This window comes from Hahella sp. CR1, from assembly GCF_029813005.1.
Taxonomy (GTDB): Bacteria; Pseudomonadota; Gammaproteobacteria; order Pseudomonadales; family Oleiphilaceae; genus Hahella.
This window is the reverse complement of the sequence record NZ_JAPELK010000005.1, coordinates 1-57,671: the sequence shown is the minus strand read 5'-3', so window position 1 is coordinate 57,671 and position 57,671 is coordinate 1. Positions and strand designations below refer to the sequence as shown.

51 protein-coding genes, 1 pseudogene and 1 other annotated feature (1 of these 53 running past the window's edge) are annotated in these 57,671 nt (G+C 48.4%); of the genes and pseudogenes, 18 read left to right on the top strand and 34 right to left on the bottom strand.

The features are described from left to right. A protein-coding gene (locus ONV78_RS13430) for an alpha/beta fold hydrolase (protein ID WP_279503752.1) crosses the window boundary here: on the top strand, positions 1-1,587 show its 3' portion. 159 nt of this gene lie to the left of the window's left edge; 1,587 of the gene's 1,746 nt are visible here — the last part of the coding sequence; the start codon falls outside the window, past its left edge; the stop codon is at positions 1,585-1,587. A gap of 131 nt (positions 1,588-1,718) precedes the next feature. Next, on the top strand, positions 1,719-2,642 hold the full coding sequence (locus ONV78_RS13425) for a hypothetical protein (RefSeq protein WP_279503751.1): 924 nt from the start codon (positions 1,719-1,721) through the stop codon (positions 2,640-2,642). Positions 2,643-2,665: 23 nt separating this feature from the next. Here the strand turns inward: ONV78_RS13425 and ONV78_RS13420 are convergent, their stop codons facing one another. Beyond that, positions 2,666-3,667, bottom strand: a complete 1,002-nt coding sequence (locus tag ONV78_RS13420) for an AraC family transcriptional regulator (RefSeq protein ID WP_279503749.1) — start codon at positions 3,665-3,667, stop codon at positions 2,666-2,668. Between the two features lie 662 nt (positions 3,668-4,329). Here ONV78_RS13420 and ONV78_RS13415 point away from each other — a divergent pair. Beyond that, on the top strand, positions 4,330-5,013 hold the full coding sequence (locus tag ONV78_RS13415) for an SIMPL domain-containing protein (protein WP_011394511.1): 684 nt from the start codon (positions 4,330-4,332) through the stop codon (positions 5,011-5,013). Between the two features lie 54 nt (positions 5,014-5,067). After that, on the top strand, positions 5,068-6,114 hold the full coding sequence (locus ONV78_RS13410; protein ID WP_216738892.1) for a succinylglutamate desuccinylase/aspartoacylase family protein: 1,047 nt from the start codon (positions 5,068-5,070) through the stop codon (positions 6,112-6,114). 54 nt (positions 6,115-6,168) lie between these two features. On the opposite strand, the gene folE is transcribed toward ONV78_RS13410, so the two are convergent. From folE to rlmJ, 3 genes are all read right to left on the bottom strand, one after another. After that, entirely contained in the window at positions 6,169-6,735 is a 567-nt protein-coding gene (gene folE, locus ONV78_RS13405; protein WP_216738893.1) for a GTP cyclohydrolase I FolE, read from the bottom strand. Between the two features lie 35 nt (positions 6,736-6,770). Then, complete coding sequence (folM, locus tag ONV78_RS13400; RefSeq protein WP_279503744.1) at positions 6,771-7,496, bottom strand: dihydromonapterin reductase; 726 nt, start codon at positions 7,494-7,496, stop codon at positions 6,771-6,773. Positions 7,497-7,611: 115 nt separating this feature from the next. Then, on the bottom strand, positions 7,612-8,454 hold the full coding sequence (gene rlmJ, locus ONV78_RS13395) for a 23S rRNA (adenine(2030)-N(6))-methyltransferase RlmJ (RefSeq protein WP_216738895.1): 843 nt from the start codon (positions 8,452-8,454) through the stop codon (positions 7,612-7,614). A 167-nt stretch (positions 8,455-8,621) separates the two neighbouring features. Between rlmJ and ONV78_RS13390 the strand changes: the two genes are divergently transcribed. Both ONV78_RS13390 and ONV78_RS13385 read left to right on the top strand, forming a co-directional pair. Continuing rightward, positions 8,622-9,587, top strand: a complete 966-nt coding sequence (locus tag ONV78_RS13390) for a DnaJ C-terminal domain-containing protein (RefSeq protein ID WP_216738896.1) — start codon at positions 8,622-8,624, stop codon at positions 9,585-9,587. A 3-nt stretch (positions 9,588-9,590) separates the two neighbouring features. Further along, on the top strand, positions 9,591-9,929 hold the full coding sequence (locus ONV78_RS13385; RefSeq protein ID WP_279503739.1) for a chaperone modulator CbpM: 339 nt from the start codon (positions 9,591-9,593) through the stop codon (positions 9,927-9,929). A gap of 50 nt (positions 9,930-9,979) precedes the next feature. On the opposite strand, the gene ONV78_RS13380 is transcribed toward ONV78_RS13385, so the two are convergent. Further along, a complete protein-coding gene (locus tag ONV78_RS13380) occupies positions 9,980-10,975 on the bottom strand; it encodes a rhodanese-related sulfurtransferase (protein WP_279503737.1) in 996 nt (331 codons plus the stop codon). Between the two features lie 269 nt (positions 10,976-11,244). On the opposite strand from ONV78_RS13380, the gene ONV78_RS13375 reads away from it, so the two are divergent. Then, the gene (locus ONV78_RS13375; protein ID WP_216738899.1) at positions 11,245-11,751 is read left to right on the top strand and encodes a DUF1993 domain-containing protein; all 507 of its coding nucleotides are present in this window, start codon (positions 11,245-11,247) and stop codon (positions 11,749-11,751) included. On the opposite strand, the gene ONV78_RS13370 is transcribed toward ONV78_RS13375, so the two are convergent. Continuing rightward, a complete protein-coding gene (locus tag ONV78_RS13370) occupies positions 11,733-13,580 on the bottom strand; it encodes an ABC transporter ATP-binding protein/permease (RefSeq protein WP_279503736.1) in 1,848 nt (615 codons plus the stop codon). The genes ONV78_RS13375 and ONV78_RS13370 overlap by 19 nt on opposite strands. Positions 13,581-13,849: 269 nt before the next feature. Then, positions 13,850-14,785, bottom strand: a complete 936-nt coding sequence (locus ONV78_RS13365) for an alpha/beta hydrolase (RefSeq protein ID WP_279503734.1) — start codon at positions 14,783-14,785, stop codon at positions 13,850-13,852. A gap of 169 nt (positions 14,786-14,954) precedes the next feature. On the opposite strand from ONV78_RS13365, the gene ONV78_RS13360 reads away from it, so the two are divergent. The 3 genes and pseudogenes from ONV78_RS13360 (at position 14,955) to ONV78_RS13350 (ending at position 18,239) form a co-directional block, all read left to right on the top strand. After that, positions 14,955-15,839 (top strand): LysR family transcriptional regulator, encoded by an 885-nt coding sequence (locus ONV78_RS13360; protein WP_279503733.1) that lies wholly within the window; start codon positions 14,955-14,957, stop codon positions 15,837-15,839. Positions 15,840-16,413: 574 nt separating this feature from the next. Further along, positions 16,414-17,157, top strand: a complete 744-nt coding sequence (locus ONV78_RS13355) for a glycoside hydrolase family 11 protein (RefSeq protein WP_279503732.1) — start codon at positions 16,414-16,416, stop codon at positions 17,155-17,157. Continuing rightward, positions 17,120-18,239 (top strand): annotated as a pseudogene (locus tag ONV78_RS13350) (IS3 family transposase). Before ONV78_RS13355 ends, ONV78_RS13350 begins: the two are co-directional and overlap by 38 nt. Next, positions 17,398-17,514: a sequence feature (AL1L pseudoknot), on the top strand. Its footprint overlaps the pseudogene before it by 117 nt. 283 nt (positions 18,240-18,522) lie before the next feature. Here the strand turns inward: ONV78_RS13350 and ONV78_RS13345 are convergent. Genes ONV78_RS13345 through ONV78_RS13335 form a run of 3 tightly spaced genes read right to left on the bottom strand, consistent with a single transcriptional unit; the run spans position 18,523 to position 24,053 of the window. After that, on the bottom strand, positions 18,523-18,831 hold the full coding sequence (locus ONV78_RS13345) for a hypothetical protein (RefSeq protein ID WP_279503731.1): 309 nt from the start codon (positions 18,829-18,831) through the stop codon (positions 18,523-18,525). 5 nt (positions 18,832-18,836) lie between these two features. Beyond that, on the bottom strand, positions 18,837-19,793 hold the full coding sequence (locus tag ONV78_RS13340; RefSeq protein ID WP_279503730.1) for an RHS repeat-associated core domain-containing protein: 957 nt from the start codon (positions 19,791-19,793) through the stop codon (positions 18,837-18,839). Between the two features lie 12 nt (positions 19,794-19,805). Further along, the gene (locus ONV78_RS13335) at positions 19,806-24,053 is read right to left on the bottom strand and encodes a hypothetical protein (RefSeq protein WP_279503729.1); all 4,248 of its coding nucleotides are present in this window, start codon (positions 24,051-24,053) and stop codon (positions 19,806-19,808) included. A gap of 540 nt (positions 24,054-24,593) precedes the next feature. Here ONV78_RS13335 and ONV78_RS13330 point away from each other — a divergent pair. Then, positions 24,594-25,205, top strand: coding sequence for an Imm52 family immunity protein (locus ONV78_RS13330; protein ID WP_279503728.1), 612 nt, complete (start codon positions 24,594-24,596; stop codon positions 25,203-25,205). A 487-nt stretch (positions 25,206-25,692) separates the two neighbouring features. On the opposite strand, the gene ONV78_RS13325 is transcribed toward ONV78_RS13330, so the two are convergent. The 18 genes from ONV78_RS13325 to ONV78_RS13240 all read right to left on the bottom strand — a co-directional run bounded on the left by ONV78_RS13325 (position 25,693) and on the right by ONV78_RS13240 (position 42,491). Continuing rightward, complete coding sequence (locus ONV78_RS13325) at positions 25,693-26,109, bottom strand: hypothetical protein (protein WP_279503726.1); 417 nt, start codon at positions 26,107-26,109, stop codon at positions 25,693-25,695. 230 nt (positions 26,110-26,339) lie between these two features. Next, positions 26,340-26,795, bottom strand: coding sequence for a pyridoxamine 5'-phosphate oxidase family protein (locus ONV78_RS13320; protein WP_279503725.1), 456 nt, complete (start codon positions 26,793-26,795; stop codon positions 26,340-26,342). Positions 26,796-26,830: 35 nt separating this feature from the next. After that, positions 26,831-27,925 (bottom strand): FAD-dependent oxidoreductase, encoded by a 1,095-nt coding sequence (locus tag ONV78_RS13315; RefSeq protein WP_279503724.1) that lies wholly within the window; start codon positions 27,923-27,925, stop codon positions 26,831-26,833. A gap of 30 nt (positions 27,926-27,955) precedes the next feature. Further along, positions 27,956-28,957 carry an ABC transporter substrate-binding protein gene (locus tag ONV78_RS13310; protein ID WP_279503722.1) on the bottom strand — a complete coding sequence of 334 codons (1,002 nt, stop codon included), beginning with the start codon at positions 28,955-28,957 and terminating at the stop codon, positions 27,956-27,958. Continuing rightward, positions 28,957-29,517, bottom strand: a complete 561-nt coding sequence (locus tag ONV78_RS13305) for a DUF3291 domain-containing protein (RefSeq protein WP_279503720.1) — start codon at positions 29,515-29,517, stop codon at positions 28,957-28,959. Before ONV78_RS13305 ends, ONV78_RS13310 begins: the two co-directional genes overlap by 1 nt. Next, complete coding sequence (locus ONV78_RS13300) at positions 29,514-31,088, bottom strand: class I tRNA ligase family protein (protein WP_279503717.1); 1,575 nt, start codon at positions 31,086-31,088, stop codon at positions 29,514-29,516. The genes ONV78_RS13305 and ONV78_RS13300 overlap by 4 nt, the downstream gene beginning before the upstream one ends. 19 nt (positions 31,089-31,107) lie before the next feature. Continuing rightward, on the bottom strand, positions 31,108-31,512 hold the full coding sequence (locus tag ONV78_RS13295) for a cupin domain-containing protein (protein WP_279503716.1): 405 nt from the start codon (positions 31,510-31,512) through the stop codon (positions 31,108-31,110). A gap of 26 nt (positions 31,513-31,538) precedes the next feature. After that, positions 31,539-32,825, bottom strand: a complete 1,287-nt coding sequence (locus tag ONV78_RS13290; RefSeq protein WP_279503714.1) for a SidA/IucD/PvdA family monooxygenase — start codon at positions 32,823-32,825, stop codon at positions 31,539-31,541. A 46-nt stretch (positions 32,826-32,871) separates the two neighbouring features. Next, entirely contained in the window at positions 32,872-34,143 is a 1,272-nt protein-coding gene (gene ectB, locus ONV78_RS13285) for a diaminobutyrate--2-oxoglutarate transaminase (protein ID WP_279503713.1), read from the bottom strand. A 35-nt stretch (positions 34,144-34,178) separates the two neighbouring features. Beyond that, entirely contained in the window at positions 34,179-34,658 is a 480-nt protein-coding gene (locus ONV78_RS13280; RefSeq protein ID WP_279503712.1) for a GNAT family N-acetyltransferase, read from the bottom strand. Continuing rightward, a complete protein-coding gene (locus ONV78_RS13275) occupies positions 34,651-35,577 on the bottom strand; it encodes an EamA family transporter (RefSeq protein WP_279503710.1) in 927 nt (308 codons plus the stop codon). Before ONV78_RS13275 ends, ONV78_RS13280 begins: the two co-directional genes overlap by 8 nt. After that, positions 35,574-36,818, bottom strand: coding sequence for an ATP-grasp domain-containing protein (locus tag ONV78_RS13270; protein WP_279503709.1), 1,245 nt, complete (start codon positions 36,816-36,818; stop codon positions 35,574-35,576). The genes ONV78_RS13275 and ONV78_RS13270 overlap by 4 nt, the downstream gene beginning before the upstream one ends. Positions 36,819-36,844: 26 nt before the next feature. Further along, positions 36,845-37,222 (bottom strand): hypothetical protein, encoded by a 378-nt coding sequence (locus tag ONV78_RS13265; protein ID WP_279503708.1) that lies wholly within the window; start codon positions 37,220-37,222, stop codon positions 36,845-36,847. Between the two features lie 1,124 nt (positions 37,223-38,346). Next, positions 38,347-38,481: a hypothetical protein gene (locus tag ONV78_RS13260; RefSeq protein ID WP_279503707.1), complete on the bottom strand. Its 135-nt coding sequence runs from the start codon at positions 38,479-38,481 to the stop codon at positions 38,347-38,349. Between the two features lie 212 nt (positions 38,482-38,693). Beyond that, positions 38,694-39,335, bottom strand: coding sequence for a response regulator transcription factor (locus tag ONV78_RS13255; RefSeq protein ID WP_279503706.1), 642 nt, complete (start codon positions 39,333-39,335; stop codon positions 38,694-38,696). After that, positions 39,332-40,819, bottom strand: coding sequence for a sensor histidine kinase (locus tag ONV78_RS13250; protein WP_279503704.1), 1,488 nt, complete (start codon positions 40,817-40,819; stop codon positions 39,332-39,334). Before ONV78_RS13250 ends, ONV78_RS13255 begins: the two co-directional genes overlap by 4 nt. Next, entirely contained in the window at positions 40,816-41,826 is a 1,011-nt protein-coding gene (locus tag ONV78_RS13245; protein WP_279503702.1) for a hypothetical protein, read from the bottom strand. The genes ONV78_RS13250 and ONV78_RS13245 overlap by 4 nt, the downstream gene beginning before the upstream one ends. Continuing rightward, a complete protein-coding gene (locus ONV78_RS13240; protein ID WP_279503700.1) occupies positions 41,796-42,491 on the bottom strand; it encodes a hypothetical protein in 696 nt (231 codons plus the stop codon). Before ONV78_RS13240 ends, ONV78_RS13245 begins: the two co-directional genes overlap by 31 nt. A 160-nt stretch (positions 42,492-42,651) precedes the next feature. On the opposite strand from ONV78_RS13240, the gene ONV78_RS13235 reads away from it, so the two are divergent. Then, complete coding sequence (locus ONV78_RS13235) at positions 42,652-43,032, top strand: hypothetical protein (protein WP_279503699.1); 381 nt, start codon at positions 42,652-42,654, stop codon at positions 43,030-43,032. A gap of 2 nt (positions 43,033-43,034) precedes the next feature. Here the strand turns inward: ONV78_RS13235 and ONV78_RS13230 are convergent, their stop codons facing one another. Then, on the bottom strand, positions 43,035-43,484 hold the full coding sequence (locus ONV78_RS13230; RefSeq protein WP_216736563.1) for a PH domain-containing protein: 450 nt from the start codon (positions 43,482-43,484) through the stop codon (positions 43,035-43,037). A gap of 230 nt (positions 43,485-43,714) precedes the next feature. On the opposite strand from ONV78_RS13230, the gene ONV78_RS13225 reads away from it, so the two are divergent. The 3 genes from ONV78_RS13225 (at position 43,715) to ONV78_RS13215 (ending at position 46,169) form a co-directional block, all read left to right on the top strand. Beyond that, positions 43,715-45,319, top strand: coding sequence for a hypothetical protein (locus ONV78_RS13225; RefSeq protein WP_279503698.1), 1,605 nt, complete (start codon positions 43,715-43,717; stop codon positions 45,317-45,319). Positions 45,320-45,436: 117 nt separating this feature from the next. After that, entirely contained in the window at positions 45,437-45,613 is a 177-nt protein-coding gene (locus ONV78_RS13220; protein ID WP_279503697.1) for a hypothetical protein, read from the top strand. Between the two features lie 193 nt (positions 45,614-45,806). Next, complete coding sequence (locus ONV78_RS13215; RefSeq protein ID WP_279503696.1) at positions 45,807-46,169, top strand: histone-like nucleoid-structuring protein, MvaT/MvaU family; 363 nt, start codon at positions 45,807-45,809, stop codon at positions 46,167-46,169. 134 nt (positions 46,170-46,303) lie between these two features. Here ONV78_RS13215 and ONV78_RS13210 read toward each other — a convergent pair whose 3' ends face one another. The 5 genes from ONV78_RS13210 to secD form a co-directional block, all read right to left on the bottom strand. Beyond that, positions 46,304-47,287: a hypothetical protein gene (locus ONV78_RS13210; RefSeq protein ID WP_279503695.1), complete on the bottom strand. Its 984-nt coding sequence runs from the start codon at positions 47,285-47,287 to the stop codon at positions 46,304-46,306. 199 nt (positions 47,288-47,486) lie between these two features. Next, a complete protein-coding gene (locus ONV78_RS13205; protein ID WP_279503694.1) occupies positions 47,487-49,361 on the bottom strand; it encodes a TonB-dependent receptor in 1,875 nt (624 codons plus the stop codon). An 819-nt stretch (positions 49,362-50,180) separates the two neighbouring features. Continuing rightward, positions 50,181-50,549 carry a helix-turn-helix domain-containing protein gene (locus tag ONV78_RS13200; RefSeq protein WP_279503691.1) on the bottom strand — a complete coding sequence of 123 codons (369 nt, stop codon included), beginning with the start codon at positions 50,547-50,549 and terminating at the stop codon, positions 50,181-50,183. A 76-nt stretch (positions 50,550-50,625) separates the two neighbouring features. Next, the gene (locus ONV78_RS13195) at positions 50,626-52,338 is read right to left on the bottom strand and encodes a potassium/proton antiporter (RefSeq protein WP_279503689.1); all 1,713 of its coding nucleotides are present in this window, start codon (positions 52,336-52,338) and stop codon (positions 50,626-50,628) included. 150 nt (positions 52,339-52,488) lie between these two features. Then, on the bottom strand, positions 52,489-55,005 hold the full coding sequence (secD, locus tag ONV78_RS13190) for a protein translocase subunit SecD (RefSeq protein ID WP_279503688.1): 2,517 nt from the start codon (positions 55,003-55,005) through the stop codon (positions 52,489-52,491). A gap of 888 nt (positions 55,006-55,893) precedes the next feature. On the opposite strand from secD, the gene ONV78_RS13185 reads away from it, so the two are divergent. The 3 genes from ONV78_RS13185 to ONV78_RS13175 all read left to right on the top strand — a co-directional run bounded on the left by ONV78_RS13185 (position 55,894) and on the right by ONV78_RS13175 (position 57,170). Then, positions 55,894-56,178: a hypothetical protein gene (locus ONV78_RS13185; protein WP_279503686.1), complete on the top strand. Its 285-nt coding sequence runs from the start codon at positions 55,894-55,896 to the stop codon at positions 56,176-56,178. 4 nt (positions 56,179-56,182) lie between these two features. Then, positions 56,183-56,485, top strand: a complete 303-nt coding sequence (locus ONV78_RS13180; RefSeq protein ID WP_279503684.1) for a hypothetical protein — start codon at positions 56,183-56,185, stop codon at positions 56,483-56,485. 145 nt (positions 56,486-56,630) lie between these two features. Then, positions 56,631-57,170: a YfiR family protein gene (locus tag ONV78_RS13175; protein WP_279503682.1), complete on the top strand. Its 540-nt coding sequence runs from the start codon at positions 56,631-56,633 to the stop codon at positions 57,168-57,170. The last annotated feature ends 501 nt before the right edge of the window (positions 57,171-57,671 follow it).

Genomic DNA, 57,671 nt, shown 5'->3' with positions numbered 1-57,671 from the left:
CTGGCCAAAAACATCTCCCGCAACCTGCTGCGTTATGGCGTCTATTGCTCCCGCGCCATCGCCAACCAGAACCCGGAGCCAGTCATTGAGCCCCTTCCCCAGGATATCCGTTTTCGCAACGAGGAATGGGGCCACTTTCCCTTTAATCTGGCCTACCAATGGTTCCTGCTTTACGAGCAGTGGTGGCACTACGCAACCACGGATATTCCCGGCGTGTCGCCCCGCAACGAAAATATCGTCTCCTTTTGCGCGCGTCAGATATTGGATTTGATGTCTCCGTCCAATATTCCCTGGTTGAATCCGGAGGTCATCAAGAAAACCCTGGAAACCGGCGGCAAAAATTTTCTCGACGGCCTGGAGAACTGGCGCGAAGACGCTCAGCGCCTGCTCAATGGCGACCCGCCTGCCGGCTCAGAAAACTACAAGGTTGGCGAGAACCTCGCCGTGACTCCGGGCAAAGTGATTTATCGCAATCGCCTGATAGAACTGATTCAGTACGCGCCTACGACTGAGAGTACGTACAAAGAGCCAGTGCTTATCGTTCCCGCGTGGATCATGAAGTACTACATTCTCGACCTGTCGCCGCATAACTCCCTGGCGCGCTATCTGGTGGAGCAAGGCCATACGGTGTTTATGATTTCCTGGCTGAATCCGGATGGCAAAGATCGCAATCTCGGCATGCAGGATTATCTGCGTCTGGGCGTGATGGAAGCGCTGGACGCTATCTCCGCCATCGTTCCCGACGCACCGCCGATACACTGCGTCGGCTATTGTCTCGGCGGCACCCTGCTCAGCATTGCCGCCGCCGCGATGGCGAGAGATGAAGATAAACGACTCGCCACCATCAGCCTTTTCGCCGCGCAAACAGACTTCAAGGAAGCTGGCGAACTGATGTTGTTCATCAATGAGAGTCAGCTCACCTTCCTGGAAGACCTGATGTGGGAACAGGGCTATCTGGACGCCACGCAAATGTCCGGCGCCTTCATGATGTTGCGTTCGAAAGATCTGCTGTGGTCGCGCATCGTGCGCGAATATATGCTGGGCGAACGCAGCAAGATGAACGACTTGATGGCCTGGAACGCGGATACCACCCGCATGCCCTATCGCATGCATTCGCAATATCTGCGCAGTCTGTTTCTGAATAACGACCTCGCCGAAGGCCGTTTTGAAGTGGATGACAGTCCGATATTTTTACGCGACATCCGCATTCCCATCTTCGTCGTTGGCGCCACCAAAGATCATGTCGCGCCCTGGAAATCCGTTTATAAAATCCGCCGTCTCACCAGCTCCGCGGAGATTACTTTCTTACTGACCAGCGGCGGCCACAACGCCGGCATCATCAGCGAGCCCGGTCACCCGAGGCGCAGTTATCAAATCAACACCCGCTACGGCAAGGACCGCAATTACAGCCCCGACGACTGGCTTAACATCGCGTCTCGCCATGACGGTTCATGGTGGCCAGCCTGGAGCCAGTGGCTGCGGGATCACAGCAGCTCTGAGCAAACCTCGCCTCCGCCGCTTGGCGCGCCTGATTCCGATTATCCGCAACTTTGTGACGCACCGGGCACTTATGTATATCAAAGATAAAGGCTTTCAGGCTTCCGCTTGATGCGGATAATAGGGAACTCTATAGTTACCGGCTGTCACGAATATGGAGTACGCTTTCAGCGGAAGTAGGTTGGTAACCGCCTGGGGGCGGCAATTATCCGGAGGATTCAATGCAGTCCCGCAATATGTACGGGTTTTTACTTTCTCTGCCATCACTCCTGGCGCTATTGGTGGGGCTATCGCTAACCGCAGCGATGTCCTATTTTTCCAATAAGCAGCAAGAAAAAGACGCTCATGCGCGTTTTGTCCAGGAAGCGCAGTTTATTGCACAAACGGTCCGCCGCACGTTCGAGCAAAATCGCGCCGCTGCGGAATTGTGGTTTCGCATGTGCAGCGCTCGTCCCGAGTCGGAGGACGCGGCCACTGACGCCACACGAGTGTTTTTGCAGGGATTTCCCAACATCAGCTCCATTGAGCACCTGATTATCGCCAAATCCGCCGATGATAGCCGTCGTTTCAGTGTAACGGACATCAACAGCCTGCAACCCCTGACGCTCAACGACATCAAGCGCGTCACCGAACTGCCCGAGCTGCAACCCGCCTTCGACGAGGCGTGGCGCAGCGGGGAAACCATCGCAACGCCGGTGACCCGCATCAACTCCCAGAATCCCGCCTACCGCGGCGAAGTTCGCTATATCCGTCGCGTCGACGATATGCTCATCGCCATCAGTTTTGATCTGGAGCACAGCCTGAAAACCGCGGTCGTCGACTACAAGCCTGAGGGCTTCACCCTATCCATGTTTGACTTGATGCGCTACGCCAGCGACCCATTAGTGAAGCTGGTGCTGCCGCCGGACGGTGAGGAGAATATTAAGAAACGCAAATCCTGGCTGTACAGCGATACGCTGGAACTGCCAGAGCGGCAGTGGCTGTTGCGCATTACGCCCAATCAGGCCTTCCATGATCAAACCAATAACCGTTACACGGTCACCCTATTTATCTCCGGGGCTATCATCAGCATTCTGTTGTCGTTACTGCTCGCCCGTCCCACGCGGAAGAGCGGTGAGGCGGACACTGATGCGGAAGGGTTTTAGAAGGCTAAGCCTTATGACGTCAGCTATTGCTGACTGCGATAGTTGGCGGGGCTCTCCCCGGTCCAGCGCTTAAACGCGCGGCTGAATGCGCTCAGCTCGGAGAATCCCAGCAGAAAAGCGATTTCACTAAGGGAATACTTGCCTTTTTGCAGATAATCCAAGGCTTTATCCTTACGCACCTGCTCCACCAGCTCCTGGAATGACACATCTTCCTGTTTCAATTTGCGGTACAGCGTGTGGCGCGACATGTTCATTTTCTCCGCCACTTTTTCCGCTTCGATATCGCCTCGGGACAAACGTTTGGCCACAATCGCCTTCACTTTGTGCGACACCGTGCGGCGCAGGGACAGCTTTTGCAGCAGCGCCTCCACCTGACGAGTTAGCGCCTGATGCAGATAGGGATTACGCTGGGGCAGTTCAAAGGTAAGAAAGTCTTTATTGAAGGCGAGAGAGCAACAAGGCTGGCCGAAGCTCACCGGGCATTGAAAGATACGTTCGTATTCGGCGACGTACTCAGGTTCGGGGTGAGAAAACCCCACTTTGGTCAAGAAGATCTTCTCGCTGACAAAGCGTCGCGCCCTGGTCACTGACAACGCCAGCATTCGATCCATGCCCGCGCGGTGATAATACTCGGGGCGTTCGCAGTGATACTCAATGACCGCATCGTCCCCCTGCAGGTGAAATTCCGTGCGCACACCCTCGTTCACTAGCGCAGACAGACGCACGTATTGCTTTAAGCCCTGCTCCAGAGTGCGGTTGTTGAAGATGATGTGTCCGATCACCCCCATGCGACGCGAATCAACCCACTCTCCTACGTGCAGGCCAACAGCAGGATCTTTCAAGGTTTCTTCTGCACGCGACCACAACAGATTATAAGCCGGTAACGGGACACGATAGTCCTGATCCTCCAGCATGGAAAGGTCCAGCTCAGCCTCAAGCGCCAACGCATTGATATCCATCCCTCGCTCAGCAAGCCAAAAGCAAAGCGCTTTAACGGTGGAACCGGCGACAGTGGGCTGATCCATATCAACTAATCTCAACCATTTAAATGGGACTGTTAATTATTATTAGCGGCCAATATAACAATCATCCACGTATGGCGGTAAGAGTCGGGGGCGATTTTTCCGCAACAATGCAGACGCTGTAGCAATTACAGAAGAAGCCGACCATAGCTGCGCAAAGTTGCAACAGAATGTCAAAAGCTTAACACAGGAGGTCAAGCCGGTTTTCTTTCGCCTTGATAATATGAATCCCGTAAACGTGAAGCAGTAGCCATCGTTTAACTGTGTTTTCAGGCCCTAGAGAACCGACTCAGGCCACTTGACTTAGGGAGAGACAAGTATGATGTATGATGAAAATTGGAAAGTCTGTGTTCCAAATACTGACCAAGAGCAAGCAAATTTTGCAGCGTTGGATGAGTATCTCAACAGCATCTACTACTGTTGACACCCTTTGGACTCCAGCCTGATGAAAGTGCACAATTCCTGCCGCGAAATTTATTTCGCGGTTTTTTTTTGTCCTGAATAAAGCACGTTGCTGAATTTTTTTCCCTCTCCCTTCTTTACTAACACGTCCCGTCGTAAATTCATTCGTCACCGCATCTCCTTAACTAAATTTATCTTTAGCACTTAGGATCATTTTGCTATGTTGCTGAACAGCAACTATTTTTAGGATTAGGGAGAAAATCATGTCGATAAGCAGATTTCTTGTACTCAGCGTTCTGGCCATGCCGGCGTTCGCTGCGGAGCAAACCAATTACGACCGCGTTCAACTCTCCACCGAAGCCAAAGGCGAACTGGAGAACGACATCATGCGCGTCGTACTACACTCCCAATCACAGCAGAAAACTGCGCAACAAGCGGCGGATGACGTAAACAAAGCCATGCGTTGGGCGCTGGATGAAGTAAAATCCGCCAAAAGCGTGAAGTATCAGACTCAGGATTACCGCACAGATCCCCGCTACAAAGAGCAAAAAATCGTAGCCTGGAACGCGGAGCAGTCTCTAAAACTGGAAAGTAAAGATATCGAAGCGCTGTCCGGCCTTATTGGCGAACTGCAGGAGCGTCTGAAAGTACAAAATGTGGAATTCGACGCCTCTGACGCTCTGAAAGCGGCCAAAGAAAACGAACTGATCGGCGAAGCGCTGAAATCATTTGGCGAGCGCGCCAAGTTGATTACCTCCCAACTGGGAGCGCAGAGCTACAAAATCGTAAACATGAATATTTCAAGCAGCGGTCCCGTCTATTATGCCCGCCAGGAAATGCGCAGCTTCGGCGCCGCCAAGATGGCCGATATGGCGACGCCTGCGGTAGCAGCCGGCACGCAAACGGTCACCATGACCGTCAATGGCGAAATTGAACTGGTGCGGTAACGCTTGGCGAACTTCGGACGCCGCCGCCGCTTGAAGACAGTCAGGATGTGAACAATGGCGGTTAAGTCCAAACCTTTTGAATTTCTCGGCGCGCAGGTCGCGCCGGGACATCGTCAACAATTCGAGCTTCCCGTCGGACAGCTCTACACCCAAACCGATGTATCCATTCCTGTCGAAGTGGTGCATGGCAGGTCCAAAGGTCCGCGTCTGCTGATTTGCGCCGCGATACATGGCGACGAACTCAACGGCGTAGAGATCGTGCGGCGCGTATTACACGCCACCTGGTTGAAAAATCTGAAAGGTACCCTGATCGCCGTTCCCATCGTGAACGTGCTGGGCACCATTCATCGATCCCGTTACTTACCTGACCGACGCGACCTCAATCGATGCTTTCCCGGTAGCGAAAAAGGCTCACTGGCGGCGCGTATGGCGCACCTGTTCACCACCTGCGTATTGCAGCAGGCGGACTACGCCATTGACCTCCATACAGGAGCGATCGATCGCAGCAATCTTCCGCAAATAAGGGTGCATCTGGACAATCAGAAAGCGGCGGATCTGGCGCATATGTTTGGCGTGCCGGTGATTATTGATGCGGAAATCCGTGACGGCTCCTTTCGCGGCGCCGGAGACGACCTTGGCGTACCAATCATTACCTATGAAGCGGGTGAAGCGCTGCGCTTTGATGAGAACTGCATCGCCGCCGGCGTTCGTGGCGTGCGCCGGGTGATGGAAGAACTGGGCATGATCAAGATGCGCGTGAAAGGCAGAGCCAAAGCCACGCCAGTGGTGGCGCGCTCCTCACAATGGGTGCGGGCGCCGGTAGGCGGATTTCTGCGTGCTTTGAAACCCCTGGGAAGTCGGGTTAACAAAGGAGACTTGCTGGGTTATCTGAATGGTCCCCTGGACAGCCAGGGCGAACCCATTTTATCGCCCTGCTCCGGCATTGTCATAGGACGCAGTAATTTGCCGCTGGCCCATGAAGGCGAAGCGATCTTTCACATTGCGCGCTTTAATCAGGTGGACTTGGCGGAACAGGTAGTGGAGACATTCCACTCTGATATGGAGGATCATATTTCCCGCAGCGAAGCGCCCATCACCTGACAAGCGCCTGTGCGGAGGCCGCCGCGGCGTGCGGCGCCCCTGTCGGCAGCGCGCTTACAGCGCCCGACGGCTATGCACCAGTGTGAGGAACTCACTACGGGTGGAAGGGTTGTTGCGCATAGAGCCCAACATGACGGATGAGCTCATAACTGAGTTCTGCTTCTCAACGCCGCGCATCATCATGCACATGTGGCGCGCTTCGATGATCACGCCGACGCCATGAGCGTTGGTGACCTTCAGGACAGCTTCTGCGATCTGTCGGGTCAAATTCTCCTGAATCTGCATACGACGTGCGAACATATCCACAATGCGCGCAAACTTCGACAAGCCCAACACTTTGCCATTCGGAATATAGGCAATGTGGCAACGCCCGATGAAGGGCAGCAGATGGTGTTCACACAGGGAGTATAATTCGATGTCCTTAACCAGAACCATTTCGTCCGTATCCGACTCGAAAATCGCTCCGTTGGTGACTTCCTCTAACGACTGGTTATAGCCGCGACACAGGAACTGCATCGCTTTGGCGGCGCGCTTAGGCGTATCGCGCAGTCCCTCTCGATTAACATCCTCTCCGAGGGATTCAATAATTGCGCTGTACTGCGCGACCAGTTTGTCTAACATGTTGGTTCCTCTACATTACCTATGGATCATTATGATCAACGGATATGACGTCCGCCATCGAGCTTGATTTCCCGCCCGGTCATATAAGAGCAGTCCAGGATAAAGGCGATCGCCTGCCAGACCACGTCGGGACCGGGCTCGATCCCAAGGGCGGACTTCCTTAAGGTTTTAGTTCGGTAGTCCGGATCGTCGCCGTCATTGAACATCAATAACGACGGAGCGATAGTGTTTACCTTGATATGCGGCGCGTAGCGTTTGGCGAAAGATCGGGTCATGCTTTCCATTCCCCCTTTCGCGGCGGCGTACGCAATATGGTTGTCACTTCCTTTTTCAACCACGTAATCGGAAATATGAATGATATCGGACCATGGGTTACGTCCTTGCTCCAGCAGGTCGTAACAATGCATATTCAGCAGGTAAGGCACCGTCATGTGTATCGCCACCATATCCTGCATCACCGCCCGGTAGTCCGTATCCTCACTCCGGTCGGGAGCCCATGAAGACGCGTTATGTATCAACGCCCTAAGTGGGCCCACTTCCTCCTTTAACCGTCGTATAAGCCGTTCGACGGAGCTTTGTTCCGTAAAATCCACCTGCAGACATATCGCCCCGCGCTCCCGCAGTTCGGCGATTTCCGGCCGCTCGGAGCGATAGGTCATAGCGACCCGCTCGCCTTTTTCAAGCAACCGCTGCAGACAATGGAGCCCAACCCTTTGGGCCGCTCCGGTTATTAATATTGTTCCTTGGCTAGTCCAATTCACCACACAAACCTGTATCCAATGAATTCATGTCCAGTAGGCTGCGGCGCCGGCCGCATACCCTTTGTGTCATCCTCAAGCGTCGGCGCTCTCCCAGGCCGGCTTGTCGCTGCGGTAATTACTCCGCTATCAGCCAATCAGCGCTACAGGAGGCTTTGGGATCGCCGCGAAGGGCTTCGCTGAGGTGCGCCCAACCCGCCTGCAGTTGCTCATCGAGCCGCCAGGGCGGATTGACCACAAGCATACCACTTCCGTACATTCCGCGCGCCACCGGCGTTAAGATCAACTCGCTGCGCAGCGTTTTGTGCAAAGGAAGCTGGCGCATCAACTCAAGCATTTGTTCGTGGCGCTTCTCCGCAAGTACGGGATACCAGATAGCGATAACCGCGTTCGACCACTTCTTCGTAAGTTTGCTTACATAGGCGGGGATACGTTGATAGTCGTCCTTCAGCTCATAGCTGGGATCAATCATCACCAGCCCGCGCTTCTCCGGCGGCGGCGACATCGCCATAACGCCCTCGAAGCCATCTCGTTGGTGAATATGGATTTGTCTGTTCCGGCCGAATTGACGCTTAAGTTCCGCGTACTCTTTGGGGTGCAGTTCGCACAAAGCCAACTGATCCGTCTCACGCAGGAAACCAGCGGCGATAGCCGGAGAGCCGGGATAGCGGGTCAATTTTCCAGCGTCGGGATTCAACCCTCTGACCGCCGCCAAATAGGCGTCGAATTCCGGCGGACAGGTCCCTTTGGCCTGCATCAGCGGCAAAATGCCCGCCGTCCACTCTGAGGTTTTTTGCGCTTCCTCCGAGGTCAGGTCATAGTCGCCGCGGCCTGCATGGGTTTCCAGATAGCGCCAGGGCGTGGATTTTTTACACAGCGCCTGCAGCAATAAAGACAGCACCCAATGCTTGTGGGCATCGGCGAAGTTGCCTGCGTGATAGACATGTTGATAGCTCAGCATAAAGGGCGCTGACTCCTTCCCCTGAAAAAGCCGCCTATTTTATGTGGTCCGACGTTGAATGTCGCCTTTTCAGCATTATATCTGACCTATGGCAATGCCCGCCCGACCTTGGGCTGGATATTCTAACGGCAATGAGACGCAGGGTCTGTGAAGGTTGGTAAAAATCTATGGAATTCAAAGACTATTACAAGATTCTCGGCGTCGCGGAAGCAGCATCCGCCGATGACGTCAAAAAAGCGTACCGCAAGCTCGCCCGTAAGTATCATCCGGATGTCAGTAAAGAACAGGATGCGGAGGTCAGATTCAAAGAAGTCGGCGAAGCTTATGAGGTATTGAAAGACCCGGAAAAACGCGCGGAGTACGATCAACTCAAGCGCATGGGCGCCTATAGCGAAGATGGCCGTTTTCGTCCGCCGCCAGATTGGGAGTCCGCTTCAAACTTCAACGGCGGCGGCTTCACCGAGGCGGACGCGCGCCACTTCAGCGACTTTTTCGAGTCCATCTTCGGTCGCGGCGGCTCCGCCCATCGCACCTATAAGCAGGGTCATCAGCAGAGCTTCCGCATGCGCGGCGAGGACGTGCACGCCAAAATCGCCTTGTTCCTGGAGGAAGCTTTCCACGGGTGTGAGAAACAAGTTCAGGTGCAAGTGCCGGAGATCGACGAATACGGGCTGGTAGGTCATCGCAGCAAATCTCTCAATGTGAAAATTCCAGCCGGCATGGGACCCGGACAGCACATTCGTTTGCGCGGTCAGGGCGCGGCGGGATTTGGCGGCGCTGAGAACGGCGATCTGTTTCTGGAAGTGGAGCTTGCGCCCCATCCTGTGTACTCCGTCGACGGCAAGGATATTTACCTGACTCTGCCGGTCTCGCCATGGGAAGCTGCGTTGGGCGCCACTGTAACAGCGCCAACATTGAGCGGTAAGGTCAACGTAAAAGTTCCCAAAGGCGCCAGCAGCGGACAAAAGCTGAGACTGAAAGGCAAAGGGTTGCCCGGCAATCCCGCCGGAGACCAGATTATCGTACTGCAGGTAACCTTACCCAAGTCCCATAGCGCAGATGCGGAAGCGCTTTATAAGGAGCTTGCGGAAAAAGAAAAATCCTATAATCCGCGCAGCAAGTTGGGGGTGTGAGAGATGACGCGTAAAACGATCATCAGCACGGTGGAAGTGCTTGGACAAAGCGACACCTACTCGTTGCGCGAATTATGCGAGCGCGGCGGCGTCAACGCCGAGTTCATTATCGAGCTGGTCAGTTATGGCGTCATCGCGCCAGTGGAGGAGCGGCCCGCCCACCAATGGCAGTTCGATACGCTGGCATTGGCGCGATTAAGTCGGGCGATGCGCCTGCAGCGTGACCTGCAGCTCAACCTGCCCGGGCTCGCCATGTCATTGGATTTATTGGACGAGGTCAACGAACTCAGACGCGAAGTGGCGCGACTGAACCAACAACTCAGCCGTCTGATTGCGGATTAAGGCAGGGGAAACCACAACGAAAAAGGCCGGCGTTTAAGCCGACCTTTTTGCTATTCAGCGCCCTGAGTCAGGTGCTGATGATAGTTTTTGCGCTTCAGCTTTTTCTCAGCCTGGCGCTTCTTGATGGCTTTGGCCGCTTCAGAGCCGATGTGCTCTTCTCCGCGCGACTTGGCCAGTTCAATCTGCTGCTCACGCGCTGCGAAACGGCGAAGCTGGTCTTCGGAAACCTTGTCATAACAATGAGGGCAGCTGACGCCCTTCTTGTAATGCTCGCTCTGCATATCTTCCGCGCTGATCGGCATACGACAGGCGTGACACTGATCATAGCGGCCTTTGTTGAGGCCGTGATCCACCGCCACCCGGTTGTCGAATACGAAGCACTCGCCTTCCCAGGTTGATTCTTCCTGAGGCACTTCCTCCAGATACTTCAGAATGCCGCCTTCCAGATGATAGACATCCTCAAAGCCCAGCTCTTTCAAGTAAGCGGTGGATTTCTCACAGCGAATGCCGCCAGTGCAATACATCGCCACTTTTTTGTGTTTGGCTGGATCAAGATTGCTTTTGACGTAATCTGGAAACTCACGAAACGTTTCCGTATTTGGATTGATCGCATTCTTAAACTTGCCGATTTGCACTTCGTAATCGTTACGAGTGTCGATCAGCAACACCTCAGGATCGGTAATCAGCGCGTTCCAATCCTGTGGTTTGACATAAGTGCCCACCACACGTTTCGGATCAATGCCCTCCACGCCCATGGTGACGATTTCTTTCTTCAGTTTGACTTTGGTTCGATAGAACGGAATGTTCTCATCGTAGGATTCTTTGTAGCTCAGGTCCGCCATACGAGGATCGGACTTCAGCCAGGCCAGCAGCGCATCCATCCCCTCGCGGGTTCCGGAGACCGTGCCGTTTACGCCTTCGCGGGCCAGCAACAGGGTGCCTTTGATTTCATTTTTCTCCATGACTTCAAGCAATGGAGCGCGCAGCGCCTCAAAGTCGTCGAGGGCGACGAACTTGTACAGCGCACAGATAACATACTGTGACATTCACTTTTCCTATATTGCGTGCTGGAACGTAAAACCAGAGCAAAAAATTTGCGGGCGACATTATACTCAAATTTTAACCAATCGCACGTCGGAAAACCGTAACCGCTAAAAAGTATGTCATTAAGTTACGTCTTCCCACTCGGAGCCAGTTAGAATGGGGAGCCCGGCGCCAGGATCTGTCGGCGCCGTCTGGTTAGCTTGTATTTACCGGCCATGACCGGCCTTATGACCGCAAATAACCAACTCTTATCATCGCTGGAGGCGATATTATGTCTATATCCATGTACCAGACTTCCGTCCCCATCTTCATCCGCATGCTCGGCAACCTCAACCAGATCTTGGAGAAAGCCGCCGCCCACGCGGAGAAAAAAGGCTTCAATCCTCAAAACCTGGTTAATTACCGCCTGTATCCGGATATGCTGCCGCTTTCTTCCCAGATTCAGATCGCCACCGATACAGTGAAAGGCTGCGTCGCCCGGCTCTCCGGCCAGCAGCCGCCGGTCTTCGAGGACAACGAGACCACATTGGCGGAGTTATCCGCCCGGGTCACCAAGACCATTGATTACGTAAAAACCTTCACGCCAGAACAGATCGACAATACGGAAGAAAAGACCATTCAACTGAAGCTGGGCTCTTATACGCCAACCTTCACCGGTCAGCGCTACCTGTTGCACTTCGTGCTTCCCAATCTGTATTTCCACATCACCACCGCCTACGCCATCCTGCGCCATAACGGTCTAGACATCGGCAAAGCCGATTATTTGGGCGTTGAATAACTCTCGTCTGAGGCTTCTTGCTCCGGCCCGGCGGCCGGAGTTTCCGCATCCTCCCGTTGCTGAATGCGCCAAAGGTTGGCGTATACGCCGTTGCGCGCCAGCAGTTCAGAGTGCGTCCCCTGCTCAGCGACTTTCCCTTCCTGCAGCACCACAATCAAGTCGGCGTCGATAACCGTAGACAGCCGGTGGGCGATCACCAAGCTGGTCTGCCCCTGAGAGACTTCCCTGATCGCCTGCAACACGCTTTGTTCGGACTTGCTGTCCAACGAAGAGGTCGCCTCGTCAAACACCAGTATGGGCGGGTTCTTCAAAATCGCGCGGGCGATCGCCACCCTTTGTTTTTCACCCCCACTCAACTTCAATCCACGCTCGCCCACCAACGTATTGGCGCCCTCAGGCAAACGTTGGATAAACCCTTCCAGATGCGCCATACGGATAGCGCGCCACACGTCTTCATCCGTCGCATCAATCCGGCCATAACGGATGTTTTCGTATATGGTGTCGTTAAACAGCACCGTATCCTGAGGCACAATCGCAATCGCAGAACGCAGCGACCTCAACGCCACCTCCCGAATATCCTGCCCATCCACTTTTATCGCGCCGCCATTGACGTCATAGAAACGGAACAGCAGTTTGACCAGCGTCGACTTCCCCGCTCCGCTGCCTCCCACCACCGCCACTTTGCGTTGCGGTTCAATGCGGAAGCTAACGCCTTGCAATATGGGGCGTTGGGTCGAGTAGCCGAAATGGACGTCAGAAAATTCAAGCGCCCCCTGTCCAACCTGCAACTCCGGCGCGCCCACTTTGTCAGGCACTTGCGAGGTTCTGCGCAACAGTACGAACAGTTGCTCAATGTTGGCGAGCGAGCCTTTCATCTCGCGGTAGATAAAACCCAGGAAATTCAGCGGCATGAATAGCTGCATCATAAAAGCGTTGATAAGGGCGAAGTCGCCTAAAGTCATGTCTCCCGCCACAACCTTTTGCGCAGCCAGAATCATCATCGACGTCATGGCCAGCGCCACAATAAACGCCTGCCCGCCGTTCAATACAAATAGCGACAAGCGGTTCTTGCGCCGCGCCCGCTCCCAACGCGCCAGGTCGGCGTCATAGCGCTGCGCCTCGTATTCTTCATTGGTGAAATATTTCACTGTCTCGTAGTTGAGCAGACTGTCCACCACCCGGGTATTGCTTTCAGAGTCAGCGCGATTGGCTTCCCGCACATGCTCCGTACGCCAATCCGTCGCCACCACGGAGTAAGCGACGTACAACACCACGGCGACAAAGGTGATCAGCGCGAACCACAGGGAGTAGTTCATCAACAGCAGACCGATCACCATGAGGATTTCCAGCAGCGTGGGCGCGATATTGAACACCATAAACCGCATTAAAAAGCTGATGCCGGACAACCCTCGCTCGATATCCCGAGACAGGCCGCCGGTATTCCGGTTCAAGTGAAAATCCAGATCCAGGGAGTGCAAATGTTGAAACGCCTGCAGGCCGATGCGCCGCATGGCCCGCTCCGTCACTCTTCCAAATAATGCATCGCGCACTTCGCCGAACAGCACATTGCCGAGCCTTGCCGCGCCATAGGCCAACAGCAACGCCAGCGGCAATCCCACCACGATGTTGGCGCGCCCCGAATCGAGGCCATCGATAATGTACTTAAGAATAAACGGCAAGCCGACGCTGGCGCCCTTAGCCCCCATCAGACATAACAAAGCCAATGAAACCCGGCGTTTATGCTCAAGCAGATAAGGCCACAAAGATCGGAGAGTTTTGATCCCCGCTTCGTTGTCCGGCGCATCGGTGGCGGAACTGGAACGTCGCATAATGATATATCAGTCGTTAACAGGGTCAGTGTTGGGCTACAGCCTGCGTTAGGACGCGCCGGCGTATTAGCTAAATATAAGTACGTCGCACGCTTGCAGCGCGGACAGGGAACTCATCACTATAACAAGTACTTATAGCCCATTCCCCGCCAATTCTCTTATTGCGGTTCAAGATCGCGACCATTGAAAGAGTCTGAGAAGAGCGCCGAAAAGCATTGGCGAGGCGAATCATCGCCCAACCGCCATAATGACGCTCTCCCCGATCACGTTTAAAAGTGAGAGACAAGAAACTCAGACATCAACTGCATAGCGCGTTCCGCCGCGTCAATCTGAGCAAATCCATTAGGAAAGACATGCGGCATCGCTTCCCAGACATGCGCGCTGACCACGGCTCCGGCTGCCTGCGCCTTCTCTGCGTACGCCAGGGAATCACTCAGCAGTATCTCCGCCGTCCCTACATGAATCTGCAACGGAGGCAGTCCGGAATGCTGACCATACAGGGGCGAAACCTTTGGATCATACGCATCGTGGCCAGCAAGGTAATATCCAGCAAATGCCGCCACGGCGTCATACGTCAGATAGAACTCCTCTTCGGCGCGCTCTTCGTGGCTCGCCCCCGTCAGAGCCAGATCGGTCCATGGAGACATGGTCACACAGCAAACCGGCGCGAGCCCATAAGCGCCCTCTTTGTCAGCGCCGATCTGCTCAGCCAGTGACAGAGCAAGCCCACCGCCTGCGGAATCCCCCACGATGGCGATCTGTTGGCGTCCCGCCGCAATCAGCCCCGCGTATACCGCTTTCGCCTGGTTCAACGCTGACGGAAACGGATGCTCGGGCGCCAGTCCGTAATCTGCGATAAACACATCGATTCCCGTCCGCGCGGCGAATTGCCCGGCAAAATGCCGGTAGGCATGCGCGGAACCCACCACATAACCACCGCCGTGCAAGTAGAGAATAACCGCGCCGGAAAGCGTGTTTTTAACCCGCACCCAGACTCCCGGCACGCCGCCCACGGTATCGGAGTGATACTCCACACCAGCAGCGGCGGGCGTTTCTTCTATCATCTGATTATAACTGTCACGCGCCTGCGGCCCATTGAGCATGCCTTTGAAAGGAGCGGTTTGCTGGCGTATGGCGTCTACAACGGCGAGATCGGCCGGGCTGACGGGATGGTTGGTGAAGAGTTCGTTTTGGTCTCGGGACATCTTTTTACACCTCTGTAACTCGGACAACTTACGACAGGCGCGATACAACAACCGCTACGGGGCGGGGTTTAAGAGCCGTCTGCTTGCGCCCTGCGAATGGAACTCGGGTAGAATAGTCCATCCCACAAATGACAATAAATAACCAATATTCTGACGGAGCGTTCCATAAATGAAACAAGCTATTGTCCTGGACGCCCTGGCGCACTTCGACCTCGTCGCGCGCCATGGCGGCTTCAGTCGGGCGGAACAGGCTTCTGGCAAACCTAAAGCCACGCTTTCCCGGCAGGTTCGGGGATTAGAGGATCAGCTGGGCATTCGTCTGATCAACCGCGACAGCCGGGCTTTCGCCTTGTCTGAAGAAGGACAATGGCTGCACGAAAGAACACGCGATCTTCTGGCCGATCTGAATGAGGCGGTGACCGCGTTGACCCACGACCGCGCTCCTGCCCGCGGCCGCCTTCGCGTCAGTTGCCCGATGATGTTTGGACATATGGTGATGGGACGGCGCGCCGCCGAGTTTGCGCAGGCCTACCCGGAAATCCAGTTGGAGGTGACGGTGGAAGAGCGCGAGGTGGACCTGATTGAAGAAGGGTATGACGTCGTCATTCGCGTCAATCCCCGCCCGGATAGCCAGCTTGTCGGCCGCTGCATACTGCGCAACGTCCAACACCTCGTGGCCCCGGCCGGGCTCTCGCAACCCCGTGATGAAACAGTTCCCATACCTGCGGTCACTCGTTCCAGCACGCCAGACGAACGCACGCTACGCGTGCTGGATGGCCAAATTGAACGGGCTTACCTGCTTCGCAGCGCACTACGTCTGCCCTCCCCGCTGATGCAGCGCGACGCGGTGCTCACCGGCGGTTTGGTCGCCATCTTGCCCTATGCTTTAATTGCACAGGATCTGGCCACCGGAACCCTGGTCGACTGGGGACGCCTGCCCACCCCACCAGTGGAAGTCTGGGCGCTACACGCCAGCCGCCGCCTCACCAGCGCCAGAATAAAAGCCTTCATAGATTTTCTGAGCGATCAGGCGGCGTTACCGCCGCCGGGTTAAATACTAAGACAGGATTTGTCCCATCTGACGGGAACCGACTGGACGCCTACGGCGGAACAGGATCAATTATGCGGGCTGTATATCCATGCTCTACATGCCCTTGCCCCAACTACAACAAGGCCGCAATTCCTCGCCCCCGCAAGAAACGTAACATTCTGTTTACAAAGAAAATTCATTTGAATAAAGTCGTATAGGCCTACCTAACGAAAAAGCAAAGGAGAGCTACGCCACCAAAAGTACAAAGTCGGGTCAATTTCAGAGGCTCCGGGTTAACCAAAATACGAAAAATGATGCTAGAACCCGCATCGCCTCATACAAGCTAACAACAAATAATACAAAGCAGAGGAAGCATTACTGCGACAGCTTTTCAGGGAGTGATAACGGGAGCAAACCTTGTTGAAAGGGGTATTTACAAGTGCTGTAGGTCCTAGCGTGCTCTTTAATAGTGAAGTTCCAATAGAACAAATAGCGGATGACAAGATAGAACAATTAGCAGATAGCAAAGTCATTATTTGACATGACAAACTGCCCAAACTAGATTGATTAATACACCTGACAGTATGTGGAGTTAGGGATGACCAATGTCAAAATGGAAATGACCTGCAATTCAGAGGATTGTTATCTTCGATTTACGCAGGGTTGGTTACGACAAGCTCTCATCAGCCTCTCTATCTTTTTCCTTTTAATATCCACAACTGACGCTCAACCCTTAACATCAAATGAAACCGGCTTCCATGAAGGTTACTACTACTCCTTCTGGAAAGACTCTGGGGACGCCTCCTTCACTCTGCTTTCTGGGGGGCGATACGCATCTCAGTGGAACAACAGTACAAACAACTGGGTTGGCGGCAAGGGCTGGAATCCTGGTGGGCCAAAGATTGTTAGTTATGAAGGGGATTTTGGCGTTTCCAGTTCTCAAAATGCCTTTTTGGCGCTCTATGGATGGACAAGAAATCCTCTTATTGAGTACTACGTTATAGAAAGCTATGGCTCATACGATCCTTCCAACTGCAGCAATGGAGAGGACTTCGGCAATTTTCAAAGCGACGGTGCGACATACAATGTTCGGAGATGTTTGCGGGTTAACCAACCATCCATAGAAGGTATTCGAACCTTTTACCAGTATTTCAGTATCAGAACACCTAAAAAGGGTTTTGGTAATGTAAGTGGGACTGTCACTGTTGCCAACCATTTTAACTACTGGGCAAGCCAGGGATTGAACCTGGGCAATGAATCGCCCCGGGTTTGTCGGAGGCTAATCTTCTTGAGAGAATTAGCCTATGAACAAACGATCTGGATACTCCCCCGAAGTACGTGAACGCGCTGTGCGCATGGTGTTGACCGGCGAACACGAACACAAATCCCGCTGGGCGGCGATACAGTCTGTCGCTTCAAAGATTGGTTGCACTCCTGAGACATTACGCTCATGGGTCAACAAAATGGAAGTGGATACAGGTAAGCGCCCTGGAACAACCAGCGAGGACGCCGCCCGCCTTAAAGAGCTGGAACGGGAAAACCGTGAGCTTAAACGCGCCAATGAGATTCTGCGAAAGGCGGCGGCTTTTTTCGCCCAGGCGGAGCTCGACCGCAAACCGAAGTAATGGTTAAGTTCATTGACCAGGAACGGGAAGCGCACGGTGTCGAGTCAATCTGCAAAGTCTTGCCGATGGCGCCGTCCACCTACTACCGCCAAAAACATCTGGCCGCTAACCCGGAGCAGCGCTGTGATCGCGCAAAGCGGGATGAAGAGCTCAAGCCAGAGATTACACGAGTGCACGAGGAGAACTTGCAGGTCTACGGGGCTGGCAGGCGTGCGGCGCGGTAAGTCCTGTCGTACAACCATTCCCGATGAACTGGCCGACAAGCCGCTGGATCTGGTTAATCGCAACTTCTGCGCTGAGCGTCCGAACCAGTTGTGGGTCGCAGACATCACCTACGTTGCCACCTGGTCAGGCTTCGTTTACGTGGCGTTCGTTGTGGACGTTTTCTCGCGCTATATCGTAGGCTGGCGTGCGCTCAAAAGCCTGCAGACGGATATTGTGCTTGACGCCTTGGAGCAGGCGCTGTGGGCGCGAGGAAAAATCCAAGGGGGTCACTCATCACAGCGATCGCGGCAGCCAGTACCTGTCGATCAAGTACACTGAGCGCCTGGTTGAGGTGGGGTTTAAGGCCTCTGTCGGAAGCGTAGGAGACTCCTACGACAACGCCCTGGCGGAAACTATCAACGGCTAGGTTATCCACAAAAAAAGGCCCTGGAAAGGGCTGCATGAAATAGAACAGGCGCCCCTCACCTGGGTGGAGTGGTTCAACAATCGTCGATTGTTACAGTCGATAGGAGATGTACCTCGCGTCGAATACGAAAACCTGTATTATCAACAAGCCGAGTCTGCAGCTGCATGACTCAAATAAAACTGCCTCCGATAAAACCAGGGCGATTCAAAAAGTCGCTTAATGGCATGTCTAATCTTTGTGGGCAGGATCAATACTTAATTGAATCCAAATAGAAGACAAAATTTTAGAGGTGAAGCTAAATTTAACCGAGTATTTATTTGATATTATCCCCCCCTTTTAATGAATAGAGGGAAAAGCCCAGAAAAGTCCAGGCTCCACCCTACAAAAACGGTATATTCAATTATAAAATCGGGTCTGACTTTCAGTAAGTTTTAGCCCAGATAAGCCTCAATTAATCTCCCACGTCACTCCAATGAGTTTCAATGTATTCAAAAATCAGATCAAGAAACACATCAACTTGACAATCGATACCTACCCCCTGATCTTCAATATATAATGAGACTAGCTTTGGCCAAGAAAAAGACGATTTCTCTCTTATTTTGCTCTTCAGTAGCCAATTTCTAAAGCCATCCCCAAATACATTTCCTAGCATAAAATCCATACCAGAAACAAAGCCCGTTGCCTCATCTAAAGTGCCAGCGGGCAAATACATATGGCGATATCTTTTAAACCATTTAATTTTATCAATAAAATCTTTCATCGCAATTAGAACCCAAAATTAATCACGTCGGAATACTCAAAGAGATCTTTAAACTTATCTATAGGAACCCCTTCCGCAGGCCCAAATGCATCATAAACTCGACCATCTTTCACTACAACATCGTGGTGAGCCCAACCAGTATTCTTATCTCGATATTTCCCTAACGCTGGAGCATTAGCCTCTATTCTATATATATCCCCTCCAATCTGCCTCCGGATATATCGGGCACATTTCTCACATCCGTTCCAGTTATCAGGGTCCATTATATCCAGTGGCTTCCAATTATTCAGTTTGCTAACTTTTTTGGCTTCCGATACACCAGGAACAACACCTATTGCTCGTTCTAAGGGAGAAAGCTCTTCGCCCGTTATCGGATTAAAGCCATAAATAGCACCGAACGTGTCAACTAATGTCCCCCAAGGCGTAAGCCCAACAATAAAATCTGACATATTGTTGGCCCTTTCAAGTCGAGTCTTTTCCCAATCCGTTTCAGGGTCAAACCCTGCCGGGGAATCCCCACATGCTCCGCCGCACATCCCCAAAAATCCCGTGGGGTCAGTATATTTATAAGGGTTATTGTAGGCGTATGAATAACGATTAAAATGACCCGCTCCGCCCGTTAAGGCACCAACTGTATCTACCGCCATAAACCGTCCAAGAACTGGATCGTAATAACGCGCGTTCAGATACGTCAGCCCGGTGTCGTTGTCATGAAGCTTACCTGTGTAGCCAATCCGCTCATTTGTAGCGCTTTCCGATTTGACGGACTTATCACCAAAGGGTGCGTAGGTTTCTCGCCATAAAACAGCGCCAGACTCATCCGTTGCGGCAACGGGTGAGCCCAAATTGTCATGATGCAGGTAGGTGATTCGTGTTGCAGCTTGAGCCGTTATCCCCAATGCGCTAATGAGCACTATCAGGAGGCTTAACCATATGTGTTTAATCATCTTGAAATACTCCATGTCTCTAATCCCCTAAAATCCTTCTTTAACCGCTGGCTGCGACTCATGTTTCAGGCACGTAGCGCCGGAAAGTGAATAGTCGCTGGGGCAGGAATAGTTGACAGGATTAGTTGTGGTTTTGTAGCACTTGGAATCAGACCTAGAGAAACCATCGGGACATGTCTCCTCTCCTCTTACTCGCACCACCTGATCACAAGTATGAGTGCTGGGATTTGCACGCCATCCATTACTACAAATCATTTCAGCGTCTGGTTGGTATTCCAGGTGATTTGGATTGAAACAGGAGTACCAACCATTCCTTGGCTTGATGTCAAAAGAGTCGGGACATGATGGCGTTGCAGGTATTTGATCTGTGTGCCAGCACCAATTCTCAATTCCAAGAAAAACATACCCAGCCGGACAAACGAGCTTCAGGTTAGCTGACTCCGTTTTCGAGCATTCGCCAAACTTGATCTCGAAGCCATCTGGACAGCTTTGACCAGGATCTTTCATCAGCGTGCGGGTACAAGTAACGCCATCCAGCGTCCAGCCTGGGGCGCAGTAGTAACCCGGCGTGATTGTTCTTTCTACTTCAGCGATCAGCTTATCGTTGAAGTAGACATAATTAGTGGCGATATCATTAATGAGGTCTTCTTCATACATGACGTTACCTGATTGGGAGTGCATCTGGTAAATGCCTTTATCGTCATGAATCTCCAACACCCTTAAGCCATTGCCATCATATTCGTAATCGATATCCAAATTGGAAACGTTGGCGACTGGATTACTATTAGTGACAATGCTGGTTAAGTTGCCCGAGTGGTCATACGACATCGTAAATCGCCCGTTATTGGTGACATTGCCATAACCATCGTATTGGAAAGAATAAAGGGAGCCTGTTGTGTTGCTCAGGAGGTTGGTGACGGGATCGTAGGTATAGTTTATCTCCCCCATCGCCCCCAGGTTTTTCGTTCGCAAATTCCCTTTGGCGTCATATTTGAAGCTTCCGCTTCCCCATGGACCATTAGCAGTGATCAAACGGCCAATGCCGTCATACGCCATGCTATATATGGATTGAGCATTGTCTACGTGATTTTGAATGCCGGCGATATTGCCATCATGGAGAAATGCGTAAGTCAGGTCAGAGGCCACCGTGGAGCCTTTCGCGCTAGTCGTGCGGTCTACAAAACGTCGATTATTGAGCGATTGCTCAATGACTTGGCCATTTCCATACTCGTATAGTTTGAGAACGCCATTTGGATAGTATTGAGCGCGGTCCAGCAACGTGCCGTGGGGCGAATCAATACGGGTTACCTGCCCCAGATCATTCAAGCCATATTCAACGTAGAAGCCGTTTGGATAGTCCAAACGCTTAATCTGCCCAAGCTCGTTGTACGCATAGCCCAATTCAAACGTTTTTGGCGTATTAACGGTGACCGTCAGAGTTTCTTTATCCAGTTCGCCAAATGATGTGTACAGATAGGTTCTTGTGGAGAGCCCCTTATTCAGCGTTTTGACTTGTCCGTTTCTATCGTAGGTGAAGGAGACATCATGTCCGCTAGGGTAGTCCACACCGACAAGCCGGTTCATTTCATCATAGCTATATGTGGTTATTCCCACGCCAGTAACTGCTCTGGTGCGCAAGTTACCTGCGTCGTCATACGCTAGCGTCACGTCGCTACGCTCTGGCTCTTTTACGCCGCTCAGGCGTTGCGAGTCATATGCGTAGCTATAAGTCCGAACCACCCCGCCTTGCTCAATGGAGATAGGGTTTCCGACTTTATTGCGCTTTATAGAAGTGACTTGCTTGTCATTACTGGAGATATCCTCAATCAAGTAGCTGTCCCACGCCTGAGTGGTAGCCCCAAACACTTGTTGCAAGTGGGTGGTTTTGAAGCCTCGCAGGTTTGTGGTCGTATAAGCATAATCAAAGGCATAACCCGCAACATTGCTGACACAGCTAACGCCATAGCAATATTTCATATAGCTATTGTCAACAGTATTGATAATGGTGAGCGGGCGATTCAGGGCGTCATACTTCTTCTCAACGCCTTCCCGTTCGCGCTTGTTAAGAGATGGATATGACACAAAGACTTCACGCCCGGCGCTGTCGTACTCACGCCGGATGTAGACCGGATCAAGCCCACTACCGCTTTCTTTGAAAAGATAGGGCTGCCCTAGGCCGTTAAGCGCAATAGCCTTTCGATATTCCGTTCCCTCAATCGTCTCAATGAATTTATTCGGCTCATAGGTGTAACTGGTAGCGGCGATTTCCGGGGGAGCCATTTTGGTCATCCGCCCCATTGAATCGTAACTGAAGTATGTGCGATTACCTTCGCCGTCCTCTTCCCACTCGACGGTTCCTGATGGGTTGACCGACCGAGTAATTGAAGAGCCGTCTGGGTAAGCTTCTATCCTGGCGACCCCACGAAAATGATCGCTATACGTGATCTTCTGATTACCTAAATGATTGATATAAATTTTATCGGATATGTCGCCGCTTGGATGATAGTTAAACCAAGTGGTCAGATTATCGACCTTACTCCCTTTGAGTTTGCCGGAGTCGTGATAACTGAAATTGCTACTCCAGTATTCTCCATTTTCACCTTCAACTTTAATTTGCTTGGGCAGGCCTATTAGCTGCGGCTTGGTAGGTGATGACCATTGTTGATTCAAATAGGTATAACGCGTCACCCGTTTATTAGAGCCCGTGATTTCAGTCTTGGTCTGGGGCTGATAGTAGTTAGTGAAATCGCTAAACTGGGTGATAAACTTGCCGTCCACTACCACTTTTGTCTGCATTAGAGGCGTCGCATTCTTGATGGCGTACAAGTTTTTGATATTCAAATTCTCGCCATAGAAGCGGCCCACTTTTCCCCAAGTGTCATACGTGTATTCAATCGTGCGTAGAGGGTTTCCGCCGGCGGGTTCGAATACCTTGACCGAATACAACTGTCCCTCTCTGGCCTTGCGATCATCGTTGATGCTGTTGTTGGTATGCCAGAATACTTTTTCAGTCTTGGCGGAAGGGGAAACACTGACCGTTTGCCAAAAACGGTCGTTGTCGAACCATACATCGGCATAACTGAAAGTAGTGACAGCCCCTTCTAACTCCGTCCCCTTCAACGTTCTTTTCGAAAGGGAGTACTGGCCTACGCCCCTGGGGTGGTGGGTTGTGGAGATAACCTCATAGTCGTAGGTAATCGTCGCGCCTGTAGGCGTAGTGATAGATTGAAGCTTCTTGCCTTTCTTATCCATGTAGGTGAAGTTCCAGGTCGTATTATCGGGAAGCGTTACGGTTTTCAGACCGTCATGGATTTGCTGCCCCATCTCTTCCTTAAAATAGTGATCATACTTCCAGACACGGTTTCCCGTTGACTCATGGACGACAATTTCCTTCAGGTAAGGAATCACGCCTGCAGGTGAAGCCGCGCCAAAACGCCAGGCTGAAGTCACGCTTTCTTGCGTCGGCTCTCCATAATTGAAATCTATCAGGCGTCCATCATTGGTTGTAATCTGCTTGGGAAATATGTGCTCCTTCGCCGCGATATCGCTTCCTTCGCAGCTTTCCCGCTCTGCTTTTAACATGGGAAATTTGGTGCACTGACCGTTTCTCACATAGTCTGTGGAAACTTTTCTGTGGTATTTGTATTTGATCCAGTTACCGTAGGCGTCAGTTACAGAAGAGGCATACACCAATAGCTGGCCGCCAACATTATAATTACTCTTAATGTCCGCACTTTGGTTCTGATCAAAGACGTAGGTTTTACCATCGGGGGAATAAGCGGTGACATTCAGCTCGTCGATTCTACCCTTCCAGCCCACCTCGCCACGAACGGATAATAGTTCGCCATCTTTTATGACCAAAGGAACCGCCTTGCTTCCGGGAATTTCCAAGGTAATGCCACTGACTTCGTGTTCCCCCCAGCAGTGCTGCCCTTTGTCTCCATGATCCCGACATTCGCTCCACGCCTTGATTACATAAGACAAACGCGGCACGTCAATGGTCCAGGGTCCCAGTATTTCTTTCCCGTGATCCGCCAAGTTAAAGGAACGATAAATGTCGATATCCATACCGCCTTGCCCAGGCAAGGAAAACTCTTTGACGGACCATCTAACGTCCCCAGTAAATTCGTCTAGTTGCTCGCCGGATATCACCGTATTGCCGGTATCCGCCGCTGCAAGAAAGGTGTTTTCTATTTGATCGCTTTCAGCCAGGGCCACTCCCGTCGTCATAACCAGCGGGGCGAACCATTTCCATATATGCTTGTTCCTGAGCATAGCTTCCTCAATAAAACTTCATGTTAATAAAGGCGATAGCAATGATTGTGCTTGGTGGTTGAACTGAGTATTAAGCAGGCGAACCACAAAGCAACCAAAGTTGCATTTTAGATTGAAGAAGAAAAGAAAGCAGGGAGAATAAGGAGTGAATGTTTCGATAGCGTCCCTGCCGTCTCTTTTTCTCTCAGATACTCAAAGACAAAATTCGGGCTTTAATAGCTCGATTTTTCAATATTTGAGCACTGTTTCCATTTAGCGAGCGACATATTAATAAATTTTGAACCTGATTAGAAGTCTCCTTAGTCGAACAAGGAATATGCAATATAAGTTGCCATTAAACGCAATGTCAAATGCATTTTTATTCCTTGGCTATCCTTTCCCCATAATCCTACGGTACTCAGGGTACAGCATTTAGCGACATGAAATGACGTTACACAGATGTTAATTGCTAAGAGGGAAGCAAAGGACGACATTGGTAGCCAAATATCGGTATGGCGCTGTCTCTATAGGTCAGACCAAACTCAACAAGGAACTCAAGAAATGAAAGTTGTCTCCTATTGGGGACCGCGAAAAGAGGAAGTCGGCCAATGCGCCGACCGCCTCATTTTGATGTTCTCAAACTTAGCGGAAGTGTCTCCGTTATTTTCGTGTTGGTACAAAAAGGCCAATTCTAGGAAAAAAGCATTGAGTGAAGAGCCAATTGATTCGAGCAATAAGGACAATGTTGTATCTGAACTGTTACATGGAGCAAGCCGCTATTATGACTCCAACGAAGTTATAGAAGACCTTGGCTATAGAGTTGGTTGGTGGAACAAAGGTAATGATAAAGATGGGGCTGAATTCGGTGTTCGGTGCGCTTTATATAACGCATCTTCCGGGCTTCGGAATAGTGTTGTTATAACAATTCCAAAGGCATTAATTTCTGAGTCAGGTTTGTCTACATATAAAAAGCTTATAACAGGCGTGGTGGAAGCATGGGAGCCAGAGTGGGGAGGGGTCTGTAACTTAGAGGATTTGGCGGCATCACAAGGCCCGAACAAGGTCGGCAAAGTTGTATTCATCCGTGGCAGAACACTCGACATCAAGGCTGACTCATCGCTCCGCGAGCTGGAAAAGCTTGGAGACGGGATGCTTTATTTTCGAGGTGCGTGACTCTTAACAACGATCTCATGACCTTATGAACGTCCCTGTAGCCGCCAGATCCGCCGAAACAACAACAGGCAACATGCCAATTAAAGCAAACCAAGGTAACTTCTGTCCCATGTGTCAGCGTAGTTGTCGCCCGATTATTTCAGAGGGCTACCATGCCCTACAATTCAGCAGAGCAGCGCTCGATAGCATGCGTCTCGAGAGCCGGCGTTTGCTGTGGACGGGGGGAGCAACTTGGATCAGACCGGTTTGCTAGTTTATTGTGGAAAGTTGCTGACTATAGCGTGGAATTGTTAGTTACTTACCACAAAGGTAATGTCCGAGCGCCATGGCTTGAAATGGCACAGCGATCCAATTGAACCTCTTACCTCGCCTCGCGCAATCACAAACATACGAAAGTAAAGAGGCCAACCCGGAGAAGGTTGGCCAATGGAGCTGCTAAAATTGCTTACTTAACGTTAGACTCAAGCTAACTCTACCGCATTGCCGTTCAACACAGTAACGCCACTTTTTGTCTCAGTTTTTCTGAGAGCACTTCATGGTTTGGCTCTACAATATTTAGAAACCCTAGAAAGCACTCGACTATCTCAGCATTGTCTTCTGACGGCGGAGAAGCATACAAGACACAGATGACAGCTCGGAGTGCGCAGAACTCTCTAACTGCCGTATTAGTTGAAGCAGACCTATCGTCTAGATATTTCCAACTTTCTACCCTTACCTGTAGCAAGTCATCAGCATCTGCTATTCCTTCTGACCAGAAGCGCGTTGCAGAATTAATCCCTGCAATGCCAATTTTAGGACAATAGTCTTCCACTATATCCAGGCAACTAACCATCAGTTTCATACACTGATCATATCGATTGCATGTAACGAAAATAATATCCTTAATAATAAGCTCGTAGTCCACGTTGGTACCTTATCCTGAGTTGCTCCACCACATAACCATGTTTTAGTTTCTGTGCTTATACTAGCTCACGTTGCTGCAACTTATCTCGTAAGGAAACATCAAGACAAAAAAGCTCAAACGATCCACCCTACCCCCAAGCCTTGAAAACTATGTGAGAGCTGCCGAATAGTGCTTTAGCTGCGAGTTGAGCACACCTGTGGACACGAACAGTGAGGTTTCACTGAAGATTATTACGCGGGCTTAACTCCATAAGCATTCATTGCGCTGGCTATTTGTTTGTTTATTTGGATTTGAGGGTTTATCTGGTAGCTTGGTGCAAGTATGTTTGAGGCTTTAGATACGGTTACTTCAAATATATTTCTGATCGGGAAGCTGTCACCAGCAATTTTTCTTAGGCTTACAATATAATTGTCCCATTCACTGTCAGCCGGCTCAATTACTCTAGCCTCACCTTTCAGCTTACACCCTCTCTGCTCGAAAATATCAACGTAACTTACACATACGCTTGGATTCTCTCTGATATTTTTCTCACTGCATGGAGATGCAATATTTGCAATAATGATTATATTGGGGTTGACTGCCAAAAATATCTCTTTAGGTGAAACGTTTGGTTCTCCCTTAATATTTGATGTGGCAAGCCAGCAAAGAATACTTTTGTCCGCATACTCTTTAACGTCAAGTTTCATTTCACTCTCCTATTCTGATGTCTGTAAATAATGTGCTAGCTGGTGCGATTGGACTCTATATGTGCAAATAACTTAAACGTGAATTTTTTTGCCGCCCACGGAATATACTTCGCTCCCCTGCCTGAAAACCCACTAAATATAGCTATATTTTTATCTATTGACGCGACTGGAAGATAGTTGTGTGTATAACCATCATATCCTTTCTTTTCTCCCGACAACGTAATTTCATCAGTGAGTATTCTGTGAGCGACATTTACGTGATGCTTGTGTGAAGTGTGCATGTCCCACTGAAGTGTTTCTGGTGAGTTAGAAATGGAGTAAGGTGCGCCCCCGGAAAAAAAATGGGTACTAGATTCCGGCCTAAAATAACTATCAGTGACCTCGTCAATAATGCACTGCTTCGGTGAGCTTTTCTCTGAGGTCGCAAGCAAGCTTAATGGTATTGTGCGGCTCACTATTTGTCCTGACTGAGAAAGTGACGGTGTATGTGCGCCAGCAGCTATTACCACTGTTCGTGCATTTAATCTCACTCCTTTAGAAACATTTACAGATGCAAAATTAGTATGAGAAACCACATCTGTAACTGGAGCTTTCTCCATTATAATAGCTCCCGACTCTTCTGCTTTGCCAGCAAAATAGCATGCAGACTGACTCGGATTTACAAAACCACCTCGAGGCTCCCAAATAACAGGATTACTAGAGTGGAAAGCCTGTTTATTCAGGTAGGAAAAGCGCTTAGCTGCCTGTTTCTCACTTATCAATTCTATAGGGTAAGCGCTTGATGAGAATTCTTGGATTCGCGATCTGGCTATATTTTCATTTTCAGGCCGTATTCTATAAATAAGTCCACACTGGCTGAATAGGCCCGGGTTCTCTTGATTTAAGTCCATCCAACACTCAACGCCTTTTATGCTGTGCGCCATAAGCTGGTAGTCTGGGTCATAGACACGAACAATCCCTCTAGAGTGTGCTGTTGCCCCTTCCTCTCCTAACTTTCCAGCTTCGAGTAGAAGAACTTTAAGTTGATGTTTGCTACACCAGTACGCCAGTGAGCTACCAGCTAGGCCTCCTCCAATAATGATTATGTCCCACAGTTTTGTAATAGGGCTGATCAAAGTTAAGTTAGTCATAAATGGAGAAATAATTTGATTGTGAAAAAATTACTTACCATATAGAGTCCACTCCATACCTTCTAGTTCGCCATGGTTTGATAGCGCCAAATCACCATATGGGGTATGCCAGCTTTTTTTACGCAAGATATCAACCACTGACGACGAGGACCAGTCGTATGTCGAATGCCAAGCTTGCGTTAATACACGGGCAGCGAGATAGCTAGTGTAGAAATATGGCCCAGGATTACGCCCTGAGATTATTGCCGCCCTCTTACAGAGTACATCCGCAGGCCACTCAAGTAAGCAATCGGATAAAATTTTAGGATAAGCTACAAAAATGTTGTCATAGCCAACCCCATTCAGTTCAGGCCCTTTAGCGTCATCAGAAAGAATAATTTTGGAGCCTTTATTAAAAGGGTATGTTTCAAGCAATTGTAAAGAAAAATACTGACACCCTAATAAGTATATGCAATCTGATTGTTTAATATTGTTCTCAATATCTTGATTACTTGGGCTATCAATATCTAGGTATTTTAGCTTTACGCCAGCACCCTGACTTACCAGTAAACGGTTTAGGTCTGTTGCAAGCCTTTCGCCATAGTTATTGTGCTGCCCAATTATTAACACGGATTTTAAAGGCTTCCATGCTTCAGCTAGACAGCCAAGCTGATCCAGATCAGAACCAAAAAAGCGTAGTGTGTAATTTTTCTTCTCACACAAGCTTGGATGGGAGCTACCAGGAGCAAGAAATAGAAGCTTTTCAGCTTCATATACTTCGCTTGCAGCTAAAGCTACAACGCTACTGTAATGTCCAATGATGGCATCGCATTTATCCTGAACAACCTGATTTGCCACCTCAACTGCTTTCTCGGCAGATCTACCGTTATCATAATAACGAATACGAATTGGTATCTGGCTGTCAGTTGCTGCGAGTAAAGTGGCTATCATCAGATCCTGTTTATTGGGTCCCTCACTCTCCGACAGGGCTAGGAGCGGAGAGTTAGAGTCCCCCTGGAAACAGGGGGCTTTAATCATCCATTCAGGAAACATTAGTGATGCACCTTCTCACGAGGGTTCGGACGGATAATTTTGTATTCTTGTCCTGTAGCATCAAATGGTTTTTTGAATGTAAATGCAAACGGAGTGCTGCCATGATCATTCAAGTGCTCTAACCGCTCGCACGCTTCACGCCAATTAGGTTGATGATCTTTGTCTATCCACCAAACTACATAAATTGGCCAGCCTTGTTGACCAAACCACTTACCACTTTTTCTTAAGGCTGCCTGATGTAGAGGGCCGTGATATGCAAACTTGAATACGCTCTCGAGATCCTTCCATATTGATATAGTCTGCGCTTGCTTCGTATGGCCTTGCGTAATTCCATCAAGATAGAAACGAGGCACAGCGAAAGGGCCCCACTCGCCCCAATCCTTCTGATAGTTAGTCATCCATTGTATATCTTCAACAGGCTTCGCCCTGGCTATAAAGCCAGGGGAGCCTTCAGCTTCTGAGAATACATCTGGCGTGCGATCATCAAACTCCTGAACAATACTGTCGCCGTAAGGGGCTCGTAGTACTGAAAAAGTCATAAGGCAAACGTATTGGTTCATGAAGCGGGTACTCCCTCGTTAATATTCTCGACTACAAAATTCTCTTCTGAAAAAAGAGAAAGAGGGAGCTGGATAAGTTTTACAGTATTAACTGGTTCCAGAGATATTTCTGGTCTAGCTGTTAGTGCGCAGAACAACCTAAGGCTGCTATTGGGCATTAACGGGTAGGCTGACTGTGCGAAACACACCATGAGGTTCGAGGCAGTCTGTAACGAGTCAGCGCTTCTAGATATGAGCACTTTTTCGATGTAATAAAGCAAATGAAGTAAGTCTTCAGCCGCTTGCCTAAGATGAAACCTCTCTAAAGAATAACTCTTCATTATCTGAGAGCGAATGCTTTGACACAAAGGAAAACTGGGTAGATTTAAATTAGCACCAATATCCATTTGTGAAGTAACAATATTCCACTGTTGGGCAATGCTAGACCATACTGAGTTTATCGTACGATTTAGCACTCCTTGCATATCTGACTCGTTGAAGTTTGCTTTTTCAAAGCCAGGAGAATTGAAAGCGGCATAGAACCTGGCAGCATCCACGGAGCACCTTTCTGCTAGGTCTTTAGCCCATATCACGTGGTTGTTGCTGGTAGAAAATTTCGCGTGATCAAGGTTATAGAATTCATTTATTACAGTTGCCCATGGAAGCCAACGCCCTTCATCTATTTGTGTCAAAAGCGCAGCATGTACAAATGCGTAGAAGTAGGAGTTATCGAAACCAAAAAAGTTAACTGGAACCGGATAGCTACCAAGTTCTTTGTCTTTGTTTAGAGCACGCTGATAGCTGTAGAGCAGTTGCGCCATGAGTTCTGGCCAAGCGTTAATTACTTGCCCTGGGAAGTCTTCATGATCAAAACTTATACCCCAACTTCCTGGGACAGTTACTGGAAAATCCGGCAGTTCTTGCTCTAGAGCATCTTCAACTAACCACTTATATCGTTGACGGAATTTTGGATTCTTAGCGTAAAACTCGATTAATTGCGCTCTAAATTTCTCCAGTTCTAGTACTAAAACATCTAAATAAGCTAGTTTTATTGTTGTGGATGGCGAGTTTGTTACTTTGGGGTTTAAAATAGTTACAGCTGTATTCAGACCACCGCAGGCCTCACATATACCGCATTTACACGACGCCAGGCATTTTGGACAATTACCAGAAATTCCTGCTTCGTCATACCAGTAATCATTCTCTTCACTATAAAAGAAAGGAAATGCTTTTTTACTTAGAGTTTTATTACTGTAAAGCTTAAGGAATATATCCTTAATAAAGGCATCACTCTCAGCTTCTGGGACAAAGTAATCATCGACTGAAACATGATATAGTTTCAATGTTTCATTGATGTCCTTGCTCCAATATTGATATAGCTCTTCCGGATCGCAGTCTTGTCGTTCAGCAGTAACGCGAACATAAGATTGATGAATGTCACTATAACAACTTACAAAGCAGTGTTTTCCCTGAATCTTAGTTGCTCGGGAAAAGACATCTCCTGCCAAAAATGGGCCGCTTAGATGTCCAACATGCAATCCTCCATTTGGAGTGGGAGGAGGTAGTGTGATAATAAAGCTTGATGGTTCCATAAATAATTTCCTTACTCCATTAAATGCTTGCGTCTGACTTCCCGCCCATGTCCCAATAGACATCGAGCATTACGAACGGGACTGTTGTAGATATGTTACGAAGCTGATGCTCACAAAATCTCGGTATATATATAATGTCGCCATGATTTATGGTTGTGAGCTCTCCATCTATTTCAAGAACCGCCTCCCCACTTATAACGATAAATGCTTCTTCTTCATCATGAGAGTGACGATCAACGTCTTTTTGAGGCTCGACAACAACCCAGATACACCCAAACTCAGTTATTGGTCTATGAGTATTAACCTTGCCTTGCCAAGGAAATAGTCTCCGAAGCTTACAGTTATACTCATCTGTAAACGTGGCATCTTTAAAGCGACGTATATAAGTCTCAATTTTACTTATAGTTGCTATAGCTTCTGACATGTGATCCCTTTTTAAAAATACAAATCCTAGTTACAAAAGTATTGCTCAATGCTTTCTGCGATTGTCCAAGAACGAACTGATAGCAGACTAAATGAGCCCGCGTCTCCAAATCCGTGAGTAGATTCACATAGCCCATTTAAGTAAACAGGCGGTATAAAGCAGTTCTCTCCTACCAGCTTATAGTCTCTTTCAACAAGTAAAGAGTTATCCTCACGCCTTTTTAAGGAGCCTGCGACCTTGTTAAGCAAAGGAGGAAATAACTCTTGATGCTCCTCTCCTCCCAAGTTACGAAAGCCTGTAGCCAAAATAACGCTATCTACTGATATACTACTCTTCTTCCCTGTCAGCGTACTTTGATAATCTATCTTTATTCCTTCAGATGTTTCTTCAACAGACTGAATATCGGCCATATTGTGGAGGTGAATATACTCTCTGCCATCGAGCTTTTGTTCATAAATTTTTACATGTAAGTTATGAAGAACATCATGATCAGCAGAGCTGTAATTGCTGCGCCACAAGCGCTGAGTAACTTCTTTTTGCTTTTCGATGCCAAGATTGTAGAATTCATCCACAAACTCGGGAAAATATATCTGTTCAGTAAATGGGCTTACATCTTTTAATTGATATGAGTAGCTTCTAAACAAATTGTGAATTGATACGTCACTGAACCTAGATGATAAATCTAAAACCAGTTCAACAGCACTTTGACTATTACCTATGACCGCAACACTTTTAAGTTTTTCCTCAGAGGTCCATCTAGAAAGAGCACTGGTATAGTTTGTGAAATGGACCACCCTTGAAGACTTTTTGTTTTCAAAGGAAGGAGGAATGTAAGGAGTTCTACCTGGCCCCATTGATAAGCTTTTCGCTGCGATGGTTCGGTTTAAGCTTGTTTTAATTATCCAATGGTTCCCGTATTTGCTCTCTAGTTCAATGGATGTAACTTTTTCACCATAACTAACCCACTTATCAAATTGACGAGCAACCCAGCGTACGTATCGTGCATAGTCTTTTCTAAGCGGATACTCTAAGCCCAAATTAAGATATTCAAACAACCGATTCTCTGACTTTAGGTAACTCAAAAAGCCGTACCGACTTACCGGATTACGAGGAGTAACAAAGTCTCTTAACGGATTGTGCTGAATATCTGATCCATCAAGTAACATTTCAGCTTGCCAGTCTGGAGCTGTGTTAGATTCTAAAAATAGAATGGAGTTAGTAAAGTTTTTCTCCTCTAAAGAAATAGCGAGAGCTATGTTCCCTGGGCCAAACCCAATACCAACCACGTCGTATTCTTCAATATTTTTATACACGAACTACTCCTTTTAATATTGATGGCGCTATAGCCAACTCTCTCTATTAAGCAGACACTGCTATATTTGACAAATTTGAAATTTCTTTAGATATCATGGAAAAACCTTCATCTAAAACTCCTTCAGGAATAGTTAATGGAGGCATAAGCTTCAGAACTTCGCTACTAGGGCCACATGTCTCAATGATTAGGCCTTTATTAAATAGCTTTGTACTAAGGTTCTTTGCTAGATACGGATTTTCAAACTTAATTCCAATCATCAGCCCTTTTCCAACTACGGAATAAGGCGTTATTTGTGGATCAATTTCGGATAACATTCTATTTAGTAGATAGTTACTGTTTTTGGTGACTTTCTCGCTTAACTTGCAATCACTCCAGTATTTATCTATCGCGACGGACGCCGTAACCATTGCGAGGTTATTGCCGCGAAACGTGCCATTATGTTCACCAGGGAGCCATGAATCGTAATGTGGTGCAATCAAATTAATCGACATTGGCATTCCTGAGCCACTAATTGACTTAGAGAGGCATACAATATCTGGTGTGATACCTGCCTCTTCAAAGCTAAAGAAACTACCTGTACGACCGCATCCGGCCTGGATATCATCAACGATAATCAAGGCCCCAATATTTTCTGCTATTTTAGAGAGGCCTTGGAGCCACATAGAAGACGCAACGTTTAATCCACCTTCACCTTGTACGCACTCCAAAATAAAAGCTGCTGGCAAGTCATATCCGCTTCCAGGTTTATCAAATACATCTTTTAAGAACTGCAATTGATGATCCACATCCTGAACGGAGAATTTGTCATATGGAAGACGTAAAATACCAGGAATCTGAACGCCAGTTGTAAGTCTTTTTTCTGAGTTGGCAGTTAATGAAAGAGAACCTAGTGTCATGCCATGATAGCCGCCAGTGAAACACGCGATGGTATATCTACCTGTAACTTTTCTAGCAAGTTTAATCGCGGCTTCTACGGCGTTTGTGCCTGTAGGTCCAGTAAATTGGATTTTGTAATTAAGATTCCTAGGCTGAAGCACCTTTGTTTGAAAAGTAGAAATAAATCTCTCCTTTTCCTCCGTATGCATGTCTAAGCCTTGTAGTAAGCCATTGTTCCTAATGTAACTTACAACTGCTTCCATCATCGTTGAATCGTTGTGCCCGTAATTAACAGAGCCAGCACCAGAAAAAAAGTCGATATATCGCTCTCCTTCTTTGCTATAAATAAATGCATTTTGTGCGCTAGAGAATATATTCGGAAATGCCCGACAATAACTTCTAACGTTCGACTCAAAGTTTTCGAAAATAGAAAAATTCATATGTCACGTCCTTTTGTCTTGCTTTGTAAATATAATTAACAAACAACCTGATAGTGAATCCATTCGCTTTTCCTATGATTCTCTATCGAGTCATAAAGGTATTGTGCATTTCTATTACTTTTTTCAGTTTCCCATACCAAAGAAAAGTATTTGTCACGTTTTAAGGCCCAATTATAGGCAAAGTTAATTAACTCTCTCCCAATACCTTTTCCACGATGGTTCGGCGCTACATAGAGGTCATTTAGCACAACATTTTCAACAGCCCTTACACTGGAGTAGGAGAAATATAACGTGATAAACCCAACTACTTCTTCCGCAGGATTTAAATATAGAAACTGCCTTCCCTGCTGTGGATTGTTTAAAATAGCTGTAAAAAACTCTTTATTCTTCGCGCCATCTGGATTTTCAATACCATAGAAATGTTGATAGTCAGCAATTAACTCTAATAGCTTGTCTATTGTTTCATGTCTGACAGGAACGATATTAATTCCACTTGAAGTGCTTTGGTTATCCATTTGCTCTTGCCTCCGCGCGCTTTGTTATGGGCTTGGCTCTATCTATATATGTTCCAACAATAGAAAGAATGACGACTGTGGAGATAGCCGCCAATGAATGTAAGGAAAGTGAAATCCTGTCGTCTAGTTGCTGAAACATAAATACGAAAATTGGTGTAAGTAGCAAGGTGTAAGCTACCTTTGATGGTTCACTTATAGAAATTCCCTTTTGGAGCATCAACAATGGGATCACATTTCCAATTATTGCAATTATTAGAAAGGCGCTTATGTTCTGCTGGAAATCTATAGAAATTTCTTTACTCATTAGGAAAGAGAATATAAGCAAGGCGAAGAAGCGTAATGACATTAATTGATATAAGTTGAATCCATTATCGTAGATTTTCTTTGACACAACGTTTATTACAGCCATACAAAATCCAGTTAGTATTGCAAATATGAAGCCTTGCATTACCTCACTGTTGTTGTACGAAGTGATGGCCGACTCCCCTTCAGAAACAGTAATGCCAACCACAATCATCGAAATAATTGTTAAGAATGCAACGGCTACCTTTGGCGTTGTCATTATGCTTGCCTTCCTGAATATCAATACACTTACAAACAATGTGGCCAATGGGTTTATTCCATACAGAGTTACCGCTGAGAGCGCAGGTTCCATGTATTGCAAAGAGCTATATAGAAAGAACCATGAACCTAACGTGGAAATATTTAATATAACGAAATAAACGACATTTTCGATCGTCAACTTACCGCTGTTTTTTTTGCTTAGTAGATTTAGCCCAACAAACACAATGGTAATGATGGAAAAATTAATAAATAATATATTGAAAATACTGATTCCCTGTAATAGAGACCCTAGCCAGACAGACTGCGCAGCAGAAAGGATGTCAAATATAATTACGTACATTAGTCCTTTGTTCATAGTGTTATCCATAATTTATTGGAAAGCTCCATTTCACGAATCCTTTTGATATCGTTCTCAAGTACGTCTTTACATTTGTGCGCTAAGAATATACAGCCAGGACTATCAAATAGATTGCTCGTTTGTGAGACGTTTTGCCCTAACTCAATGTTCCAAAACGAAATAATGTATGATGGAAGTGTCTCCGCCCATTTCTTACCCGGAATGCCAATAACCTTCCCATTACTGTGATTTATTAACGCAACCGCTTTCGAATGCTTTGTCCAGATTGGCGGCTCTTTAGTTCTCTCAAAGAATTGTTTCGGGTTAATAGCTGCGTCTACTAATAAATCTATTTGTGAGATATTCGATATAAACTGAATGTTCCTTGGGGCTTTCGCTCCATGTAATCTAGCGCCAACTTCAATTAGCACAGGACCATGTTTGTCTAGCATTATTTCTAAGTGGGCGGCGCCAAAGCTAATACCTAACGCGTCCAGAACCAGCTTTGCATACTCAATAATATCGGAAACTTCTGGATTACAGGGGTGAATGAATTCTTCTTCAGAGTAGACTATCGACCCACTTTCTAGCTTTACTTTTCTATAAATTGACGTGTTTACGACGTAATGGCTTCCATTTAGGCTCACAGTGTCTACTACATACTCACTGCCTTCTATATACTCTTGAATTAGAATATCTAAATTAGTGTTACCCAATTTATCTTTTTTGTTTATTATCGAGTTTAGTGCAATTTCTATGTCTTCTATATTTTTGCAAAACTTTACACCATCTGTACCTGCAGAACTTATAGGTTTAACAACAACATTATCCAGTTTGTTTTCTTTTATAAACTCTCGTGCTTCGCTTATACTGCTTGTTCTGCATTGTGTGATGGAGCGTATACCAGCGCTTTTGATTATTTCCTGCATTACATATTTGTCTCGTAACCCCTGAAGCTTCTCGTGGTCACAGCAGGGCATTTCTAGGTCGTTTGCCAGCGTGTTCGCCAGTAAGACGCCAGATTCCGTGCCGGGAACAATTGCAATACAGTTGTTACTTTTTATAAATTTGACTATATCTTTATAGTTATCATTTAAAAACACTTCATCAGTGAAGTTTTCTCTTATGTAAGACCCCGAAAATAGAGGGGGGATTTCATTGGAGCTATGTACGGCTATACAATGATAGCCTCTAGAAATAAACTCTCCAGCCAAATATTGGCCTGTCGAGTAAGGGTCTACAATAGCTACAGTTTCCATTTTTATTAATCCCTTTTTGTCTGATTTTATTGAATTTTTATATCAACAAATGCGCTAATTTTCGGAAGAGTGTGGTAACGCTGGCTGAGTAAAATTAGAAAAGCTGATTTGGAAAAACTAATATTGAAGGAGTTTTTAATGCAGCTTATGGTATAAGCGGCTATAGCAGTATTTATCTCAACTGCACTTTTTTTGATATCTGACCCACAATGTGAATGGCAAAGAAAGTACCTATTCTTTCGAAATGGCATTGGATTTAATTCGGACGAATATGCAACCCACCATTTTTGAGAAAGAAAAAATTGATAGTCAGTCTTATAAGCTATTTCTTTTATTTTATTTTTAACCAGTGTGTTTAAAACACAATTTTTAAAAGAAATACGAGAGATTTTTTCTTGTTCCATAGTATAACTATCCATGTATACATTTCTTATTTTTTCAAGAAGCAAATTTTTTGTAATCATTAGCCCTATGCTGTAGAGATAGACTAGATCTCAACAGTTAAGAATGATTGAGGAAAATCCCTCCATTACACTAATTAACACTGCTCAGTGTTAGGTTGTGTTATTGCTAGAATACTCAGCGAACCGACACAGTTTGACGTCAGCGAGGAGATTTTTGGAGTCAGTGAAAAATAAAAGTAGAACCTGACGGAAGAAGTAGCCTTCTGCGAGCTGATCAAGTTTTCTTTTGAAGCCTTTATAGGCGCAAGATTGAGTGGCTTTCTTTTCTTCTAAAGAATCGCCTAGAACGAGGCTTCTCTTGAAACATGAGAGTGCAATTAAGGCATGTTTGTCTTTAATAACAGAAGTTAAGGTGCCCGTGAAAAACCTGATTGGGCAGTGTTGGCATCCCAGCTTTGTTAGGTTCTTCACTTCAGTTAGCGCCTGAGTGAACAGTGTTCTGTCTAATAACGAATTCCAGCTAGTTTCCATACTCAGTGACCACAAATCCTTCTACAGGCGATACGGCGTTTTCCACCGTTTCACCGCTAAGTATTATTAACCAAAAAACATAGAACTAATGACAACAGGCCAAGAATCGTAGAGCATCTGGAAAATCTTCGCAATCCTCAAAACCATGTAAATAGGAACTTTTCATAACAATACTCGTTAGGTAGGTGGCGAAATGCCGGTGATACGTACAGATTTATAGCATAAGGTAGTCGTTATTTTCCCATTGTTTTCGATCTCTAAAGCGTGACCAAATTGCTGTTGGGCACTGATTTAATGCACTATGGGGCGGATCAACACATTGATACTTCATTTTTTGTAAGTAACTACAAATGCCGGATAGTTTCCTAAGATTTCGAAACAGTCAGGAAAACTAAGTTTGTCCCAATTTTGTCCCAAGTTCGTCGCCACAGCAGCTTTACTATCGAGCACTTCTAAAATCTCCTGCACATTCTGTTTCGACGCATAGTAGTTGGAAGGTAAAACTATGTTTTCTGGTGCCACTTGGCCTGAGTTCAAACCAAGTGACAGAAGTTGTACTCATACTGTGCGATGGCTTCTTTGTACAGGATCATTCAAACGCCTAGGCTCAGCACGTCAACGCCACCGAGATTACAGCCAATATTCAGGATGACAATATTCGTCAGAATATGCAGATATACAGTAATCAGCGGCCGCATCAGGCCCCAGATATCGTCGACAAACCACATCCCATAAATTTCTTTAAGCCCACCCTTGAACGCAACGGACTCAGCGATATCTCTATATATCTTTCCTTCTGTATCTGCCGCGTGATCTATATGTCAGAGGGATTACAGTAGGATGAAAAAGAAAGGTTTTAAGCTTTTCAGAAGAAATTCTGAGAAATACTCGGTAGTGAACGATTCACGTCTTAGCGAAGCGATATAGTGGGGCTAATCTGTTAGTCATCAATATCATCAATCACCCCTAACCTGATGGCGCACTCCCTGAAGCCTGTTCGACTGACGCCAAGCACGGGTTTGATTTTCTCAGTGATAAGATTGTTGATCCGCTTTTCACTCAGGTTCAGCTCGCTGGCGACTTCAGTCATGTCGCTACCTTGAGCGAACATCAGGAAAATCTGCTTTTCCCTGTCATCCAGCTTACGCAATGGGTCGCGCACGGCTTTCATTCCGATGCTTTCTAAGACACCAGGTGCAAAGTAATCGTCGCCTTGCGAAACAGTTTCTATCGCCTCTACAACCAGTTTCAAGCTGGCGCTCTTTTTTACATAGCCTTGAGCGCCCATGGTGTAGCACCCGGAGATGGTATGAATATTTTCTCGCATGGAAAAAATGACAACCCGAATGTGCTCATTTCGCTCCTTCAACCGTCTGATAAGAGAGATATCCCCTTTGGTCCCTTTGAAGCCGAGATCGACAACAAACACGTTTACATCCTCTCGGCTGGCGTTCTCCATTAGATCAGCCTCAGTTGAGGCGTGCCCAACGACGTCAATGTGAGGATATTGGCAAAGCATATCCCTTAATCCGCTGATGACGATATCGTGATCGTCAGCAAGAAAGACGTTTATCTTAGTCATGGCGTTAATATCGTCTGAGGGTCCATCATTTCAGGTAATTGTATGGGGAGGCGTACATGGATGGCGGCGCCTGTTTCAGGTTGTTGCTCAATCCAGAACTGGCCTCTTAGCGCTATCGCTCGCTCCTTCATGGAGGTTAAACCGTGGCCGCCGCTGCCGCCTGCGGGAGGTACGCCAACGCCATTATCCCTGATGCATAGGCGAAGGCAATGTGGAGAAGCAGTGTTGTCCACGTCCAGGCTAACGCTAACTTCCGTCGCTTGGGAGTGCTTGGCGACATTTACCAAGGCTTCTTCAACGATGCAAAATAGAGCATGACTGACGGCGTCAGGCAAATTTTCGGGAATGTCGATATACGCGTCATAGCGTCGTGTCGGTAGCTTTTCTCGCCATTCTTCAATGGTGCGCCTTATAGCTTCCTGTAAGCCAAGCGTATCGAGAATTTCAGGTCTGAGCCGTTCGATGATATGGGTGGTGGTGGAGATTAACCCGTCCACTCGCTCCAGGATGGCGGCAAGCCTGTTAGCGTCGGCTTGTGTATCGGCACCGTCGGCGGCGATCTCTACGTCCCAACGTAAGCGCATTAACGAAGCGCCAAGCAGATCATGAATTTCATTAGCAATTTTGCGCTTTTCAGTGTCTTCAATATGTTTCTGCAGATGCAGCAGGTTTCGCGCATCCCGGATATCCAGGATCTCCTTCACCGGCAACTTGCGCGGGTCGTTGCTGAGGTTAAAGGGATACGTGAGGGGCGCGATGATTTCTCTGCGAAATACACTGGCGATCATCGCGCGGGAGCAGATGGCGAATATCAGGAGCGCAATGAAAGTGATAACGACGAACAGATAGAAGCGCCAATCGAAATCGGGTTTTATTTCTATGGGAAGATTTACGGCGGACTCGACAATCAATCCGAATTCGCTGTCATAGCTTAGCGTCTCAATGCCATCACAGTGGTCGCACAGGGCGATGTTTGAGTTAATGCTCTTAATCTTATCAATGACATTATTGCGGTCTAAATACAGGGTGACGGTCGCTTCACATTGCCCAAAGGCAGGACTCAATACATAGCCTAAATAACAAATTTCCGTTGAGAGGTAATCGCTGGTCGCGGTCCCGAATGAAAAGATTTTTTCATCGCCCTGGTTCTTGATCAGAAAACCACTGATATCGTCTCTGGGGATACGCGTCATCAATTCGATAAAACGCTTGTTACGTTGACTGCGGGTGATCGGTCCAGAGCGCACAAATTCAATAAACTCTGAAGAGCTGGCGATGATAGCCATGCGGTTAAGCAGGTTGTTGGTATAGATCTGAACGGAAGAGGTCAAATCCTCTTGGGCGTCATCTATCGCCGAGGCGCGGTATTCGAAATACAAAAAGGCATAGATGACGATGGAGATAACCGAAATCGACGCGCCAAACAGCAATACGGAAAGCGATAATTCATTTTCAACCGAGCTGAGCGTCCTCTCTCTTTTCAAAGCGTATGCCCCAACTGCAGTTTTATCATCAACCATTCTTCCTCTAGTTGGTTATATTGCTCTGTGGGATAACGCTGGAGCCAGGGCAGTGCATCAATGTGCTGTAAGAACTGCGTGTAGTCGTGCGCAAAGAGTTTGTCCTCAATATCGTCTGGCCTAACGCTCAGAAAGGGCGAGTAGTATTTGGTGGTTAACATCAACCCATTGAGAAAAGACTCGCTGGAGAGCGCTTTCGCCACGCACACAGCCGCCTTGTCAGCGCTAAGTGCGGTAATCAAATCGCGGGAGATGTGCGATAACGAGGGATGTATAGTGAAGCGCAAATGAGGATTGTTGCGCAGCTTGCTCAGCGCCGCGCCGCTCCATGTGTAAGCGAAAGAGAAACTCGCATCGGAAAAGATTTTTCCAAGGCTGTTGGTAATAACGAACTGTGAGTCGCCCACCAGCGTTTCTATTCGCCGTAAGCCATTGGGACTGTGAGCCTTGGCCACAAGATTCGCCACTTCAATCGCATCGTCAATCACAACGATGCGTTTCCCTTTGGCGGCTTGAAATATATCTTCAATCTGTTGTGACTCATCAACACTGAAAGTGTTCCGGTTCCACAAAAAACCAGTTAAGGACAATTGGAACAGCGCAGTATTTTCGGTATATCCATCCCCAATGAAGCGCTGCTTGACAGCTGGGTGATAGCGATCGCTGATTTGGCTCAGGTTAACCCGTGGCGCTTGGGCGACGATATCTTTGGTGAAGTCGTAAACCACATCCGAGTGAATAATGATGTCATAGCGATCACCGTCCAGGCGTGATAGAAACTCTTGGTTGGTGTAGTAATCATCATAGGAAATCTCTGCGCCGCAGGCGCGTCCAATTTCATCCATCAAACCTGGCGCATTGAGATACCCCCACCACGTGAGAATATTCACGGGGCGGGCGTTGGCGTGACTTATCAGTACGCCGAGCAGCAGCGTGAAGGTCAGTACTTTTCGAATATGAAATCTATCCATCCCGGTTCAACTACGTTGTCTCTATTAAAATTCTCAACACGTTGTATGAGGGTGAGATTAAGCCCTTCCAGAAAGGGGAGCAGGTCTCGCTCGTCCTCGACGATTCTGACGGAGAGCGAACATTCACGCGCGCCCTCATCAACGGAATAAATGTCCGTCCAAATGCCTTGATTTTCATTACGTCGGGACAAGTCAAACGCAGGAATATAATTCACCCGCTGACCATTTAGTTCAAAGTCGCCTTCCACGGCTTCTCCCCAATAATCTGGGTGATAGTAGTTTAGGGATGCGCGCCCTCCCGGCTCCAGGTGTTGATCGATCAGCCGAAATAATCCGCGCAAATCAACGTCATTGGTGAATAGACAAAATGAATTGTAGGCGGCAAACAGCCGACTGAATCGCTTGGGACTGCTGAAAGTCCTGACGTCGCAGACATGCTTCCTCGATGACGGCAGTTGTATTTGATCCGAGAAGAAGGGACTGATCTCTACCGTCTCAAGCTCCACGCCATGACTGCTTAAATGATTGCTGACTCGCCCGTATCCTGCGAATAACTCTAGGGTTGAATGCCCTTGGCAAAACTTCAGATAGAAATCCAGGTCATCAGTGAAATCGCCGGAATGAGATTGGTATAACTGCTGATCCGTAATATGAAAGAAATCCATATGTATCCTTAAACTGTCTTCCTGAATCGGTAATTCGTTGCTCTTGTTCGTAACTGGGCAATGAAGTTTACGTGTTGCTTTTCTCCCGTCGTAACAGGGAATTAGAAAATCTGGGTATTGATTCCCAATATTCGGGAGTATATTCTCGCGCAAAAGGAAAATGTTCCCAGCGTCCCGGATAGACCATCGCAATGATATCGATCTTTACCTCGGCTTTTTGTCCCTCATCGTCTACTTACCTCGTTGTAAGCCTGACTTATATGTTTCAGGTGAATGGTTACGCTCGCCCAGTGTCCGCTTGCTGATGTTGCGCAACAAAGGACCGTTCATGTCACCGTCTTTACTCAATAAATTCCTTAATATCGAAGACCTTAAGTATCAGTTGTCCCGCCTTGAGGCTCTGGCGGAAAAGCCGGAAACCGCCAATCTTGTTATTCGCTACCTAACGAGCGAACCACAGTTACAAATGCAACTGGGTTATGTTTTGCAAAAGGCCTATGACACTCGCGCCAAGGTGCAGGCTCGCCAACAAGAATTATGATTTTAGGAAGCAATAAGCCTAGGAGATTCTAATGGCTCGCCCTGCTTTGTTTCCTGCATTTCAAAAAATGCCTTTCTGAACAGCAGCGGCTTGGAAACGCCTGGAATTGGGGCTTTGGGATTGCCAGCGCCGGAAACGATAATGCTGCCGTAATTTAGCAATCGCCCCAGTATGCTTTGATGGACCTGGATGCTCTCGACCTTAATCACCGCCATCTCAATCGTATTGCGCCTGATGAAGCCAAATTTGGCGATAATTCTCTTGTTGGTGATTACCAACTCTGTCGTTAGATAGCTAATCGCGGCGGAAAGCCAGAACAACAAGCCTAATCCAAAGACGCCAAGCAAAATTAAACCGATTACTATTCGAGGCCATAGCGACCAAACGCTGACCTTGCCCTCATAGATCACATACTCGCCATTGATAAGATTATTATTAACGTAGGAAGCCACTTACTTTCTCCTTGTGGTGCATGACGATAGATGGCGAAACAACTTTCCGCCGGGCAGGCATATTATAAGAAATGCGTTGGTCTTGCCTAACAGAGATGAAAGGGTGGAAAGATGGTTAACGATCGCCACATATGCTGGCGACACGAATAAACCTTTTTGGCTCCGTATTGTACGGTTCCACCGACTTAATTTAGGTTCCGCCTTCACTCCCACACTTTTGGACCGCCACCGTGACAGACTCCAGACAGGACTTTATTTGCGACATCCTCAGAACCTTCGCCAACGAGCACAAGAAAGGCGGAATACGGGACCTCTCAATGATCACGCTGCGCGCGCTGGAACAGGTGACGGACAACGAAGAAGACATGCTGCAAGTGCTGATGGCGGTCATCTGCGCCACGGATTGCCTGGATGAGAGCGAGGCTATTGCTGACTTGGCGTTTGCTTCGCTTATGGTGGTAATGAATGCGGTGACAGACCGTTGCCCAAGCCCTGACCGGCTGACGGAAATGTGCGTCTGGATCGATGGGCAACTATTGCTTGCGTTGGAAGCAGATATTGATACGGTGCGGCTGCGAAGAATCATTCAATGCGCCACCTACGCCAGACTCGAAATCAGCGAAGACGTGATATTTCGAATCAACGAGAAAGAAGTTGAAGACAGCCCGCCGTTCATTGGCGTCCCCACGTCTGAGTCGATGGCGAGAGCCATCCTGGAACTGGTTGCGATGAATGCCTGCAAAACCGAGTGGGATTTGCTGCAAGTGTTGACCCATCTGGGGGCGCAAATGCCCGAAGGCGCGACGGCGTTTTATGTTCCTGCGCTGTTAAGCCTCGAAACGCCTTGGCGCGACTGCGCGGCGTTGCTGACCATGGACCCGGTCAGGAAAAACCGACAGTGCGCCATTGAGGCGTGGTTGTTGCCCGAGTGTCAGGCGCTCGCCAATGAAACGGACCTAGCCCGGCTGGTGGCTGCGCGGAAATGGTTGCCTGAGGAGGATAGAGAGCTTATCGACATCGTGGTTAAGGGATTGCAGCGCCTTCGTGTGGGGGGCGCTGTGGCTCCTTCCACCAAGGCGGAGATACTAGGGGCCTACGTCTCCCCTTTTGATTCTCAGGGGGCGTTCTATGCCGTCCTGGCGCTGCGTCATGAAGACGCCTGGAAGATCTGGAGCGCTCGTCTGCAACAGGGCGTTGGCGTCACTAGGGGCGGCTTGCTGATATTTCCAGATTTCGAGTCGCTTGAACACCACATTGAGGGCGGCAAACACCACTTTCACCTTGGTGAACTCGCCCTTTTGACCCTGCAAAAAATCGTCCGCCACTTTCTACTGAAGAACCGTGATTCGGGGACGCTACCAACGCCAGAGTTGTTATGGCTGATCAGCCATGTTGAGGGGGAATGGGCGCTACCAGACGCCATGAATATGGACGACCTCATTGAAGCGCTGACGGATGCGGGAGAACTGCCTGCGGATCAATGGGACTTTGCGCAAGACATGCGTCGTCTGACGCAGCCTTGGTTAAGGTCGGAATGGACAGGCCAGCACACAACAAGTGAGGCGCTAATCCTTGAGTGCCTGGAGCCGCAACGAGAAAGCTGGCTGGAGCGCTGCGCCCTCTTGGCTTGCTTCCTTCACGAGCGAAAAGGAAGCCGCAAGGAGATTGAGCTGCTGAGACTGGCCGCCGCCAGCATCGCTTCCGGCAAACCGCTGATAAACATTTCCCTTATACGAGAAATGGCGGAATCCGCGTTTCATTGGGAAGGAGCGCCGGTACAGTGGCTGGATATGCCGTCCGAGATGGCAAGGACGATTCGACAGAAAATTTATTAACACTCGGACTCGGTGATAAGGCGCATGGTGGACGCCTAACCCACTCAAGCATATGAAAAGTTTGTTCAGTTACTGAATAAACGAAATCACGAAGTCATCGTTAACAAGGACAGGTAGATGCTTTACAGCTTTCTTTGCGCCACGCCTATTTCCGCAAGCATAATGGCCTGGATATTTTTAGGTAAAGAGCAGGACGCGCTTGCTTTGGTCGCTATGCTGGTCACGGTTTCAGGAATATTTCTATCTATGAGGACGCCTGTAAAGAAGCCCGTGGCGGCAACAGAACAGGCTTAATAAATTAGAGAAACGAGTCTTTTAATACTTGTTGCTCACACTCCAACCCACACTTGGCCATCGCATATATTTTGATATTCCCAGTGGTATATTGCTGAAATTAAGTGGGCTATACTCGTTATTCAACTCGTAATAGATGAGCTTGATAGTCAACATTAAACTGTTAGTTCACCGTATAGAATTTGGGGAAAAAATGAAAAAAATAAATGCGTATGCGAATACTCTGGCTGAAATTGAAGCCCTCAAGAAGAAGCTTGAAGCGCTTGAAAATGATGAAGGCCTGAAGAAGAGTCTGGAGTTCAAGAAGAAGCTGGAAGACTTGATGGCCAAATATGAAGTCTCACCGGATGAAGTGATCAACTTGCTTGGCGGTGGCGGGAAAGTGGCTTCTAAAGCGTCAGCGTCCGATAAACGTCGCGGCACTCGTCCGTTAAAAGTATATAAGAACCCCAAAACAGGGGAAACCGTTGAGACTCGTGGCGGAAACCATAAAGTGCTGAATGAGTGGAAAGAGAAGTTCGGCAAAGAAAAAGTCGAAAGCTGGCTGGTATCCTAATCTCGGCTAGCCCCTTTTAGTCGCTAGCCCTGTGGGATCAACAAGATAACGCCGACTTATAATCCAAAGAGCAACCTCAATCTGTGAGGCTGCTCTGCCTCAATAGCCCATGACACTTGGGCGCATGACGTTCCTTAGTTTACATTTGAGCGTGAATGTATTCTGACCATTCTCGATATCCGCATTTCGATTATGCTTTCGATTGCCTGGTAGTTAATCATACTGAGATCTTCATCCTCATCCCTGTAGTACGATACGTGCTCTATTACATCACTCAAAATCAGTTCAATGAGGTCATTAGCAAGCGGGCAGTCAATTGAATAAAAAGCATCAGCATGATGTTTTTCGTGAGCCGATATAAAAGCGCTTAACTCATCTTTCAGATAGAATGACAAGGTCTTCAAGTCTTCTATGGAGTTCAGAGACAAAATCAAGTCTCCATCATCTTTCCATGCGCATGACGACAAACGAGATATCAGATCTTTTCTGAAGGTCGTAATTAGCCTCAATAAATTCTCATCACATCTATCATCGGCGGCTTTTAAAGAAGAGCCAAAGATGCGGAGTGTGTCGTCTTCTTTTTTAGACACCCCTGTCTTGCCTATATAACAATTCAGAAGGCGGGTAATTACCTCAGCCTCTGGCTCCGTGAAAAGTAAATTATCGTGTCTATCAAGGGGAGTAATACCGGGCACATCGGCTTTGACAATTCCAATGGTAAACGGCATGTTGGCATCAATGTTGTGCCGCGCCCCGGACGCCATAAAGAAGAGGTCACGTTTTAAGCCATACAACACCAGCTCGTTTATGTCTTCGTCAATATCGTTTAAATACTTGACCGTGGAAGTCGCAAACAGACTGATGACGATTTCTCTACTGACTGCATATCCTCGAAAATTTAACGTGTTAATTAGCCGCTCAACCACATCAGAAAAGTTTTTGATTTTTAAAGTGCGGTTGTCTTGAAGACTAGCGTATAACCCAGGGTAATCTTTTCCTGACAGCCCTCTAGCCCATACCGTATAGGCTGAAGATGGCTGTAGTTGTATTCCATGGACTCTTAGGGCGCTCGCAAAATCACGGGAAGTCGAATGCAAAATTCGCTGCTCAAATCTCATAACTCACTCCAAAATATTCGGTCTCGGGGTCGCCGTTTAAACCCAAAACCGATTTGGGGTCAGTTTTCGATTTGAAAATTTCGAATTTGTATTGTGACTAGAAAAGAAGTTCTGCTCAGCGACAAGCCAGGGATTCTTTTGTTCCTGAAGAAAATCCTAGCTGAAACTTTACTACCGGAGCAAGTCCTACGAGGCTCGGCTAAAACCGAACGATCAGGCGCGCAAAGACGCTGCGCTCAATCTCTTTGTTTCCACCAAATTCCAGATGGCCCTTATCCGTCAAATTCTGCACGGTCAGTAAGGCCTCAATGTCATTACTTGCTTTCCAGCCGAGACTCATATCTAAAGCCGTATAATCATCCACGCCCAGAGATTGTAATTCGTCGACAAAGCGAAACCCTGTGTAAAGACTCAGGTTATGCGGTAGGTCTAAAAAAGAGAGCACCGAATACTGATTGCGTGGGCTGTTATCCTCAATGTTCTCCGCGCTGACGTCGCTACTTTCCGGCTTGCTCTTCAAATCCAGGTCCAGGTAGGCATACTGAAAACGCAGTCGCCAGAACGAGACCGGCTGCCACTGTGTCGACATAGTTCCTCCGTGTGAACGTCCCTCCATGCCATTAGCCAGTGCGTTGGGTAGCACAATGTAGGGAATCGTCGGATCAGGAATAATCAATGGCGCTTCCGGCTCCATTGTTTGCAGGTCGTCGTACTCGTTATAGAAGAACGCCAGGTCAAAGGAAAGCTCATCCAGAGGTTGGTAGCGCCAACCAGTTTCATACGCTTTCAGCGTCTCTGAATGAAAGTCCTCATTGCCGTTTACATTGACGTATATCGGAAGTGGAATGCCCTCGATCGCCAGCGGCGCAGTCAGGGTCAGGTCCGCATCCAGGCGTGAAGGAACCCTCACTGCTCGCGACGCGGACGCCCAAAGCATCTGATCGTCGCTGACACTCCAACTCAGTCGTGCGTTAGGTTGGCTTTCAAACCCTGTGAAGTCGTTATACTCAAACTTGGAACCCAGCGTTAAATACAGCCGTTCGCGCCAAAGGTCGACCTTGTCCTGCGCGAATACGCTATAGGTTTTCATGGTACGCTGATCCGGTTCAAAGGTAGCAAACAGGGTGTTGTCCAGTTGATCCTGCACTACGCGAACGCCAGCTCCCAACGTGACCTCCTGCCGGCTTGACGCTCGAAAATGGTATTGGAAATCAACATCCAGAGTATGAACCTTGACGTTATAAGCTCCAGGGATATTGCGGCGAGTATGGTCATAGTAGCTTTGAAGACGCAGCCCGGAGCGATCGACATTTTCCCTTTCCCAGCGTGCAAGGAGGTTGCCTCCAACGAAGGTTGATTTACCTGGTTGCGGATCGTCAGGCAGAGTGCCTAGCGTGAAGTCGTCGCGAAACTCTCCTTCCTCGCTGCCGCTGTAGATATCCCCCTGCAAAGTGTAGTGGTCCAGTGGTGTTTTCCGGTCAATGCGAAATCCACCCTGCCCCATGCGCCAGCCATCACGGGCGTCTTCGCCATCTAGTAACAGCGAGTCGTCGCGATCGAACGCTTTCACATAGGCGCGCGCAGTATAATCCCCCAGCCTCCCGCCATAGCGTACGCCGGCAAACCCTTTTTCTTCATCTCCTCCGCCGAGCTCAGCGAAGCCATCCTGAGTGTCTTGTGAAGACCGAGTGATGATATTAATGACGCCATTGACGGCGTTGGCCCCCCATAACGTCCCGCCTGGACCAAAAATCACCTCAATGCGGACTATATCCTCCAGGAGCGTATCCTGCGCATCCCAAAAGACGCCGGCGTACAGAGGCGAATAGACACTGCGCCCGTCGATCAACACCAGCAGCTTGTTGGAAAGGTCATGGTTAAAGCCGCGTAAGGCGACACCCCAGGAGTTGGCGCCCTTGCGCGTGACTTCAACGCCAGGCGCCAGACGGAGCGCTTCTGGAATGCTGGTGACCCCAGAGCGGCGGATATCATCGCGGGAGATGACAAAGACGGCCGCTGCCGCATCCTGCAGCGTCTCTGATCGTTTAGCGAGAGAGGTGACCTTTGTGTTCATCAGGTCCACCAAACTGTAATTTGTTATATCAAACTTCGCCTCTGCCGCCAGTGCTGGTGTTGATACTGCAAAATAACTGATTCCCAGCACAAGCCTCCATGTCCGCATCCTTTTCATGGGAGTATCCTGTGCTTTTGTGATCCGTATCAGTTACGAGTATAGGCCACTACAGGTGCTGGTCTCAGGCAAATCACAAAACCTTTTGCGGAAACCTAAAATCGACGGTCAGCGTTAGCTAGAGAATATCTCTTGGTCGTTAACCAATGTGAGGGATTAATAACGACACTGTATAGCCTGTCCCTCGCATGCCCCCCTTTAATGTCAGAGAGAGTAATAAAGTTGTTATCCCTGGGGTAATTGGTTCCCCCCCTTAACCTTGGTGGTTGTACTCCCAAATTAGTAGTACTTAGCATGCTTCTGCTGCAAGACAATAAGGAGATATTCAATCACTGTGATTGTTAACGATTATTGCATTCGGGAAGTCAGAGTTTATCGAGATCCTGCATTAACCCTTTTTGTCGATAAAGAAACTGGCGAAGAAACCCTAAAGCTTTCAGTGCCTGAAGATCAGGCAAAAAATAGCGGTCCATGTCTTAGTAGATCCTGATGGCTGGCTAGTAAAGCCCGTGTGCTTGTGTCTGTAATGGAAGAAGGAAGAGCCAAAAGCACCGCTACCGATGCCAGGCACTGCTCCTTTATTTCAGATCTCGCCATCAAGTACGCGGGTATTCTTCTTTTGTCCAGCGAACAACCCTGTCAGGATATTGCTGGTAAGCGCGAAAAAGTAGCTTCTGAGGCGTTAACCCCATAGCCTAGGAGTCATCCCACTGATACATCAGACAAGCTAACCCGGAATTTCCGCTTGATCAGATCCCGCACCAACCCGCGAGTCCACAGCGCATATTCAAGCTTAAACTGCTGAGGCTGATATCCCACCACCCAGGTATAGATCTGGCGTAGCTGTCGACCATTTAATTTGCTGGGACAGCCATATGGGCGTTTAGCTTTAAGTGCGTCATAACCGCCTTCCCGATAGGCCGCCAGCCATTCATAAATACGCGGCAGGCTGAAGCCTAGGGCCCGTATAACTGCCTCCGGGCTTTCTCCCGCCTGGACATGCTGTACTGCGCGAATGCGAATGACTTCTAGCGTCTTATCATCAAGCTTTCTTCCATCATTTGAGGACATAGCATCCACTCTCCTTATCTAAAGTCAGGTCCATAACATGCTTGAACATAGACTCTTTCTGTGTACGCCTACTTTGTTACGGATTAGTATCAACCGACAACCGTATCGTCTTGATCCGGTCATTGATAACATCCACAACCTCTAGTTGAGCGTAACCAATTCTCAATTTCACCCCGCATACGGCATCAGTCTCCAAGGCATCTTTAACCAATTGTTCCAGCGTTATAGCCAAGTCATCGGACAGCCTGACTCCATATGCCCAATGAATATCTCCTGCGCGAGTACTGCCTTTCAAATCAACCGGAGTTTGTAAAAGTAAACTTATCTCTACAACCGGAGTTGGCGAGAATACACAGTCTACAAACGGCCTTAGCTCTGGGCGCAGCACAACAAAAAGATGATCGCCCTGCTTGAGTCGCGTTGAGCCTCGCGGCGGAATAATAGTCGAGTCACGGCTAATCATGGCAACAAGTGCGCTATCGGGTAGTGCCATCTGTGACAGTAATTTGCCATCGACCCGTGGGTTTTCACTTAGCGTGTATTCGACAATTTCGGCATCCACATCCCCCAAAGATGTGATTTCAAGGGTTGCAGCAGAGGTGGTTGGTGGTACTTCGGTTAATCGAAGGGTTCTTGCCAGCCATGGCATTGATGAGCCTTGGATGGTCGCTGAAATCAGAACGACGAAGAACACCACGTCAAAAATGAGCTCGGCTCCGGGCAAGCCAAATAACAATGGAAAGATCGCCAGGATAATCGGCACGGAGCCACGTAGGCCAACCCATGAAATCAAACCGATCTCACGATTATTGAAACCAAAAAATTTCAGGATAGGCGCCACTGCCAGGGGACGAGCAATCAAAACCAGAACTGCAGCAATCAGCAAGCCTTCTAGCCATACATCAAGTAATGACTCTGGGTTAACAAGTAACCCAAGAGCAACGAACATCACAATTTGACTTAGCCAAGCTAGGCCATCATGAAACAGGAAGGTACTGCGCTGGAAAGCGAAGCGCTTATTACCGATCATGACACCTGTAATGAATATTGCCAAAAAGCCGCTACCACCAAGGTTGGCTGCAATTCCGAATGCAAGCAGTCCAAAAGCGGTGGTCATTACCAGATATAATCCGGATGCAGTCAAATGGATACGATTGATAACCTTGACTGCAAACCAACCAATTGAAAGCCCGACTAGTGCACCGACGCCCATCTGCATCACGAAGAGCTGCAGCAGACCTATGCCCGGTTTCATACCGTTGACAAGGATCTCAAGTAGCCCGACCGTAAGAAAAATTGCCATTGGGTCGTTAGAGGCACTTTCAATTTCCAGAGTTGATTTTAACCGTGGATTTATATGAATCCCGGCATTACGAAGTAAAGAAAACACTGCTGCGGCATCTGTAGATCCGACAATAGCGCCCAGCAACATCCCTTCCAACATGGGAAGACCCAGTATTAGAGACGCAGCCAATCCGGTAATGGCCGCCGTTATCAGCACCCCCACTGTCGCCAATAGCGAAGCGGGCTTCCATACGCGCTTGATTGAGGACAAGGGCGTCTGTAGCCCGCCATCAAACAGTATCATCGCTAATGCCAAGGTACCCAGTGCATGAGCGCCTACCGCATTGTCGAAGGCAATCCCTATTCCATCTTCACCTGCCAGCATCCCAACTAGAAGGAACAGCACCAGGACAGGAAGCCCAATTCGGGCTGATAGTTTACTGGACAGGATGCCGAGCAGAAGCAAAATGGCAGCCAGAAGGATTATCTGATCAATAGCGAACATTAACGTGTCCTTTTTGAACTAATTGGATTGCGGCCACCCGCTTGGGGACGCTTCCGATGCGGGTGGTCATAGACAGTATGAAGCCGTGCTCCATTTGCTTCACTGTGAACAGGGACAACGTGAGGCTTTCATGGCTTAACCCTCACGATTCTAGGGCAGCAGCGCCAGTTCCTCACGAACCTCTTCTGCAGTAGGTCTTAGTGGCGGCAATCCTTTACAGATGCGCCGCTGGTGCAGGTAGTACAGCAGCGGCGAAGCTATAAATATGGATGAGCTTGTGCCTATGACGACCCCAAACAGCATGGGTAAGGCAAAGCTGGCAACTGCGGCTCCTCCTGCAATTCCCATCGGGACTAACGCCAGAAATGTGGTGGTTGATGTAAACACTGTGCGGTTGAGTGTTGATGAGATACTTTCATTCAGAATGTCCAGGATGGGTTTGTCCGGTGTTTGCCTCAAACCTTCGCGTATTCGGTCAAACACCACCACCTTATCGTTCACCGAGTAACCGATAAGCGCCAATAGGGCCGCTACAGCAGTCAGATTGAACTCAATGCCAGTGAGCGCGAAGAAGCCTATGGTTTTGGTCAGGTCCAGGCCGATGGTCAGGGTCGCTGCTAAGGCAAAATGCGACTCAAAGCGTATCCAGAGATAGGCCAGCATGCCCGCTCCCGCAGCAAGAATGGCCAGGATGGTAATATCACTGAAGTTACCACTGACCTTAGGCCCGACCATATCAACCCGCGGAAACTCCGCTTCGGGCTGAATGGCAGTCACTACAGATTTAATTGCTTCGACCTGTTCAGCGGTTTTGCCGGGCTTATCTGGATCGGCAGGAAGGCGAATCAAGAAGTGTCCGTTATCTGCAAACTCTTGGATCGCAGCCTCCCCCATCGAAGCACTCTGCAGTGAGCCCCTGAGGTCGTCAACCGTCACACTTGGCGCTTCAACCTCAATCACTGTGCCACCGGTAAAATCAACGCCATAGTGCAACCCTGGTTGAAGAAAAAGTGCGATGGATGCCAGTGACAACATCGCCGAGGCGGCCAAGCCAATCACCCGTCCACGCAAAAAATCCAGCCGTTTACCCGCTAGCTGCGTAAGCCACAGAATTCCCCCCATGCTAAGTGGTTTACGCATATTCCCTTGAACGCTCCATTCCATGAATACACGGGTGATAGCAATCGCCGTAAACAAAGAGGTCAGCAGGCCTATACCGATAGTCACAGCAAAGCCTTTTACCGGCCCACTGCCTACGAAGAAGAGCAGGCTAACGGCGATCAACGTGGTGATATTGGAATCGAGAATAGTACTGTAAGCCCGGTCGAAGCCGTCTTTTAATGCGATGCCCGCTGGCCGACCTCGGAGGCTCTCTTCCCGAATGCGCTCATTAATAAGGATGTTGGCATCCACCGCCATACCAATGGTTAATATAATGCCCGCAATACCTGGCAACGTCAGTGTGGCCCCCAGCAGGCTCAATATGCCAAATACCAAACCAACATTGACCGCCAGACCAACACAGGCAATCAGCCCCCAGCGCCCATAGAGCACCAGCATAAATGCGATCACCATGGCTGCACCGATCAGGCCGGTAATAAGCCCCATTTCGATAGCGTCACTACCAAGATCAGGTCCCACTGAGCGTTCCTCGATCACATGCAGAGGTACAGGCAACGCACCTGCACGTAAAAGAAGGGCAAGATTACTCGCTTCCACTGAGGTGAACTGTCCACTGATCTCACCACTACCACCGGCTATCACACCCTGAATGACAGGTGCAGTAATCACCTTATTATCCAGAACAATTGCCAGCGAACGACCGATGTTGGCCTGGGTTATATCACCAAAGAGCCGCGCACCTTCGTTATCGAGCTTGAACGTTACTATCGGCTCGCCGGTATCCGGTTTGAAAGACAACTGGGCATCACGAATGTGTTTGCCCTCCATCGCCACTTGTTGCTCCAGGTGGTAAGTGCGTGGCTGGTCGGCTGCAGGCACATCGATGGTCGCTCCAGCACCTGCACGATCCACCCAATGGAAGGACATTTTGGCCGTAGTTCCAAGCAGTTTGCGGACTTCACCTGGATCTGCGACACCTGGCATCTGAACCAGAATACCGTCATCGCCCTGCTTGGTAATGCTTGGCTCCACCAATCCGGTTTCGTTCAAGCGGCGGCGGACTACTTCCAAACTTCGCTCCAAAGCATCGTCGAAGAGCGCCTTCTGCCACTGCTTCGACAATGTGAGGACCAATCGGTCATCGCTCTGATTAATTACCAAATGCCGAATGCCATCAGCGCTCTTCGCATTCTGCTCAGTGGCGATACTCAAAGCCTTCGACATGTGCTCCGGCTTACGTAACGTCAATTCGGCCCGTCCATCGTTGAACGAGGGCGGCATGTAATAAACATGCGCCTCGCGCAGCCGATTAGTCAGGTCATCCAGTGTGGACTGGAGCTGCTCTGTTACCAGGGCTTCCTTATCGGCAGCCAGCAACAGGTGTGATCCACCTCGCAGATCGAGTCCTAGCGACACTGTGCTCTGGGTGTACCAGGCGGGTAAATAATTGGAAATTCTATTAGGTAAAATACTAGGTAGCGCACTCAGCAAGCCAAGCACAACTACCAAACCGTATATAACGGCTCGGGTACGTAGGGATTTCATGCGTAACTCTCAAGTTGTAAACGAATGACGCCTTTATGACGACAATGGGTTAAAACATTGATGATTACGCGATAGGTGGCGCACGGGGTGGCGGAGCGAGGAGGTTGTAACCCGATGAAACCGAGCGCACCTCAGAAGTCGAATCAAAGACCTTCGGTGCAGCTTCATCAAAGAAGAGACTTTGGCAGGCAACTACCAGCCAATAATGCAGATTCCAAGGATGGTCCGGAGAGGTATCGTCCTCATCCTCACGTAGGGGAATAGAGAACGACTCACTGGGCGAACCGACCAGAACATGCTCAAGCTTGCTGATGTATCCAATCTGGGCGGAAGACGCCATTGACGTCTGATGTACCAGGAAAGATAGAAAGGCAAGGATCAACCACAGTAGTGTCACCGTCACTACCGAGCTTGATCGAGTTCGCCGAATGTATGAGCTGGATACTACAGGCATATTTCTATCTTTAAGGTAATTAACCATGCTATCGCTTAGAGGAGCGCTGCGTCAAATCCGTGCTTTCAGTGTGGGGAGTATCCTGTGCCGTTGTGATCCATACCAGTTACGGGTATAGGCCACGACAGGCGCTCGTCTCGGGCAAATCACAAAACCTTTTGTGAAATCTGATAACGACGGTCGGCGTTAGCCAGAGAATATCTCTTGGTCATTAACCAATGAGAGGGATTAATAACGAAATTGTATAACCTGCCCCTCGCATCTCCCCCTTAATTGTCTATTTTAAAAATATGAGTTCAAGCAGTCGCAGCAGGAAGCTTAGCGTAGACTCCAGGAGTTTATGGCATGCAGATTGGGATGATTTCCCGCACCTGAAAAAAGACCTCTGCACGACATAAACAAGCGTCAATAGCGCATAACAGACTGGTGAGCATATGACACAACCATTCATCGACACGACTTGGGTCAGTGCTGGAAACAGGAAAGCAGGCTACACAAGGATTTTCGAGTGCATTATTAAAAAGCTCTTCATGCTGAAGGAACTTGAGCTTTATGCGGAAGATAAGCCTGATATAACGCTGCAACTGCGCAAAAGCCGACAGGCTCTAGACAACCTCAAAACGCAAATAGGAAAAAGTGAGTACTACATTTTCTACTACGCCGCAAATACAGAGCTTAAGAAGCTTGACGTTCTTATGAGTATCCAAGAAGTAAGTTAGGAGCATGAACGCAGGGCGAAAAGGCCAGCTCTCTTTTGAGGAATTGAAGGATTACCTGGAAAGTAAGGGAGAGCTTGAACTTATTAATTACGTTCAAAGCACTGGTGAACGACTCGCTCTTAACAAGGAAACGTTTTATACAGCCGGTTTGACTCCATCACGAAGGTATCAAGTGGCGTGTGTTTTCATGTTGTTAGGCGAGTACTCCGTCGCTATTGAGATATGCCGCCACGTTAAGGGCGAGTCAGGATTAAGTGAGATTTGGAAATATTGGATTCAAGTTTTGATGAAATACAAACAGCACTGAATTCAGTGAGACCTTAACACCAAAGAGAATTTCCACACAGAATGGGAGATTCGCCACTTGGGATAACCCTTTTACAACCTCAGAGGAATTAAGTGGCGAGGAGGAAGCCTATACCGGCTTCTATTTGGGCTGGGAGCTCTGACCAATGATGTCTCGACAAACCTGTTTGCGCTGGGTGAAACAAGCGCTTGTGGCTGTATTGTTGGCGTCTTCCGTCACATCGGCCGTGGACATTGAGTATCAAATCAAAGCCTCCTATCTCTACAACTTTATGCAGTTCGTGCGCTTCCCACAGGACACCTTCGCTCACGCCGGCCAAATCACTCTCTGCATTGTCGGCGTCAATCGCTTTGGAGGAGCCTTGGATGAAATTGATGGGGCCAAAGCGCCTCAGGGTTCCGTCGTCGTCAATAAATTAGGGCGCTATCGGCCAGACCTGCCAGTTTATGACTGTAACGTGCTTTTCCTCTCTTCGTCAGAGGAAGACTACACGAAGCAGATCTTACGCATGGTGGATGTTCGGGAAGTAATGACGATCAGTGAGTATTCGCCCTTTATCACCTATGGAGGATTAATCGAGCTGTATCAAAAAGAGGAAAATATTCGCTTCAGAATTAACGAGACGTTAGTTACGGAAACCAAATTCAAAATGGCTGCGCAGTTGGTGAGATTGGGCGTGGAGTAAGACGAAAGCCAAAAAAAGGGAGGTGTGATCGTGAACCTCCCCAAGAGAATGATATCGGTACAAGACAAAGAGTTGGGGACTCTGTCTTACCTTGTAAGTGTAGTCTGAAATAGCCACCACACTTTTAAAAATTTAAAGAGATTCTGAATACCTCCTCAACTCCGGCTTGATAAGGCCAACTTAAGTCTCGCTACATGGAGGAATGTCGAGCATGGAATAAAGGCCACCAAAAAGTGGAACACTGATTTAGGTGCTTCAGGCAGGTATTTGATTATAACAAGCTCAGCTTTCTTGACTTGGCCAAAAACAGAAGGCGATATTAGTCTTGAGGGTCGCCGTTCTCGTTTAACGGAATTTTCAGAGACTCATTCCTACCTCCAGCAATATTAGCTTTCGCCACAGATGCCTAATAGCCAGCATTAGAGTATATGAACAGGCACAATTGCTGTATCAAACACATCGAAAAATAACGTCGAATCTACTTGGCTTCCTTCTCGAATA

What these genes read in the sequence shown, in the direction of transcription:
- ONV78_RS13425 (WP_279503751.1), top strand. Translation starts at nt 1,719, where the DNA reads ATGCAGTCCCGCAATATGTACGGGTTTTTACTTTCTCTGCCATCACTC.
- ONV78_RS13420 (WP_279503749.1), bottom strand. Translation starts at nt 3,667, where the DNA reads ATGGATCAGCCCACTGTCGCCGGTTCCACCGTTAAAGCGCTTTGCTTT.
- ONV78_RS13415 (WP_011394511.1), top strand. Translation starts at nt 4,330, where the DNA reads ATGTCGATAAGCAGATTTCTTGTACTCAGCGTTCTGGCCATGCCGGCG.
- ONV78_RS13410 (WP_216738892.1), top strand. Translation starts at nt 5,068, where the DNA reads ATGGCGGTTAAGTCCAAACCTTTTGAATTTCTCGGCGCGCAGGTCGCG.
- folE (WP_216738893.1), bottom strand. Translation starts at nt 6,735, where the DNA reads ATGTTAGACAAACTGGTCGCGCAGTACAGCGCAATTATTGAATCCCTC.
- rlmJ (WP_216738895.1), bottom strand. Translation starts at nt 8,454, where the DNA reads ATGCTGAGCTATCAACATGTCTATCACGCAGGCAACTTCGCCGATGCC.
- ONV78_RS13390 (WP_216738896.1), top strand. Translation starts at nt 8,622, where the DNA reads ATGGAATTCAAAGACTATTACAAGATTCTCGGCGTCGCGGAAGCAGCA.
- ONV78_RS13385 (WP_279503739.1), top strand. Translation starts at nt 9,591, where the DNA reads ATGACGCGTAAAACGATCATCAGCACGGTGGAAGTGCTTGGACAAAGC.
- ONV78_RS13380 (WP_279503737.1), bottom strand. Translation starts at nt 10,975, where the DNA reads ATGTCACAGTATGTTATCTGTGCGCTGTACAAGTTCGTCGCCCTCGAC.
- ONV78_RS13375 (WP_216738899.1), top strand. Translation starts at nt 11,245, where the DNA reads ATGTCTATATCCATGTACCAGACTTCCGTCCCCATCTTCATCCGCATG.
- ONV78_RS13370 (WP_279503736.1), bottom strand. Translation starts at nt 13,580, where the DNA reads ATGCGACGTTCCAGTTCCGCCACCGATGCGCCGGACAACGAAGCGGGG.
- ONV78_RS13365 (WP_279503734.1), bottom strand. Translation starts at nt 14,785, where the DNA reads ATGTCCCGAGACCAAAACGAACTCTTCACCAACCATCCCGTCAGCCCG.
- ONV78_RS13360 (WP_279503733.1), top strand. Translation starts at nt 14,955, where the DNA reads ATGAAACAAGCTATTGTCCTGGACGCCCTGGCGCACTTCGACCTCGTC.
- ONV78_RS13355 (WP_279503732.1), top strand. Translation starts at nt 16,414, where the DNA reads ATGACCAATGTCAAAATGGAAATGACCTGCAATTCAGAGGATTGTTAT.
- ONV78_RS13345 (WP_279503731.1), bottom strand. Translation starts at nt 18,831, where the DNA reads ATGAAAGATTTTATTGATAAAATTAAATGGTTTAAAAGATATCGCCAT.
- ONV78_RS13340 (WP_279503730.1), bottom strand. Translation starts at nt 19,793, where the DNA reads ATGGAGTATTTCAAGATGATTAAACACATATGGTTAAGCCTCCTGATA.
- ONV78_RS13335 (WP_279503729.1), bottom strand. Translation starts at nt 24,053, where the DNA reads ATGCTCAGGAACAAGCATATATGGAAATGGTTCGCCCCGCTGGTTATG.
- ONV78_RS13330 (WP_279503728.1), top strand. Translation starts at nt 24,594, where the DNA reads ATGAAAGTTGTCTCCTATTGGGGACCGCGAAAAGAGGAAGTCGGCCAA.
- ONV78_RS13320 (WP_279503725.1), bottom strand. Translation starts at nt 26,795, where the DNA reads ATGAAACTTGACGTTAAAGAGTATGCGGACAAAAGTATTCTTTGCTGG.
- ONV78_RS13315 (WP_279503724.1), bottom strand. Translation starts at nt 27,925, where the DNA reads ATGACTAACTTAACTTTGATCAGCCCTATTACAAAACTGTGGGACATA.
- ONV78_RS13310 (WP_279503722.1), bottom strand. Translation starts at nt 28,957, where the DNA reads ATGTTTCCTGAATGGATGATTAAAGCCCCCTGTTTCCAGGGGGACTCT.
- ONV78_RS13305 (WP_279503720.1), bottom strand. Translation starts at nt 29,517, where the DNA reads ATGAACCAATACGTTTGCCTTATGACTTTTTCAGTACTACGAGCCCCT.
- ONV78_RS13300 (WP_279503717.1), bottom strand. Translation starts at nt 31,088, where the DNA reads ATGGAACCATCAAGCTTTATTATCACACTACCTCCTCCCACTCCAAAT.
- ONV78_RS13295 (WP_279503716.1), bottom strand. Translation starts at nt 31,512, where the DNA reads ATGTCAGAAGCTATAGCAACTATAAGTAAAATTGAGACTTATATACGT.
- ectB (WP_279503713.1), bottom strand. Translation starts at nt 34,143, where the DNA reads ATGAATTTTTCTATTTTCGAAAACTTTGAGTCGAACGTTAGAAGTTAT.
- ONV78_RS13280 (WP_279503712.1), bottom strand. Translation starts at nt 34,658, where the DNA reads ATGGATAACCAAAGCACTTCAAGTGGAATTAATATCGTTCCTGTCAGA.
- ONV78_RS13275 (WP_279503710.1), bottom strand. Translation starts at nt 35,577, where the DNA reads ATGAACAAAGGACTAATGTACGTAATTATATTTGACATCCTTTCTGCT.
- ONV78_RS13270 (WP_279503709.1), bottom strand. Translation starts at nt 36,818, where the DNA reads ATGGAAACTGTAGCTATTGTAGACCCTTACTCGACAGGCCAATATTTG.
- ONV78_RS13265 (WP_279503708.1), bottom strand. Translation starts at nt 37,222, where the DNA reads ATGGAACAAGAAAAAATCTCTCGTATTTCTTTTAAAAATTGTGTTTTA.
- ONV78_RS13260 (WP_279503707.1), bottom strand. Translation starts at nt 38,481, where the DNA reads ATGTGGTTTGTCGACGATATCTGGGGCCTGATGCGGCCGCTGATTACT.
- ONV78_RS13255 (WP_279503706.1), bottom strand. Translation starts at nt 39,335, where the DNA reads ATGACTAAGATAAACGTCTTTCTTGCTGACGATCACGATATCGTCATC.
- ONV78_RS13245 (WP_279503702.1), bottom strand. Translation starts at nt 41,826, where the DNA reads ATGGATAGATTTCATATTCGAAAAGTACTGACCTTCACGCTGCTGCTC.
- ONV78_RS13240 (WP_279503700.1), bottom strand. Translation starts at nt 42,491, where the DNA reads ATGGATTTCTTTCATATTACGGATCAGCAGTTATACCAATCTCATTCC.
- ONV78_RS13235 (WP_279503699.1), top strand. Translation starts at nt 42,652, where the DNA reads ATGTTCCCAGCGTCCCGGATAGACCATCGCAATGATATCGATCTTTAC.
- ONV78_RS13220 (WP_279503697.1), top strand. Translation starts at nt 45,437, where the DNA reads ATGCTTTACAGCTTTCTTTGCGCCACGCCTATTTCCGCAAGCATAATG.
- ONV78_RS13215 (WP_279503696.1), top strand. Translation starts at nt 45,807, where the DNA reads ATGAAAAAAATAAATGCGTATGCGAATACTCTGGCTGAAATTGAAGCC.
- ONV78_RS13210 (WP_279503695.1), bottom strand. Translation starts at nt 47,287, where the DNA reads ATGAGATTTGAGCAGCGAATTTTGCATTCGACTTCCCGTGATTTTGCG.
- ONV78_RS13205 (WP_279503694.1), bottom strand. Translation starts at nt 49,361, where the DNA reads ATGAACACAAAGGTCACCTCTCTCGCTAAACGATCAGAGACGCTGCAG.
- ONV78_RS13200 (WP_279503691.1), bottom strand. Translation starts at nt 50,549, where the DNA reads ATGTCCTCAAATGATGGAAGAAAGCTTGATGATAAGACGCTAGAAGTC.
- ONV78_RS13195 (WP_279503689.1), bottom strand. Translation starts at nt 52,338, where the DNA reads ATGTTCGCTATTGATCAGATAATCCTTCTGGCTGCCATTTTGCTTCTG.
- secD (WP_279503688.1), bottom strand. Translation starts at nt 55,005, where the DNA reads ATGAAATCCCTACGTACCCGAGCCGTTATATACGGTTTGGTAGTTGTG.
- ONV78_RS13185 (WP_279503686.1), top strand. Translation starts at nt 55,894, where the DNA reads ATGACACAACCATTCATCGACACGACTTGGGTCAGTGCTGGAAACAGG.
- ONV78_RS13180 (WP_279503684.1), top strand. Translation starts at nt 56,183, where the DNA reads ATGAACGCAGGGCGAAAAGGCCAGCTCTCTTTTGAGGAATTGAAGGAT.
- ONV78_RS13175 (WP_279503682.1), top strand. Translation starts at nt 56,631, where the DNA reads ATGATGTCTCGACAAACCTGTTTGCGCTGGGTGAAACAAGCGCTTGTG.